This window comes from Saccharothrix sabaoui, from assembly GCF_051756985.1.
In the GTDB taxonomy this organism is placed as follows: Bacteria; Actinomycetota; Actinomycetes; order Mycobacteriales; family Pseudonocardiaceae; genus Actinosynnema.
Genome location: NZ_JBPKJK010000007.1, coordinates 1 through 57,671, shown reverse-complemented (window position 1 = coordinate 57,671; position 57,671 = coordinate 1). Strand labels below are relative to the sequence as shown.

The following is a 57,671-nucleotide window of genomic DNA, read 5'->3' as shown; positions in this document are numbered from 1 at the left end:
CGGCGGCCTACGTCGCCGACAACGACCACATCGACGGCGGTCCGGGTTCTGACGTCATCTCCGGCGGGTTCCTCGACGTGACGATCACCGCCGTCTCCGGCGGGATCGTCGGCCTCAACGACACCCTCATCGGCGGTGACGACCCCGACACCATCTACGGCTACGGCAGGACCATCACCGTGGGGACGGGCACCGGTCTTGCCGGAGCGGTGCTGATCGGCAACCTCAACGACACCATCTCCGGCGGCCGGGGCGGCGACACCATCTACGGCGACGCACAGACCGCGACGCTCGGCGTCAGCGCACCGGTGACCGCCGAGACCTCCAACGACACCATCACCGGCGGGGAGGGCGACGACACCATCTACGGCGACTACGAGACCCTGAACTCCCTCTCGGGCGCGAAGGCGATCACCAGCGGCCACCGCGACACCATCGACGCCGGACCGGGCGACGACGTCACCTACGGCGACGCCAAGAACGGCAATGCCAACTTCATCAGCCTGGTCATCGGCAACATCGACAACCTCGATGGCGGGATCGGCACCGACACCGCCGACGCCGGTCCGAGCCTCGACACCTGCGGCAACATCGAGAACAAGATCAACTGTGAGCTGTGACCACGACGAACACCGCGACGGTGGGCACTTGCTCACCGCCGCGGTGAACGCCGGATGAAGATCGAGATCGGCTCGAGGGGCGCGAGCAACCGGTTGCGGTAGCCCTCGCGGGCAAGGCCGCGTGCAATCCACGCCGGTTCGGGATGTCCGGCAGGCCGGATAGGTCCGCTTGGGCCTGAGTCCCACCCTCGTCCGCGTCCCCGGCACCGGGGAACTCTCACTCGCCCGCCGGGCACCCGAACCGCCCGGCCCGACCACTCCGCCACCGGCCGCGTGGAACGGCCCGGGCCTGTCGACCGAGGACGGCGGGACCATCCGCCGTGCGGTGGAGCGCACCGGAACCACCCACTGGCAGGCGAACCACGCCGGCGCGGTTCACCTGCACCAGCCAGGAGTTCGGCGTCTCCTCAGTGTTTCTGGAGACCAGGCCGTGGTCCTGGGCGCGTACTTCGGCGGGATGGTCTTCGCCGAGATCGCGCCAGGGTCCAAGTGCTACCGCGCCGAGATCAGCACAGCAGCATCCCGCGCGGCGACGAACGCCCTGCCCGCCTTGGGCTACGCGACGGCCCGGGGGAGCCGACCAGCCTGCCGCGCCCGCGGGCCACATCGACGCATCGGCCTGGACCGGCGGTAGATGTTCGGTGATCAAAGATCGGTCGGGCACGACTGACAGGTGAGCCGGACGTGACCGCAGAAATCGGTCGCCTCACCCACGAAAACCATTGCTCGCACCGGCAGTGTCGTAACGCGATTTCTCGTGCCCCACCGCTGGCGGCTTGGCCGTAGCACCCGCTGCGACGACGATTTTTGTTACGTTCCACGACAGGACTACCCTTTCCGCCTGTCGGGTCGATCGGCGATCCGCCGCTCGGTGGGGGTCGATGGCCGGGTAAACCAGCAGGAGATCGGCCGTGGTCGGCGCGGCGCGCGGACTGCCTGGTTGCCCTTCTGCAAGCACGGCGGTGTATGCCACTCCGGTTCGTTCGCTTTCATCGTGCCTGCGGGGATCACCGGGGTCACTGTGTCGGTGACCGCGGCCGGTGGTGGTGGTAGTAGCACGACGGGGGGCATCCTGCCCGGTACCGGCGGTGGTGGTGCGAGTGGTGGTGCCACGGTGAGCTGCACGTTGACCGTCAACCCCGGCACGGTGCTGACCATCGCCGTAGGAGGTGGGTAAGCGACGGGTCAGGCCGCCGCCAACGGTGCCGCCGGAGGCAGCTCCACTGTCTCGTTCGGTGGCACGGCCAAAGCCGTCGCCAACGGTGGCGGTGGTGGTGGACGCGGACTCAGGCCCTCGGGTGGTGGTTCTGGGGGCCTGAGTGGCGGCGCGGTGAGCTGCCAGGGCACCTCACCGTCCCTGCTCTCCGGTGCCGCTGGCGGCAAGGGCGGCGACGGAGGGTTCGCCAGCAACGCCGGAGGACCCGGTGGCGTGGTCGGCGGGCCTGTGCCGGCCGCGTGCCCCACTGGCGCCGGCCGGGGCGGTGACGGCGCCAACGGCGGATCTTTCCAGGGGTTCCCGGCTACAACGGCTGCGTCTTCCTGACCTACTGACCCCATTCCCGTTCCCACATGTGGCACAGGATTGCCGTGGTGCGTCCGACAGTCGTTGTCGGGCGCACCACGGCAGTGCTCACGCGTTGCGAACCCCGGTTCACCAGGGCGAACCGTCTCCTGTTCGGTAGTCGGTGCTGCCCGATGCTGTGAAGATCCGTGGCGGCGGCCACCGTTGTGCCGGTGGTCTGTGGGTCATGACGGCTGTGGTCATCGCGGCACCGAAGCGGCGGGTCGGGTCGCCCGGACCGACGCGCGGTCACTCCCGACCGGTCGTGAGCACCGTGAGCCGTGCTTCACTGCCCCACCGCACGCTCGTCCGCTGGCTTCGTGGAGGGGGTGCGGGTTTCGAGAGCGGGAGTTGCGTGGGCAGGGGGCGACAAGTGTCCGGGCCGGATGGGCTTGCGGAACGACAGTTGCGCTGCCTTGTGGCTTGATCAGGGGAAGTAGATCGTATATCCGGCGGGAAGCGTGAGGGTCTCGCCGCGGTGGAGGAACCGCTGGGTGAAGTGCTCGGACGTGCACTTGGTGGCGTCGAAGATGTAGCCGACGGTGTCGGTCCTGTTGTGGAAGGTGGCGTTGCCCTTCGTGGAGTCGCTGGCGATGCAGGCGCGGGCGGGTGGGTTGGCGTGCGTGGTGGTCCGGCCGTTCTGCGTGACGTACAGCGTGCCGCTGGCCGCACTGGCCGGTGCGACCGGTCCTGCGGTGAACAGGCCCGCGATGATCAGGGTGCCGACCGAGGTGCCGATCCCGCGCATGTCTCCTCCTTGTGGTCATGGTTGTCGGTGACCTCTGTCGGGACCGTAGTGGCTCCATCGCCGACTCGTCGCGGATTGTCCCCCATACGAATGGCGTACACGAGTGCATTCTGCTGGACCAATGCCCGTACCAAGAGTAGTCGGAACACTCTCTAAAGAGTTGCAGGTGATACCCGACCGTGTCGTGGGAGGTGCTCGATAATGGGTACTGCTTCGTCGGAAAGGTCGCGGGCGACCCATACCTCGCTAACTCGCGGTCAGTGTGTCTCCGGCGGGTGACCACGTCCGAGGGAGTGTGATGGCCAGGCATGGACCGAGTGCTGTGAGATTCCGCTGATCGTTCCCGTCGGCTCGCCGTCGATGATGTCCGGTCCTTCTCCGAAGGCCGTGGATTTAATCCCGCGGCTCGACGTTCTCGTGTCCTTTCTCGATGCCCGCATTGCCGAATCGCCTCGACATGGCCGCACACGGCAATGCGGCCTTCCGCATCATTTCCCTTACCCGACCGTCCAACCGTGGCCGGTCAACCACCCCTTCCCCCCGAAAGGCCGTCATGAGCGAGACGACACGTCGTGACCTCCTCCGATTCACCGCAGCGGCCGCCGTGGTGGGTGTCGCCGGGGCCGCCTCGGGCGGCTTGGCGCCGTCCGAGGCACTCGCGGACCCGAACCTGCCGGCCTCCGAGGGGCAGGAGCGGGCCTTCCTCGCGCAGAGCCCGGACGCCATCCGGGGTCTGAAGTGGCGCGGGGCGATGCTCGCCCCGGCACCGAACGTGAAGCTGACGGCCAGGTTCGACACCCGCGGCCTGCCCTACGCCACGGCGGCGTTCTCACTGGCCAACAACAACCTCGACACGGTGGCGCTGCGGGTGGCGAACATGGCCGACCTGCCCGACGGCACCACCAAGCGGCAGCGTGACGACGAGGTCATCAAGCTGCTGCGTGAGCTGCACCGCCAGGGGGTCGGGGCCTACTTGTTCAAGCGCCAGTGGTTCCAGCGCAGCGGCGTCATCATCAGCTACCAGCGGCCCTTCACCGAGGCCGGCGCGGACGAGTTCATCGACGACATGAGCAGGTTGATCACCCGCGCCCGGGAGGAGGGCATCGCCGGCGCGCTGCGCGGCGTGGCCGTGATCGAGACCAACCTGAACAACTGCGCGGAGCTGCGGGAACGCACCCTGTACGTCGCCCGGGGCATCAACGACCGCACCGCCAACTGGCTGAGGTCCCGCACGCTGCTGATCCCCGGCGCGGGCATGGGGCCGTACTTCAAGGGCATCCACAACGGCGGCGAGGCGTGGTTGAGCCAGGTCAGGGCCCAGACGGGCCACTTCGCCCTGATCTACAAGCACATGCCCAGCCAGGCGAACGGCGTGTGCCGGCTGGAAAGCCTCAACGACCAATGGGACGACGCCGTCGGCAAGACCGCCGCGAAGACCCCCGAGCAGCAGATCCAGTTCCTGCGCGCCACCATGGGCATTTCCGACCTGGAGTGGTACTTCCGCATCCACCGGGCCGAGTACCCCAACCACACCCACGTGGTGTTCTGGGGCGACGACGGCGACGGCGTGGCCGGACTGTCCGCCCGCGGCGACCAACCGTGGAACTACAACACCATGCGCGCCCTGCACCGGCTGCTGGTCAAGGCCAACCGCTGGCACGGCCACTTCTTCAACTTCCCCTTCACCCGCGAGGGCGCCACCGAGCACGACATCTGGCGGTACCTCATCACCGTCGCCGGCGACGGCAGCAACACCCGCCGCAAGAACTGGGCGTGGAACCGGTCTGGCACCCACCGGATCTGGGACGAGTGGCACATGTGGTCGCAGGAGAACGCGGCGTACTGAACACCTGCCCACCTGCACCTTCCTCCGACGCCACAGCCCGATCAGGGCCACCGTGGCCGTCCAGCCCGATCGCGGCCATCACCCAACGACCAAGCCCTGCATGAAGGAGACAAGCTGACATGAGACCGACGAAGGCACTGCTCGCGGGTTTGGTGGTGGTGGGCGTGGTGGCCTCCGGTGCGGTGTCACCGGCCGCCGCGACGCCGGACGCACCCACCTCCGGCACCGGTGAGGTCGCGGTGGACGACCGGGCCGCGGACGTGTACTGGAGAGGCACCTGGGCGGCTGCTCAGCAGCCGGTCAACCCCTTCGTCCCCGGTTGGTCGCAACGCGGCTTCACCAACCAGTCACTGCGGCAGGTCATCCGCATCAGCGTCGGCGGCACCCACGTGCGCATCCGCCTGTCCAATCTCTACGGCGACACCCCGCTGCCGGTCACCGGTGCCACCATCGCCCGCACCGAAGCCGGCGCCGCGCTGCAACGCGGGTCGCAACGCCACCTCACCTTCGGCGGCCGCCAGTGGGCCCAGATCCCCGTCGGGACGGAACTGGACAGCGACCCGCTGCTGATGCTCACCACGCCGCTGGAACAGCTGACCGTGACGCTGTACTTCGCCCGCCACACCGGCCGCGCGACCTACCACAGCCGAGCGACCGCGACCAGCTACCTGGCCAACGGCGACCACCGCGTCGACCCCGCCGCCACCGCGTTCACCGGCAGATCGGGCTCCTGGTACTTCCTCACCCGCGTGGACGTCCGAGGCGACCAGGCAAGCCCACCCGACGGCATCGTCGCCTTGGGCGACTCCATCACCGACGGCTACGGCTCCACCCCCGACGCGAACAACCGCTACCCCGACGAACTCGCCGAACGCCTGGTGCGCAACAACACCCCACGCCCGGTCCTCAACGCCGGCATCAGCGCCAACCGCGTGCTCAGCGACTCAGCCTGCGGCGGCGAACCCGCCATCACCCGCTTTCGGCGCAACGTCGCCACCCAACCCGGCGTGCGCACGGTCATCGTGCTCGAAGGCATCAACGACATCCGCACCCAGGGCGGCACCACCGGCTGCGCCCAGGGCGCACCGGTCATTACCACGCAACAACTCATCGACGGCCACACGTACTTGATCAGATGGGCACGCGACCGCGGATTCACCGCGATCGGCGCGACCCTCCCACCGTGCGGCTGCGGAGGCGGTGAAGAAACCATGCGCACCCAACTCAACCGCTGGATGCGCACCACCGCAGGCACCGCGAACGGTTACGACGCCGTGGCCGACCTCGACACGGCACTCGCCGACCCCACCAGCCCTCGCACACTGCGCCCCGCCTACGACAGCGGCGACGGCCTACACCCCAACAACGCCGGCTACCGCCGCATCGCCGACACCATCCCCCTCACCAGACTGTGATCACCACGCCGCCGCACCGTCGACCGGATCGGGAATCCTCATCGAGATCTTCGGCGCGACTTCCCACACCCGCCGGTCGAGCAGGTGCTGGCCGAGTGGGTACAGCCGATCTGCGGGTAGTCGCAGACACGGGCTCGAGTTGAATTCTGCCCATCCGTTTCGTGCCGAGGGTGGGAGAGCCAAGCCGCGGAACGGCGGCACCGAACCCGCCGTTCCGCGGCGGCCGACACCTACCACGATAGCCGTCACTTTGGACCAAGGCGGACGCCCAAGCTGCTCTGACAAGTGATATGGCGTGTACTACTCCATCCGGGCATGTCTCGAACATGTTTCGTCATCGCAGGGACGGTGCTCCGTCACCTTGGCGCCCAGACCCGTTCTGATACTAAGGACCGCGCCGTGACGGTGTCCGCCCTGCCGCGCCTCACTCCACTCGCCGAGTGGATCGCCGCGACCATCCCGCCCGGTATCCCGGCGATGGATGCCGAGCCGGTCGGAAGTCTGCGGTTCCTGTTCTACGGTCGCGCTTCCACGCGTGAGCACCAAGATCCGCGTACCTCGCGGGCGTGGCAGCTGGATGTCTCGCGCAGGATCACCAGTGGGCACGGCCCGATCGTGGGGGAGTACTTGGAGATCGGGTGTTCCCGTCAGGTTCTCTGGCATCTGCGGCCTCGTGCTGCGGCGATGCTGCGCCACATCGCGGCCAACGCGGATCGGATCGACGCGGTGGTGGTCGGCGAGTACGAGCGTGGGTTCCTCGACGGTGCCCAGGTGCGGGACCTGCGATCAGTGCTGGAGCGGTTCGGGGTGCAGCTGTGGCTGCCGGAAGCCGAAGGGATGCCGCGTTGACCGCGGCCCGGCGGACTTTGCGCCTGGACCAGTTGCGGCTGACCTTGCAGGTCTGATGCACATCAGGATTGCTCCAGCAGCCTGAGCCCTGGAAACGCGACTCCGTCTAACGCAGGGAGGATCATCGGGCATGGCCGACGCCCTCGCGACCGCCGGACGTGGCGAGCGGGTCACCGTCACACCGGACAGCCCACTCGGCGAGCACGTCCGCGCACGGCTCACCGGGGCGAGGCGCCTACGGCCGACTTCGTCGTCGGCAAGCCGCACAGCCGGGTCCTGATCTCCTGGCCACGGCCCGCGCACGCCGCCGGCCAGGACGTCCTTCACCACCCCAACCACCAGTGGAGCAGAATCCTGACCGATCGTTCAGAGGCAACCAGCTGCGGGTCGTCGAAGTGCTGCTCGCGCCTGACGCCCGTCCTGGGCGTCAGCAGCGAGCCCTGCGGTCACCGGAGTATGGGGATTGCCGGGCACCCGGCCGCCGGACCGACGCCTCAGTCGCACCCGAAATCGGCTAACCGGGAACGTTCCGCCCGCTCGACGGGGTAGCGTGAACCGTGCCCGACGACCTGGACTATTCCCCGCTCGCCGCCCCCGTCGCCCCGGCCACGGCATTGGCGCACGCGAAAGCGAACGGCGACCACCCGGGCCGTGACATGGCGTGCTGCGCACTCGTGTTCGCCGTGATCGTTGCCGCCGTCTTCGGTTTCCTGAGCATTCCGCTCAACATGTACCTCACCGGCGTCCATCCGGACGGCGGCATGGGTGTCCGGCTCCTCGGGCTGCTGCCGCTGATGATCGGTCTCGGGCTGATCGTCCTGGTCGTCGTCCGGGTCCGCAAAGGTAACGGGCGGGAGCGGATCGACCACTACCGCATCATGCAGTTCGCCGCCCGCAACGGCATGGGCTACCGGATGAAGGTCAATAACCCGGAGCAACCCGCCGGGGTCTTCGACGTCGGCAACAACCGCTGCGCCGTCGACGTCGTCACCATCGAAGGGCCACGTCCGATGGAAATCGGCCAGCACCGCTACGTGGCCGGCTACCGCGGCGCGGAAACGTACCACTTGGGCTATGCGACCACTCCTCTCGACGCCCACCTTCCCCACCTGCTGCTGATCCCGCGGGCGAAAGGCACGGGCGTTCCGCACGTGTCCGGCGGAGCTTCCCTCGGGAACCCCGACCTGCGCGGCCCCGGCACCGAAGCTTTCAAAGTCTTCGGGCCGTTCGGCAGGGCCGGGGAGATTCAGGCCCTGCTGGACCGCACCCTCTTCTCCTCCGACCTCCTGGCCCGGTACGCCGAACGCCCGGTCCACATCGAAATCGTCCAGAACCGCCTGTACTTCTTCTCCCCCAAGCCGCTGTCCACCACCGACCCGGAAATCTGGCGCTGGCTCCTCGCCCTGCTCGCCGACACCGCAGAGCGCCTGGAATCCTGAACGCTGTCCGGGAGCGGGCCCGCGTCGGAACTCGTCAAGGTGATTGAGACCAGTGGGTGTCACAACCTGTCTCACTTGAATTGACAACTACCGCTACGGCCACCGTCACCCTTGCCCACCAGTTGCACTACGCGTCGACCGACCGGTGCACGCGTACCGCTTGCTGCGGCTGGCCACCACGATCCGGGAGGAACTGGCAGTGCCGGTGCCCGCGCAGGAGCGGGCTTGGCTCCAGCAGGCCCAGGAGACGCTGACCGGCGGCTCTCGTCGGCCGAGCGAGCGGTACGCCGTCAGCCAGCAGACGGGCCTCTCCGTGGCGGACGTGCTCGCCGAGCCCACCGGTTCGGACGGACTGGATCGTTCCTTCCAGCGATGAACTGTTGGTAGGTATGCACTTCTGCCTCATCACGTGGAATACGCACGTGGGTGCCGGTCCTACGCGGAGTAGGTCCACGACAGTCGTCTCGTCACCTGGAAAGCCCATTACCGACCACGTCCGCTGTGCTTGAATGCTCGCAAGGCCGCCTTGGGGGATCATGAGGCCTTGTTGTTCGTAGGGGTGGAACGCAGATTGCTCACGTCGGCAGCGTTCTTCTAGGACCGCCGGTGGGTGGAGCGTGCCTGCGCACGGCGCGGGGGGAAACGCGTGAACAAGGGGAAAGCACGTCTGTTCTGGTCTGCCGCTTCGCTGCTCGCACTGGTGGCGGCAGGATTGTCACCGATGCCGGCACCGGCCGCGAGAGCCGCGGAGACCGTCCCCAGGGTGGCCGCGCCACCGTCACCGAGGTGCACCCAGGTGGCCGTGGCGGCGGAGGCGACCGAATCGTCCGCGCAGGCTCCTGAGAGCAGGCCGATCCAGGCTGATCAGGCGCCCGTCGCCTACGCGGCACCGGACACGCCGCGGCGGATGATCCCGGGCGACGAGCACCCCGTGCGGGTGACCGTCCGCAACACCACGCAGTCACCGCTGGTGGCGGGCAGGCACGTGCTGTCCTACCACTGGACCCTGCCCAACGGCGGCGACGCCACGGCGGGGAACCGGCTGGACACGGCGTTGCCGGCGGACCTGGCGCCGGGCGCGGAGGTCACCCTCGACGCACGCGTGAAGGCCCCGGCGCTGGCCGATATCGGCAACGACCGCGAGCAGTTCACGCTGCGGTGGGACGTCTACGACACCAGCACCCGCAGGTGGCTGTCCGAGACGGCGGGCGTACCCGCGCTCGACCTGGACGTGCGCGTGGAGGAGCCCACTTCCGACCAGCTCGGGCTGGAGCACTTCTACTCCTACGCCAGCCTGCCCACCGGCGCGGGCGGAGACCTGTCGGTCAACCAGTTCTCCGGCAACGCCGTGTGGAACTACGACGTGCTGACCAACCCCAGCCGCGGCCTGGCGAGCTTCAGCCGGCTGTCCTACAACTCCTCGGACACCTCGAACTCCTACGCCGGCCCCGGGTGGTCGGTCACGGCGTCGACGCTGAACCGGCTCGGCACACCGCTGGAGTTCGACGGCCTCCTGCCGGGGCTGCTCGGTTGGCCGACCACGGTGAGCCTGGTCGACGGCGACGGCACCGGGCACCTGTTCGAGCTGAACAAGCACGACAGCGCCGACAGCCGGAACTGGACCTACGACGCGCCGGCCGGCGTGCACCTGTACCTGCGGTACCTCCCGGGCGGTGATGACGAGCGGCGCTGGGTGTTCACCACGCCGGAGCGCACGGAGTTCTTCTTCGACGCGCAGGGCTACCACACGGCGACGGTGGACAAGAGCGGCAACACCATGTCGTTCACCTACGAGCGGGCGCTGCTGGGCAACCGCAACACCGGTGTGCTCAAGCACGTCACCGACGCCACCGGCCGCCGCACGCTGACCCTGGACTACTACCAGCGCGGCGACGCGTTCTCGTACATCCTCGGCGGCAGGAAGCTGACCGGAACGAACCTGGACAACCTGTTCATCATCAACAAGCTCAAGTCCGTCACCGACGTGTCCGGTCGGGTGGTGGCGTTGACCTACACCGACAAGGGGCACCTGGGTGAGGTCGTGGACGGGCTGGGCAACCCGGACGCCAAGCCCTTCACGTTCTTCTACGACGAGGCCAACGCCAAGCTGCTGTCGGTGGTGGACCCGAACGGCGGCACCACCAGGGTGGACTACTTCACCGGCGCCGGTGAAGCACTGCGCAAGTGGAACGTCCGAACCGTCACCGACCGGGGCCAGGCCGCGACCGGCTTCGACTACGTCGACCCGGACGGCGACGGGGGGTCGAAGGTCGACTCCACGGTGGTCGACGGCAACGGCCACACCACCCGCACCCTGCTCGACGGCTACGGGCGGGCCGAGCGGAATACCAACGCCAAGGACGAGACCACCCAGCTGCACTGGGACGCCGACAACAACGTCATCCGGCTGGTCGAGCACAACGGCGCCTCGCAGACCTGGACCTACGACCAGAAGACCGGCTTCCCGCTGGAGATCCGCGACGCGGAGGCCAACCGGACGAACGGTCCGGCCACCCGCCTGGGCTACCGCACCGAACTCGGCGGGCACGTCGCCGACCTGACCGAGAAGGTCACCCCCGAAGGTCGCAAGTGGACGTTCGCGTACGACGACAAGGGCAACCTGATCGCCGTCACCGACCCGAAGGGCAACGCCACCCCGGCCCCGGACGACTACACGTCGCGCTACTCCTACGACGGCTTCGGGCACCTGATCGAGCAGACCGACGCCAACGGCAACACCACCAAGTACGGCGACTACGACGCCAACGGCTACCCGCGGCTGATCACCGACCCGCTCAACTGCACCACGGCCTTCCGCTACGACGACGTCGGCAACGTCACCTCCATCACCGACGCGCGCGGCAAGACGGGCACCTACACATACGACATCTTCAAGCGCCCGCTGGACACACGCGAGCCGAAGGACCAAGCGGCCGGCGCCTACATCGTCACGCCGGGCCCGCGGTACGACCGCAACGACAACGTGGTGACCAGCACCGCCGCGAACGGCGCCGTCACCCGCGCCGCCTACGACGCGATGGACCGGCAGGTCGGCGTCTACGCGCCCAAGGACGACCCCGGTGGTCCGGAGAAGCTGACCACGTTCGCCTACGACGCGGTCGGCAACCTGCTCAAGCAGACCGAACCCAAGGGGACGCTGACCCCGCAGGACCCGGACGACTTCACCTACACGTTCACCTACGACCAGCTCGACCGGATCACCCGGGCCACCGACGTCAACGGCAACGTGATCAGCGCGGAGTACGACGACGTCGGCAACCTCGTCAAAGAGGTCGACGCGCGCAAGAACAAGACACCGGACCCGAACGACTTCACCACCCGGTACGTCTTCGACGCCAACCACCAGGTGCTGGAGACCGTCGACGCGGACGGCCACTCGGCGAAGACGCGTTACGACCGCGACGGCAACGTCGTCGCCAGCACCGACGAGCAGGGCAACGAGACGCTCATCGAGCTGGACGAGCGCGGCATGCAGCGGGAGGTCCGCTCGCCGCACAGCTCCGACGGCGGCACGATCCGGTACTTCACCACCCGGTACGAGTACGACCAGGTCGGCAACCTGACCCGCACGATCAACCCGCGCGGGGTGGACACCCCCGACAAGGCCGACGACTTCGTCACCGAGACCGTTTACGACGAGCTCAACCGGGTGCGCGAGGAGATCCTGCCCTACGACCCGGACGACCCGGAGCACAAGACGCCGGTCGGCACGATCAAAACCTACAACGAGGTCGGCGACCTGGTGGAGGTCAGTGCCCCGCCGTCGCACGGCGAGTCGGTCCGCAACACCACCAGGCAGACGTACTACGACAACGGGTGGCTGCGCACGTCCACCGACCCGTGGGACATCAGGACCGCCTACGACTACACCGCCACCGGGCAGCAGTCCAACCGCACGGTGACCAGCGCGGGCGGCGGGGCGCAGCGGGTGGAGACGTGGGAGTACTTCCCCGACGGGAAGCTGAAGAAGCGCTCCGACGAAGGCGTCCCGGTGGGGCGCAACGTGGTCGTCGTCGACAACTCCGACGCGGCGCGGACCCAGGCGAGGGGCAACTGGCGGACCGAGGAGTCCGGCAGGGGGTTCCAGGGTGCCGCGTACCGCGCCACCGACGCCGACGACGCCACGTTCGCCTGGAAGGCCGCCGTTCCGGCCGACGGCACGTACGACGTGCTGGTGCGCCACCCCGGCGGGACGGCCACGGACGCCGCGTACACCGTCGAGCACAACGGCGGCACGAGCACCGCACGGGTCGACCAGACGCAGCGGGCCGGTGAGTGGACCAGCATCGGCAAGTACGCCATGTCGGCGGGGCAGTCCCGCACCATCACGCTGTCCGGCGAGGCCGACGGCACCGTGGCCGCCGACGCCGTGCAGCTGGTGCGCGACAACAGTGCGGACGCCGACGACGAGAAGAAGGTCTTCGAGCACCGGTACGACCCGAACGACAACCTCGTGCAGATGACCGACTCCACGCCGAACACGCCGGTGGACGCCTACCGCGTCGCGTACAACGGGGTGGACCTGGCGGAGAAGGTCGAGGAGCTCAAGGCCGGCGCGGTCAAGCACACCACCGACTACCGCTACGACGAGAACGACAACCTGACGTTCGCCAAGTTCGACGGCAAGTCGGCGCTCTACGAGTACAACGCCCGCGACCTGGTCACGAAGGTCACCAACAAGAAGGACGACGGCGACCAGGGCAAGGTCAACTCCTTCACCTACACCGCCCGCGGGCACGTCGAGCGGCACGTCAAGAGCAACGGCAACACCGTCGACTACACCTACTACCTCGACGGGCTGCTGCGCCGGCAGCTGGAGAAGAAGAAGGACGGCGGGCAGGTCGTCGTCGAGCACAACCTGGAGTACGACTCCAACTCCAACAAGGTCCGCGACGACGGGCGGAAGCAGAACGCGGACAACCACGGCGCGACCATCAACGCCGACGCCACGTACACCTACGACCCACGCGACCGGGTGCGGAAGGTGACGAAGAAGGGCGGTGAGGGCGAACGCACCGAGGAGTACAAGCACGACGACAACGGCAACGTCTGGGACCAGCGGGTCGGCGGCGCGCACACCGCGTTCGACTACGACCGCAACCGGCTGCTGTCCACCACCACGGACGGGCAGCGGGCGGACTACGACTACGACGCGTTCGGCCGCCTGCACCAGGTGACGCAGTCCGGCAAACAGCTGGAGAAGTACACCTACGACGGGTTCGACCGCAGGGTCGAGCACGTCAAGGACCAGGGCGCCGGGCCGAAGACCACCAAGTACACCTACGACCCGCTGGACCGCCAGCAGACGAAGGTCGAGGGCGACAAGACCACGGCGTTCCACTACCTGGGTCTGGCCGACCAGGTCCTGACCGAGGACGAGAACGGCAAGCTCCGCAAGGCGTACCAGTACTCCAACGACGGCGAGCTGCTCGCCCAGGTCAAGTACTCCGACGACGGCAAGGAGGAGGACTCGGTCTACGGGTTCAACCCGCACTCCGACGTCGAGCAGGTCACCGACACCAACGGCGACACGAAGTCCACCTACGGCTACACCGCCTACGGCAAGGACGACGAGAGCGAGTTCTCCGGCGAGGACAAGCCCGACCAGGCGAACCCGGACAAGCCGGAGGAGAACTCCTACCGGTTCAACACCACCCGGCACGACAAGAGCACCGACACCTACGACATGGGGTTCCGGGACTACTCGCCCGGCCTGAACCGGTTCCTGACGCTCGACCTGTACAACGGGGCGCTCGCGGACCTCGGGATGACCACCGACCCGTGGACGAACAACCGGTACGCCTTCGGCGCCGGCAACCCGCTGTCCCAGGTGGAGATCGACGGCCACGGATGGCTCGACGACGCCGCGGACTGGGTCAAGGACAACGCCAAGGAGGTCGGGCACGCGGCACTCGATGTCGCCGGCGTGATCCCCGTGGTCGGCGAGGCCGCGGACCTGGCGAACTCCGCCTGGTACGCCGCCGAGGGCGACTACGCCAACGCGGCGCTGTCGGCCGCGGCCGCGGTGCCCTTCGCCGGGTGGGGCGCCACCGCGGTCAAGGCGGGCAAGTACGCCGTCAAGGGGGCCGAGGCGGCCCAGGGCGGAGCGAAGGCGGCCGCCGCCGGGCGGAGCACGGCGAAGACGGCCGGTCAGGCGGCTGATGCCGGGGCCAACGGCGCGAAGGCGGCGCCCGCGCCGAAACCGGCGCCGAAAGCCGGTGGCCCCAGCGGTGGCAAACCCTCCGGTGGCGGCGGCGGCAAAGCCGGCGGCACGGCGTCGACGGGCAAGAAGGCCTCCGGCGGTGGCTCGGGTGGCGGCAAGGCGGCCAACGGCGGCGGCACCAGCGCCACGAAGAGCGCCGACGGCGGCGGCGGGGCGTCGGCCGACCTCGCCAACTACCGCAAGGGCCAGGGGATGCCCCGCGCCGGATCTCCGGAGGACGCGCACACGGCTGCTCGGCTCGACGTCGGCGGTAGGTCGTTCTACGGGCACAACGCGCATGGCCGGAAAATCGACATCAAGGTCAATGCGCAGACCAAGACGCATGCCGAGGCCGATGTGTTCCAGCAGGCCAAGAATGCCGGGGTGTCTGCGGACAGGGCAACCTTGCACGTCGATCGGGACCTGTGCACGGCGTGTGGTGTCAAGGGCGGGGTCGGCTCTCTCATGCGGGGAGTCGGGATATCCCGGCTCACGGTAAACTCCCCTTCGGGTCGGTTTGAGATCACGGCGAACCGCCCATCGATTCCACGGCCAATGAACGGATAAGGGGAGCCGACGGTTGGGTAACGTCCGGATTCAACGCTGGCATGGTCAGTCGGCTGAGTCGGAACTGGTTGAGAACGCGGACACCGCCAAGTTGACGGCGGCGGTCGACGCGTTGGACAACAAGGTGACCACCGAGGTCTCAGTGGAACTGGACAACGGTTCCTATCTGCTGGTAGGTGGCGGTTCCGGCCGCTACCACGTCGCCTACGGAAATGTCGAGGACGAGTACTTCACGTTGTGGGACGAAGCGCGGGCCGGAGGCGAGGAAGAGCTGGTGACCGGCGGTCAACTAGGTGTTTTCGACTCGGCCACTGTGGTGGACAAGGCGCTCGCGTTGAAAGCTGCGGAGACCTTTTTGAACTCGGGCGTGCTCGACCGCGGGCTTACCTGGAAAGAGGATTGACGCAATTCTTCGGTGTACGGTGGTGCGCCTTACCGCCGCGTGATTCGCGATGCTTGCCGTAATAGGGACGAGATGGAGGGGGAACGGCATGGGGCGGGGTGCGTTGGTGGGGTTGGGGGTCGTTGTGCTGATGGCGGCGTCGGTGGTCGCGGCGCCGGTGGCATTGGCGGCGCCGGTGCTGCCGTTGTCGGGATTCGGCGACGTGATGGTGGACAGCGCCCACCAGAGGGTGTTCGTCTCCGGTGGCGCGTCGTCCAACGGCGTGGCGGTGGCGGACTTCTCCGGTCGGGTCCGCACGGTGATCGAGAACCAGCCGGGTGCGGACGGGCTGGAACTGAGCGCGGACGGCACCCGGCTGTTCGTGGCGCTGTCGGCGGGTGACGGCATCTCGGTGATCGACACGTCGACCCTGGCCGAGACCGCGCGGTACTCCACAGGGGCGGGGACGTGCCCGACGCACCTGGCCCGCACGGGTGGCGTGATGTGGTTCGGGTACGGCTGCGTGGACGGCAACTGGTCGGGCAAGATCGGCAGGCTGGACCCGGCGGCGGCCGAGCCGGTGCGGGGCGAGCAGCAAGGAGCCACCCGGTTCCAGCGGGCCCCGCTGCTGGCGTCTTCCGGTGCGGAAGCCGGGCCGCTGGTGGCCGGGCAGCTGTCGTTGAGCCAGTCGACGGTGCAGGTCTACACCCTCTCCGGCGGAACGCTGACGGCAGGCACGTCCGGTGACGTGGTCGGCGCCGGGCTCACGGACCTCGACGTGACCGGCGACGGGGCGACGCTGTTCAGCGCGACCGGGTCCCGTGACCGGGTTGAGGCGTTCGCGACGGCGGACTTGGCGCGCCGGGGTGCGTACGCGACCCGGCCCCGACCCGCCGCGGTGTCGTTGTCGCCGGACGGCGCGTACGTGGCCGCGGGAGCGCTGACCAGCGACGCCAACGACGTGCTGGTCTACCGCGTCGGCGGCGCGACGCCGATGAACACCGTCTCGCTGGACAGCGGTGAGACGGTGCAGCCGCGCGGCTTGGCGTGGTCGGCGGACCAGCGGACGCTGTTCGTGGTCACCCGGTACAACAACGACCCGCAGCCGCGCCTGGAGGTCGAGCGCTACCCGGTCGGGTGGTGAGCCGGCTACCCGACGAGGCGGCCGAACTCCACATCCGCGGTGGTGCGGGGTTCGGCCGCTCGGCGCGCGCGGCAGCGGAAGGCGGCCGCGGCCGAGGTCCGGACGGCCGACCCTTGCCACGTACGCTGCGGTGCGTGAACAGAACTGCTCCCGCCCTGCTCGTCGTCGCCGCGGTCCTGCTCGTCGGCGCGTGCGGTGGCGGAACTCCGACCGCCACGTCCTCCTCGTCGGCGACCACCACCACTGCGCCGTCGGTCGACGCCGCGGCCGAGGAGAAGGCGATCCGCAAGACCTTCGCGGACTATCGGGAGGCCGCCAAGGCGAAGGACGGCGTCGCCGCGGCCGCGCTGCTGTCGCAGGAGATGCTGGGCTACTACACCAAAGCCCGCGACCTCGCCCTCACCGGTTCGGAGCAGCAGGTGCGCGAGCACGGTGTGACCTCGTCGATGTTGGTCTACGTGCTGCGTGCCGAGTTCGGTGCCGACGAGCTGCGGGGGATGTCGGCCGAGCAATTGGTGTCCGCGGCGGTGGCGAAGGGCATGGTGAGTGAGAACAGCATGGCCAACGTCGACCTGGGCACGGTGGTCGTGGACGGCGACACGGCGCGGGCGGACATGACCTCGCGCGGCCAGTCCGCAGGTGTGGAGCTGCCGTTCCACAAGGAGTCCGGCTCCTGGCGGTTCGACGCCCGACCGCTGATGGCCGCCGGTGACGAGGCGCTCAAGACCGTCGCCGGGCAGCGCGGCGTGACCGTGGACCAGCTCGTCGACACGGCGCTCGGCACGCTCTACGGCGCGGAACAGGTGCCGGGCCTCAAGCAGCCGCTACAGGGCTGACCTGCCCAGCACGCCCGCAACCGCACGGGTGCCACGTCGCGGTCACCGTTGTCGTGGTCAGTCGCCGCCGACCATGTGGGCGCCCTTCGCGGACTCGTCGGTCGCCGTGAACAGGCCGCGCACGTGGGCGGACAGCTCGGCCCAGTCCAGTCGGTCGTCCGCGTCGATGTCCATCGCCCCGAACGCCGCCTCGGCCACCTCCGGGTCCGAGACCCGGACCCCGCGGTAGATCGCGATGAGATTCCCCCGGTAGCTCGACGGTGGCACCATTGGCGACCACCCGCACTGAGCAGGCTCGACTTGGGCGGCCTGCTGTGCCCGACCGGCTCGACGCAACGCTTCCACCAGGCGGGACATCGTCAGCGGCTCGGACGTGCGGCCCTGCAGTGAAAGCGACTCGTGCTCCAGCGACTCCCGGAGCACCGAGACGGCCTCGTCGTGCCTGTTCTCGAGGCTCAACGCATCGGCCAGGGACACCGCCTGATCGGCGAGGTCGCCGTGGGTGGTGTGGTCGGATGTGGCCCGCGCCTTTTCGACGAGGTCGAACAGGTCGCCGGAGTGCATCCGCCGTGCCGTGACGATCGGCTCGGCTCGACGTCGCCACGTCCGTGCCTCCTCGTCCGCTCCGCGGAATGCGCACAACGCCGCCATCAGTTCCATCGCGTCGGTGTCACCGGTATCGGCGACGGGGAGGGCGAACCGTGCCGCCAACCGGTAGAGCCCTCGGCTGAACGCTGTCACGGCCAGTCGCCCGCAGTCCTCGGCACCCGATGGCCGCCCGGCACCTGGTGGCCGCCCGGCCAGCGATCCGGTTTCGAGGTCTCGTGCAGCAGGTAGTCGTGCAGGACGCAACTGTCGGCAAGACCCACGCCCGGCGCCACCCTGACCGGTGTCACGGCCGCAATACCGTGCCGCGACCGCCGCGTCCTTCAATGCCGCGGTGAACCACCCTTCCTCGACCACTCGCTGCGACGGGTCGAGGTACTCCCGGTGGCGTACCGCTTGTCTGTAGGTTGACGTGCGGGGTCTATCTCGCGATCGGCTCTGGCGCACTTTCGGTGGTGACGGTGAGTGGCCGGTTGTTCGTAATCTTGTGTTTCCTTGCGGGGGCAGCATTTCCGGACTGTCGGTTTCGGTCGTCGGGCGGGTGGCGGAGGGTGGTGGTCGCGGTCCGCATCCGGGGTTGCGGCCGTGCCGTCCGGCGCCCAGGGCTGCGATGACGAAGGCGTCGACAGCCCGAAAGCACTTCCCCGCAAGGGGATCGATCTCCACCATAAGGTCACGGCCGCGACCGGCTACTCACCGTCACCACCGGAAGTGTGCCATAGCCGATCTTGGAACAGTCCCCGGGTCGGCAGCGACGCGAGCGCACTGGTCCTCGGCTTGGGGTGGTGGTGAAGCGTGCATGAGTCGATGGCCGGTGCAGTTTCAGGTGGTGGTTGGGGAGTTCGATTGGTCGGGTTCGCGAGCGGAGGTGAGTAGGTCGGCCAGGGTGGTCAGGGCATGCCGGGTGGCGGTGGTGAGGGAGTTCAGCAGGTGCTGCGGCGGCATGGCGCGCGCCCTCGTGCCCGATGCCTCGATGACGTGTGTGAGTGCCCGCTGGTCTGCTGCCAGGTGCGGCCACCCATCGATGTGCGTGAGGAGGCTGGCAGTGTGTGCGTCGCCCGTCTGCAGTGCGAGCTGGACGAGCGCTGTTGCGATCTCCTTGGCTGCGATGGGACGGGTTGCCTGGGTGAGTTCGGCGATGCAGTCGGTGAGCCGCACGAGGTAGGACAGGACCTCGGCGGTGATCTCGTGCTGCGGGTGGCGGTGCAGGTGGTAGGCGCCCAGGCCGGACAGGCCGCAGATCAGGTCGTATTCGGCCATCGGCGGCCGGTCCGCCCGGTCGAGCCGGCATGTGCCCGGTCCAGGCGTCGACGGGTCAACTCGACCGTGCCCGCGTCGAGTGTCCGCAGCGCCCGGTCGAGCTTTCCCGGTCGTTCGACGGCGGTGTGGACGACGAAGGCCAGTGCCGGAGTGCCGAAGAACAGCCCGGCGTTCGGGCCTGCGCTGAGCTCGTCGGCGACGGCAGCGGACAGCCAGGCGTGCGCGGTGTCCCAGCCGCCGTGGCCGGTGCGGGCGCGTTCGATGTGCAGAAGCGCGATCCCGGCCGCGCCGCCGGCCAACGACTGGGGGCCGCGCCTCCAGCCGGTGGGCAGCGACGACAGTGTGCTCAGGTCGGTCACTCGTTCGGCCAAGGCCGCCGTAGTGTCCAGTGCGGTGCTGTCCTGTGTGGTGCTCATCATGCTCCTCGGTTGATCCAGCTCAGCGCGGCGGCGCGGGCCAGGCGCAGACAAGCAAGCTCGGCGTCGCGGTCGACTCCGGCGACCCGGATGCAGTGCAGGCGCAGCAGATCCGGCAGTACGGCCTGTCGCGTCATCCCGATGGCCGCCTCGCGGATGGTCGTGTCATGGGAAGCGAGGATGTCGCGGTAGCTCGCGAGCGCGGTTCGGCGTTGTCGCCAGCGGGCGCTGATCAGGTCACCACAGGACAGCGTGCGCAGGGCCGCGAAGTCGGCTGCTGGGTCGCACAGTCGGATGGTCCGGGCCTGGAGGTCCCGTGCGAGCGCGGGGGTGGAAATCCGGTCGACGTGATCGATCAGCCAGTGCAGGCCTGCGTGCCGGCTGCCGGTGAAGCCGACGGTGAGGTCGACCAGGCTCGCCGCGGTGATCGAGTGCGGGTGTGGTGTACCGGCGGTCAGCTGTGCGACGGCAGCGGCGGAGTCGGCGGCGAACACCGCTTCGGCGGCCGCGAGGGTGGGGCCGTCGCCGAAGCGGCCGATCTCCGGGTGGTAGGTGTCCAGTTGCAGTCTGCCGAGCAGACCGAGGCGGTGCAGTTCGTCGGCCCACGATCCGACGCTTCGTGCGGTGTCGGCGAAGGCGTCGGGGCGGGGGAGGCGGATCCGCAGCCGTAGATGGGGTTGCGGATCCTGGTAGCGGATGAACCACCACGGCGGCTCGTCGTCGAAGTGGTGCCACAGGCGAGGAAGGTGGTCGGTGAGCAGTCCGGTGTGCCGATCCGGATGGACGTACAGCTTGGCGTAAAGCCAGCCGGACTCCGGATCGCCGGGAAGATGCCCCGGCTGCGTGCTGGTCGTCACGGTCGAGGCAGGGGGGCGCCGTGGCGGTGCGGGCTGCGGCGGTCGGCACGTCGCCAACGGCACGGCGATCTCATGGGCACGGCCGCCATGCCACCCGAACGCGTCAGACGGGGCCGCCTCACGCAGGGTGACGTGCCCCGTGCGGTCGAGATCCGCGCGCAGCAGGTGAAGATGCGCCGGATCATCGAGGTGCAGCAGCACCCGACGGTCATCCTCGCCCACGTACACCCGGTCCGGCACGTCGAACCGGTGACGCCAGTGCGCGACCGCGTCGGCCCACTGCGGCCAGGCGGTGCCCGAGGGCGAAAGCTGCGTGCTCGTCATCCTCCACCGCGCCGGGGACAGGATCGTCCGCCTGTACCGCACGCGGGGCAGGAACGGCAGGCGCTCGGCCGCACCCCAGGAGAACGGCACGCAGGCGGCGGAGGATGCGGCGCTGATCTCGCACAGGAACCGCAGCAGCGGATGGGCGGCGTGGACGAACTCCACCGCGCTGAAAACCGTCGGCTCCAGGACACGGCGTCGGGTCCGCGACATCAGGTACAGGCGGGTGGCGTCGGCGGTCACCACGAGGTCGTCCACTGCGATCCTCTCGCCGCCACCGTGGTGTTCCCCGAGCGTGATGATGTGGGGAAGCACGACAGGGTGCCGGGTGATGTTCTCGGCGCGCGGACGCAGCGGCGGGCAGGACACCTGCACCGGCAACGCTTCGTCGATGGCGGTGGGAAGCGCCGCCAAACCGGTGATCATGCGCGCGCGGTTGGCGGGGTCGAGCAGGTGCAGGAACCGGCCGATCGTGGTTCCTGCCGCGCGGGACACGCCCATGATCGCGAGGTCGAAGTCGCCGTGTGCGAGCGCATCCTGGTCCGCTGCGTGGATGCGGAAGCGGAGTTCGGTGTGCGGCTGGACATATTCGACCTCGGTCACCGCCAGGTCGGCCACGCCGGGGTCGTCAAGGACGACTTCCCGGCGATGCTCCAGCGCGGCGGTCTGTGCGAGGGCGAGCAGTGCCACGTCGCGGTCGGACAACGAAGGTGACGGGGGCGTCGGTAACCGCGAGTCGCGGTAACCGGAGGGGAAGCCGAGCCCGGTGTCGGCGTGCACCAGCTCGATCAGCGGAACGACCGCGCCCAGGCCGTAATGCTCGACGAACCGACCGTGGTAGTCCCGCCAGACCGGTGGCCCGGACGGGTACGGAGTCAACCGGGCCAGCACCGCCGCCGCCTTCTCGGCTTCACGAGCGACCTGGGCAGGCAGCGTGACGGCGTCGCCGAGACGAAGGTCGATCGCGATCGGCCGATTGGTGTCGCCGAGGCTCGTGATCCGGGTCGAGACCGCTGCACGGATCCGCCGCTGTGCCACCGTGTCGGCCCGCTCGTGCTCGGACAGGTCGGCGAGGATGTCGCGCAACAGGAGTACCTGGTGCGCGATCTCGGGCACGTCGTCGACGCCGGCTGAGCGCAGTTCCTCCAGCACGTGCCCCAGTGGGTTCGTCGCTGTCATGGGTGGATACAGGCTGGTGAGCAGGATGCCCTGCTCGACCAGGCTGGCGAGCATCGCCTCGATCCGCGGACGCGGCGTCGAGGGGTAGCCGGCCGCGAGCTTGTCGATCAGGTGGTTCATGCGGATGGGAGTCGCCGCTGCGGCGACCGCGGTCTGGACCGGTTCGGTGTGGCGGACGGAAATCTCGGAGGCGCCGCTGGACGAGGTCGGATGCCGACGGCAGCCGATCACGAGCCTGCCGTCGCGCACGAACAGCAGATTGTTCGCGGTCACGGGCAACAGCGGCCGCAGTCCGGGCATTGTCTCCAGGTGCCGGACGACCGTGGCGAGCCATTCGGCGTCGACCTGCGCGTGAGCGCGGTGCCCGCCGTCGCGACGCAGCTCCACCCGCGGGCCGAACCGTGCGGGAGCGACTCCGGCGAACAATCCGAACGGTGTCGCCCTGCTGGTGCCGCGCAGCCGGTACCGCACCAGGGTCAGCACCAGGCTGCGTAGTTCACGTGTCGGGACCGGACGACCGGCCAGAACCTGCTCAGCTCGGCGGGCCAGGATCGGGCTGGCCACCTCGACGGCCGCGGCCAGCGTGCCGGCACCCCAGACCAGCCTTATCCACTCGCGCCACCGCGCGAGGTGCTCCGGGGAGGAGCCGGTGAGGTCCGGACACGCCGGTAGATCCTCCGGGACGGATTCGACGGCCGACCGCAGAAGCGCGGCATCCAGTAACCGGTACAACGCGTCGTCCCTTCGCCTCGCGGGTGCCCGGCCCCGATGACGGGCGTTCCGTCACCGGGGCCCGGCAGGCCGTTACGGGCAGCTGACGCACGCGCTCTCGCACGTGGCACCGCAGTTGTCCCCGGTGAGCTGCACCAGCACATCGAGCGCCGGACCCGATTCCGCGAAGCGGACATCGAGGTCGAACAGGTCCGGCTCCGCTGGCGCCGGTGCAGCCACCCCGAGATCGGTCTGAACGGTCATGGACATCTCCTCCTTGTCATGGTGTTTCTTCCTCGGCGGCTCGTCAGGACCAAGTCACGACGACCCGCGTGTGTTTCTTGTCCAACACGAGCCCGCCCTGCGGAAGCTGTTCGTCCGGCGTCGCGGACGGATAGGCCCCGATCCGGGCGGACAGGCTCTGGCCGTCCCAGGACCGGATGCGCTGCAGCACCTGCTCCATCAGCCGTCCGGCGTCGGGGCCGTGCCCGTAGACCCCGAACTCGCGCGCCGACGGGTCGTCGGCGACGGGCCGCAGACCGAGGTAGGCCAGGCTCTCGCCCGTGGCGACGGCGGGCACACCGAGCGGCCAGGCGTGCGCCACGATGTCCTGCGACTGCGCTTGCCTGCTCGCCATGAGCAGGCCGAAGCCCGGCAGGCCCAGCGCCATCCACAGGTGCAGACCGTCGAACCGACCCTCGCCGCCCATCGTGACGTTCGACCACGCCTGCGCACGCGGCTTCGTGAGCACCTCGCCCAAGCGGTCGACATCCACACCAAGGGCGTTGTCCAGCCGCAGTACCACGTCGTCACCGTGCAGCGGGATGGTCAGCTCGCTATGGGCACCCAGCCCGCGCATCGGCACGAAGGCACACAGCTCGTAGTCCCGGCTGACCAGGTGGTCACCGACTCGTTGGAACACCACCGACCGCGTCAGGCTGCGCAACAGCAGCGGGACGCTGATCCTGCCGTCCTCCGCCAGCTGCTCCCACCATGCCCGCGGCAGGTCCCACGCGGCGACGGTGACGATGATTCGGTCGAACGGCGCATGCCGGGGCACCCCGTGTTCGGCGTCGGTCTCCACCACGTTCACCGCGTGGTATCCGGCCGCGGTCAGGCAGTCGCGCGCCCGGGTCACCACCTCGGGGTCGATGTCGACCGTGGTGACCTCGCCGGTCGGACCGACCAGCTCGGCGATCAGCGCCGCGTTGTAGCCGCCCGATCCGATCTCCAGCACCCGCATGCCCGGTCGGATGTCGGCCTGCTCCAGCATCATCGCCTGGATGTGCGGGGCCGACACCGTACTGACGGCTTCGCCCTGCTCGTTGCACCTGGTCAGCAGCGTGCCCTGGGCCGCATACGCCTTGTCCAGCGGCTCACCGGGACCGAACAGGTGCCGCGGCACCTTCGACAGCGCGGCGACCACGGCGTCGCTGCGCGCGGCACCCATCTCGCGCAACTGGTCGACCATCGCCTGACACAGCGCCTCAGGGCTGGACGCCGCAGCGTCCGCGCCGGCATCAATGTCACTTGCAGTGTTCACCGATCACCTTTCCCGAAATTCATCGCCGTCGGTGTGGGTCTCACGGCCGCTGGTCCTTCATCGCACGTCGCAGAACATCGCTTTCTAGCGCCGTTCCAGTCCTGCGGGACGCGTTAGGGCGGCACACAGCGGCAGCGACAGTTCACGTCGGTCGAGCCTGATAACGCCGTCAGGGGTGGGGGACTCACTTGAGGGCGTGGTTCAGGACACCGGCGGCTTGTTGGGTGGCGTTACGCAGCCGACCTTGGAGTTGTTCTGGGATCGTTCCTTGCTGTAGTCCGGCTGATGCGGCGAGATTTTTCAATGCCGTCACATGCCGTAATGGCGAGGATGGCCTGTTGGCGTGGTCGTCGAGCACTTCACGGGCGGCGTAGGCGCTGCCGGAGCGGTGGGCGTCGTCTGCGGCTTCGGCGCGCAGGAGGTCGGCCTCTCGCTGGTGGGTTGTCGCGGCGAGGTGTGCGGTTGCAAGGCCGAGCCGGATGCGGAACATCGTCATGACCGGGTCGACCGCTGCCGTGCGGGCGGCCTGGACGTTGGTGATCAGCGTGTTGATCGCGGTCGGTTCGGGGTGTCCTGTGGTGATGTCGGTGTATGCGCGAAGGCAGGAGGCGATGGCGTGGTGCCACGGATGGGTGGTCGTGGCGGTGTCGATGAGGCGGAGCGCGTCGTCGCGGTGTCGTGCGCGGGCGAGGGCGATGATGCGGGTCTGGCGTGCTTCGTGCAGCAGTTCCGGCGTGTCGTCGTAGCCGGAAGCGTGGTCGGCTGCCTTGTCCCAGTCGCCTGTGGCGACGAGCGCGCGGGTTCCGTCTTCGCGCAGTGTCCGACGTAGCCATGCCTCGACGGGGGCGCGGTCGCCGCCGGGGGCGATGAACGTGTCGAACGGGATCGCCCGACCGGCGATGTCGGCGGTGCCGCCGGAGCGGACGGCGTGGTCGACCTGGACGAGGGTGTCGTAGCAGTGTTGGGGGTTGCCGGTGCGCTGGGCCAGTCGTGCGAGGTTGACCAGCGGTTGCAGGCCGGCGATGGCGGGGCGGCCGGACAGCGGCCAGGACTGGTGGAAGACGTCGAACTGTGCGAGGCAGAGTTGTTCGGCCAGGTCGGGCATGGCGCAGTCGGCGGCGATGAGGGCGGCGAGGTTCCAGGCCGCGGATGCGTCGTTGATGCGCTGGTCAGGGTCGTCGTAGCGGGCGCTGTTGGCCGCGTGTTCCTCGACGAGCCCGACGCGTGCGGGCAGGTCGCCGCAGAACTGGCGGCCTTGCTGGATCAGCGGGAAGCGGATGACGGCCTGATCCAGGCTGGGCGCGGATACCGGACCCGAGGAGGCGGGGGTCGGGCTCAGGGTGCGTGGCGCGGCGGGTTGGCCGGTGGGGCCGAGGATGGCGTGACGGGCCGAGTGGGCGAGGATCGCCTGGGTACGGGCGGTGAGTCCGAGGCGGTTCCAGTGGAAGATCACGTGGTAGCTGAGGACGTCGCGGAGTCCGCGCGTGAGGTGTCCGGTGCGGTTGGCCTCGGCCAGGGCGCGGCCGGTGTCGCGGAACGCCGTCGCCCAGCCGGATTGCGCCGCCAGCGGTCCGTCTGCGGTGAACAGCGGTCCGTCGGGTCCGGTGTCGGCGAGGGCGAGGGTTCTCAGATTTTCCGCCATCGCGACGATCCTGTCGCTGTCGATGTCGGAGGGCAGGGGGCGTTCGGCACTGACGCGGTCCCAGACGTCGCCGCGTTCGTACCATTCCAGTGCGGCGCCGTTGCGCATCAGCGTCCCGCACAGCAGGATCGACAGTTCCCTGCGTCCCAGTCCGGTTCCACCGGCCGCGGCGAGTTCCAGGACACCGCGGCTGTCCACGGTGAACAGGCGGTGCCCGGCGTCGAGGGCGCCGGCGCCGCCGAAGGCGGCGGTCTCGGCTTCGTAGAGGCCGGGCCACCAGGCGTCGATGTGGCCTGTTGCGGCGAGTTCGTCGAGCGTGGTGGCGAGTTCGGTGATCGCGTCGTGCCCGTGGCCGGGGCGCAGTCGTAGCCGCCAGCAGGGGTGTTTGCGCATGAACCACCACGCGGTGATCGCGCCGCTGTGTTCGGCGCGGGTCAGTACCGGCAGCAGGTGGGTTGCCGTGCTGTGTTCGGCGCGGGTCCAGTCCTGGAAGCGGAGGTAGACCTGCTGCCAGGAGCCGGTCCGGTTGGCGGAGAGCGCGTCGCGACCGGCCTGGCGGTAGATCGCCGCGGCGGCGGCGAGTTCATCGGGGGCCAGGCCGGACGTCCCGGCGGTGGTGTCGAGGTCGTCTCCGGCCAGGACGCGCCAGATGGCGGCTTCGGCCGGGGAGGATGCCGGGGTCAGTCGATCAGCAGGCATGCGTCCCATCCGCAGCTCGGGGCGGTGTCGGTGGCGGCGGTGTGCAGCGCCAGGGCTATGCCGGCGGTGCCGTTGAGCAGGCCGGGGCCGTGCTGGTGCGGTCGTGCGGCTGCGGCGAGCAACGCGTCGGCCAGGCGTGGCAGCTGTTCGTGCAGGGCGGGGGTAGTGGCGTCGGCGGCGGCGCGCCAGAAGGTTTGGAAGGTGCCAGCCAGGCCGTGGCAGAGCCCGGCGTCGGTGAGCCGCGCGAGTTGGGTGTCGTCGCCGAGGCACGCCAGCAACGCGCGCTCGTAGTGGTCCTGGAGAACGTGGTCGCCCAAGGCGATGGCGGCCAGTTGCCCGGCGCGGGCGATGCCGGGGGTGCCGTAGCACCAACTGGGTCGACCTGGCCCTGTCTGTCGGGTGCGCCCGGTGCGCAGTTCGATGATGTCGAGGTGTTCGGGCCACCAGGGTCCGGCATCGCCGTCGCGCCGCCAGTGCTCCAGCCACTGACAGATGTCGATGATCGCCTGGTGGTGCCCCTCGACGGTGATGCCACGACGGGCGGCGTGGGCGAGCAGCGCCAATGGGCCGGTGATGCCGTGTGCGGCGCCGAAGTTGGCGTGGCCGCGGTGTCCCGGCGGGGTTTCGCGGTGCGGGTCGTGGCCTACCCACCAGCCGGGGAGGACCTCGTTGTCGACGGTCAGCGGCCGAGTGAGCGCGACCAGGTAGTGCAGGATCCGTTCCAGGGCGCTGCCGCCGGGATCGCGTCGCAGCAGCAGCGCGCCGAGTCCGGACAGGCCGGAGAAGACGTCGTACTCGCCGAAGGCGGCCGGTCGTGCGGTGTCGGTGCGGGCCAGGGCGTTGTGGGCGCGGCGGTGGGCGAGTCGTGTGACCGGGGCGTCGAGGTCGGCCAGGCCGGTGCGGTAGCGGTCGCTGCTGCCGGCGGCGGCGTCCAGGACGAAGAGCAGGGCCGGTGCGCCGAGGAACAGGGCGGCGGAGTCGTGGTCGCTCAGGGGCGTGGTGGCGGCGGCGCGGATGTGGGCGTGCGCGGTCTGCCAGGTGTCCAGTCCCGACCTGGCGCGTTCGATGTGGGCAAGGGCGATGCCGGCGCTGCCGGTGGCGAGGTCCTGCGCGGCCCAGTCGTCTGCCGGTGTTCTCGGCGGTGGGGTGTGCAGGAGCCGGGCGTGGTGTTCGGCGGCGTGGGCCAGGCTCGCGGTGGTCGTCATTTCGTCGCTCCGCTGTGGGCTTGCCGGTGCAGGGCGAGAGCTCGGGCCAGGCGGCCGGTGACGGCTTCGGAGGCGGGGTGGGCGCCGACGGCACGCAGGTGGTGCAGGTGCAGCAGCGGCTCCAGCACGCTGATCGGGTCTCGTTGCTGTGACAGTGCCGCGGCATAGTCGGCCATCGCCTGTGCCCGCAGGCTCCAGGCGTGGATCACCGCCTGACCGGCCGGGGTGTCGGCCAGCGGGCCGAGGCGGTCGGCCAGGGCGATGGTCTGCTCGCGCAGTTCGGGGTCCAGATGACCGCCGGTGCGGCCGATCTCGCGCAGCAGCCAGGCCCGCCCGCCGGCGGGGTCCCCGGCCAGGGCGGTGGTGAGGTCGAGGAAGCTGGCTGCGGTGATGGCCTGGGGGCGCAATCCGGCGGCCCGGGTTGCGCGGATCTGGGCGAGGGCGGCGGCCGAGTCGGCGGCGAACCCGACCAGCGCGGCGTCCAGGGCGGCGCCGTGGCCGTAGCGCCCGGTCGGTGGCTGCCAGTCGGCGATCGTGAGGCCGGAGGCCAGGTGGTCGTGGTGCAGGTGCCGGGCCCAGGCCGCGGTGTTCTCGGCGGCGTCGGCGAACAGCCGTGGGGCGGGGATGTGCAGGAAGATCGCGAGGTGTTGGTCGGCGCGGTGGTCGCTGAGGTCGCGGTGGCGGTGGAACCACCAGGCCGGTGGGTTCGGTCCGAAGGAGTTCAGCAGGGTGGGCAGGTGGTCGGTGATGATCTCGTCGAAGCGTTCGGGGTGGGCGTGCAGGCGCAGCGCGAGGATGGGCGATGCCGCCGGGAGATGGAGGTCGGCGGTAGCGACGACGGGTGGCGGTGTCGTGATGCGCGTCGCCGTCGGGTCCGGGGCCTGGGTGCGGGACAGGATCAGCAGCACCTCGTGCGCGCGGCCGATCCAGGCCAGCTCGCCCGGTGCGGCGCACTCGCGCAGCTCCAGGCGGCCGCCGCGGTCCAGTCGTGTGCGCAGCAGCATCCGGTGTGCACGGTGGCGCAGGTCGATCGGCTGAACGCGGTCGTGGTCGACCAGGGCGACGTGGTCGGGGACCCGCCAGCGCGCCCGCCAACCCGACAGCTCGGCCTCCCACAGGCGCTCGCTGGCGCTGCGGGCGGGCAGTTGGTCGGCTCTGAGCTGCCAGCGGGCCGGGGACAGGATGGTGCGGCGGTAGCGCACGCGCGGCAGGTAGGGCAGCGCGCCGGCCGCGCCGAAGGAGAAGGCACCGTAGGTCGGGAAGCACGCGGTGGCGACCTCGGACAGGAACCGGGCCAGCGGCGCGGTGTGGTGGGCGGTCTCCAGCGCGCTGGCGACGTAGGGGATGACCCGCTTGCCGGTGGAAAGCTGGATCAGGTGCAGATCCGCGCCCTCGGCGGTCACCGCGAGATCGGCCGGCTCGATCACGCCCGGACCGGGTGCGCGGTGCTCGGCGATCGGGATCACCGTCGGGGCGAGCCTGCTCGTGCGGGCGACGTTCTCGCTGCGCCGCCAGCGCGGAGCGAACGACAGTTGCGCTGTGACGGTGTCCGGTCCGGGTTCCTGGAAGGTTCGGCGGATCTCGGCGAGGTCGGCCTCGGGAAGGAGGTGGGCACTCCTGCCGACCATGCTGCCGGCCGGCCGGGGGGTGCCGGTCAGTTCCAGCACGAACCTCCCGGCTGACACATCCTGCGGACAGTCGGCGCGGATGGTGAAGGCGACTTCCGTGCGCACAGGTAACCGCTCCGGGGCAAGGGGCGCGCTGGCCAGGTGGTCGACGAGGTCGTCGGTGAGGACGATCTCGTCGCCGGTCATGGTCGCCTGCTGGACCAGGGCCAGCAGCTTGTCGTCGCGCTCGGACATCTGCCGCGGTCCGCGCTCGCGGCCGGAGCCGAGGTAGCCGGCCGGCAGCCCCAGCCCGCTGTCGGCGACCAGGTCCAGGACCGGGACCAGCGCGCCGGTGCCGTACCGGGCGCGGAACGCGGTCTGGTACTCCCGCCACGGTGGCAACCCGCCCAGGTGGGGCGAGAGTCGGTACAGCACGGCCACCGCGTCCCGGGCCTCGCGCGCCACCGCCTCGGGCAGCACCGCTTCGCAGTCGGCGATCGTGTCGACCAACAGCGGCGTGCGCTGCGCCGGGGCGATCGCCGCCATCCGGTCGGCCACCCCCGGCGGCACGGCGGCGAACACGCCGTCGGCCAGGGTGTCGCGGATCCCGTACAGCTCGGCGACCAGTCCCGCGACCTCCGGTATGTCCTCGGCGGCGGCGGTTCGCAGCACGGCGCACACCGCGCCCAGTGCGTCGGGTTCGGTTATCGGGATGTGCAGCGCGGTGATCAGGAACTGCTGGTCGACCAGGCCGTGCAGGACGGTGTCGATCTGTTCGGAGCTGGCCGCCGGGGACCGGTCCGCGAGCTTCCGGCGCAGGTCGCCGAACGGGATCGGCGCGGTGGCAGCCTCCAGCGCCGCGACTGCGGGCCGCGTGGCGCGCACCGAGACCTCAATGAGCGCTTCGGCGCCCGGGGCGTCCTCGGGCGGCAGGCCGGGCGCGACCAGTCGCCCTCCCCGCACGCAGAGCGCGTTGTTCGCCACTACCGGCAGCCGCTCCAGCAGCTCCCGGCAGCGGTGCAGCCTCGCCGTCACCTCGGCCAGCCAGCCGCCGTCCGCCCGGACCGACAGGCGGTGCACGCCTCCGGCCCGAACCGTGGTTCGGCCGCCGATCCTCACCGGTCCGATGCCGGCCAGCGACCCCAGTGGCGTGGGGCGTCGCTGCCAGCGCAGCAGGTAGGCCGCCAGCGCGGTGGCGGCGCGGCAGACCGAGGAGGCATCGCGGGAGGGGGCGGTGACGAGGGCATCGATCCGGTGGCACAGTGCCGGACTGACCGCGCCGAGCGCGACACGGACGTCCTCGCGTTTCCACATCCGTGCCGTCCACGTCGCAGCCGATGTCGCGTCGGAGAGGTCAAGGTCATGTGGCAGGTCCAGGCCACCAGGGGCGGTACTGACCCGCAGCAGCCCCACGCCACCCCACTGCCACCCTGCCGCCAACCCCACATCCGCCCCCTCGATCCGATGCCGATCGCACTGCCTCCCGGCCGCCGAGGGACACCTCGACGGCCGGGAGGAGCGCTGATCAGAACTGGTTGTTGCCCTGCGAAGTGCACGCACTCGCGCCATTGGCGCAGGTGCTACCGCACCCGTCGTCGGTGGGACAGTTGTTGCCGTGCGGCACCGCCTGGTACGTGAGCACCGGGCGGATGTCCAACTCGAACTCGTCCTCGGCGGGCACCTCCAGCAGCGCTGTCGCACTGCCGGGGGGCTCGATCGCTACTACGGTCACGGTTCTCCTCTACTGGTGGTTGGGGTGGTGTAGGACGTCGCGGCCGACGGTGTTCGCGGGCCGTGGCCAGGTGATCAGGACCCGGCTGTGGCGCTTGCCGACGGCGAAGTCCGCCGCCGGGAGCCGCTCCTCGGGGGTGGCCGTCGGGTAGACGAGGTACTGCGGTCCCGGGCCGCCGCGGTGGTCGCGGTCCCAGATCCGCAGCTGTTCGGCGACGAGTTCGGCCAGGGCTGCGGGGTCCGGGCCGTAGGCGTGGACCTCCAGCGTGAGGTCCTGCCCGCCGAGCTTGCGAGAGGCCACGTACGCCAGGTTGGCGCTGTCGACGGCCGCCATCCCGGTGTAGATGCCGCCCAACGGTCGGGACGACGCCTCGTTCGCCGTGTGATCGACCATGATGCGGCAGAACCCGGGGACCGTGGTGGCCAGCCACATCTGCATGGTCGCCCACGGCTCCCCGAGACGAAGCCCGGCGCCGCTGTCCACCACCAGCGGCTCGTACTCCAGCACGCCGTCCAGCCGTGACGGGTCGGCCGGGGCCTGCTCGTCGAAGACCAGCCTGACCGCGCCCTCGCGCAGCACCAGTTCGGCGCTGTCGTGGGCGCCGACACCCTGCATGGGCACGAACCCGAACAGTCGGGCCGACTCGCTGACCAGCCGATCGCCCTCGCGCACCAGGGCCACGGTGCGCATCAGCCCCATGACCTTGAGCGGAACCACGAGCAGGCCGCCCTCGACGAGTTGGTCGATCCAGGCCGGCGGCACGTCCCACGACCCGACGGTGACCAGGATCCGGTCGTAAGGCGCGTGCTCCGGCACGCCGTACTCGGCGTCGGCCAACACCACATTGACGTGCGGGTATCCGGCCTGAGTCAGGAACCGCGAGGTCCGCTCGATCACGAACTCGTCGATGTCGACGGTCGTCACCCGGCCACTCGGCCCGACCATCTCGGACAGGTAGGCGGCGTTCATCCCGCCGGAGCCGATCTCCAGCACGTTCATCCCCGGCTCGATCCGGGCCTGCTCCAGCATGTGTGCCTGCGCATCCGGCGCGGACAGCGAACTCAACGGCCGCCCGTGCTCGTCCCTCTTGGTCACCAGCCCGTTCCACGGCTCGTAGACCGCGTCGAGAGCGGCCTCCGGAGCGAAGGTCTCGCGGGGAACCGCTCGCATCACCGCCTGGACGCGCGCGGAGACGATCGTGCCCGCCTCCAGAAGCGCATCGACGGTCTGGTTGCGCAGTGTGGTGGCTTGTTCATCCGGCGTCGTTCCAGTCACGGGATGTCCTTCACTGTCGAATTTCATAGTGGTGTGGCTGCTGATCCGATCGGCGGTTGTTTGCGTTTCGTATCGCGCGACTGCTGTCCGGGACGGCATACGGCGAGTGGCGCATGCCGCCGATCCGATGATTGCGGTGCGCGAAGATTCCGTACTCGTACAAACGGAACGTGAAACTTACTCCTCTGTGGTGCCGGTGGCCGGATCTCGTCAAACCGTATCGCCGTGATCACTGAACGCGATCATCCGGTGGTGTTGCCGGTGCTGTCTTACCGGGGTTTTCGCCGCTGACACTTGCGTCTTTCGCAACCGGCGTGCGCTGTGGTCCGGGAGGTGGGGGAACGCCGCGGAACGTTCCCCCACCTCTGGCAGCCCGCCGACGGTGCGCCCGTGGCCTGGTCGGCGGAGGTGGCGTGTCACGCCGCGCTGGTCGGGGGCGCGGCGGGTTCGACGGCGATCAGGTGCCGGTGGGCGGTGGCCCGGATCCGGCAGCTCGGGGTGCGACCACGTCGCCACCGGGGACGGCAGGGACAGCGGCCCTTCGAGTCGGGCCGGTGCTGCTCGATCAGGTCACGCACGGTGGCCGTCAGCTTCGGCAGTTCACCGGCCAGGATTGCTGTCCGGGTGGCGTCGTCACCGAGGACGAGCATGTGTTCGAGGTAGTCCAGATGACCGGTGAGGTCGCCGTGCGATTCGGCGGTCAGGGCTTCATCCATCAGTGGCTCCCGGCATGTGCTGGGTCGGCTGGTCGGAGGTGGTCGGGGTAGCCGGCCAGAGGACGGGGTGCAGTTCCAGCGGCACGAGGTAGCCGACGGGAATGCCCAGGACCGCGAGGTCGCGGGCCGCGGTGTCGAACGGATCGCAAGGCCACGGCAGGGTGCGGCACACCGCGCAGCGCGCGTGCTCCTCGGGCGGCGGCAGGTGGGTGGTGACGGCCTCGACGGCATCGCCCGCCCGGCCCAGCGGGCTGTCCACGGCCACGGGCAGCGCCACGATCGCGCGCCACTGCTGGGCCACGACGGCTACAGGTCCGCGATGACAGGCGTTGTGGTGGGCAGTCGCCGCCGTCCGCTGCGCAGGTCGACCAGCAGGTCGTCGTAGGCGTTGGACAGGGCTGCGACCTCGTCCATCGCGGTCCGTGTGGGGTGCCCGACCGGTACGCGGCGCGACGCGGGCACGCCTGCGTGCAGCTGCTGCCAGCGCGCCCAGGTCAGGGCCATGCGGTCCACGAGCCGGCCCAGGGTCTCGGTGTGCAGCAGGGCCGCCGTGGACGGTTCGGGCACCGCCTCGGCGGCCCAGTGGTCGATCTGCTCGATCAGGGGCGCGCGGGCGTGCGCGCAGTCGATCAGGACCCGAGCGGAGGCCGCGAGCACGGCGTCGCCCGCCTGGGTCTCGTGGGCCGTCCGGAGTGCTTCGGCCCGTTCCTGGTGGCGGCGGGCCAGCACCGTGACCACCACCAGCACGGGGTGGTCGTCGGTCGGGTGTCCGGCGCCGAAGGCCCGCAGGATGTCGTGCCCGGTGGGCAGCAGCAGCGCGTCGTTCGGGTGCAGTGTCGCGGTGACCACGGCGTCCACCTCCGGGTGCAGCGTCAGGGCAGGTCAAGCGGTGTTGCTCGACGGTGCCGCACTTCTTCGGGTCGAGGGAAGACGCGGAGGTGTCGTGCATCGCTGATCGTCCGGTGATCAGCGGGGCTGATCAGCTTGGCTGATCACGGCGGTACATCGGCCGAGGGGGCCGCTACGGTGACGGTGAACGAGCCGCGGGAGGGTCCATGAACGTCGGCAGCGGCGAGGACCGGCCGATCAACTCGGTCGTGTGGCATGACCACGACATGCGCGCAGCGCTGGCCCGGCGGGACATCGGCCGGGTCTACCGGCTCTTACGGCGGTTCGGGGTGTCCCAGCGACAGATCGCAGCCGGCACGGGGCAGGGGCAGTCGGAGATCTCGGCGATCGTCAACGGGCGTCAGGTCCAGGCATACGACGTGCTGGAACGCATCGCCGACGGCTTGGGCATCCCTCGGGGTTATATGGGTTTGGCGTACACCGGCGAGGCGGTCCAGGACATGGCGGTCTCATCCGGTCTCCACCGCACGAAGGACGACTTCATGCTCGAACGTCGCGGCTTCCTCGGTCTGATCAGCAAGATCGTCATGGGGGCGGCGCTCACGCAACCCGAGTTGGACCTGCTCACCGTGGGCACGACCGCCACACCGGTACCCGAGCGCCTGAGCGCGACCGACGTCGACCAGGTGCGCGCCCTGACCGCGGCACTGCGTTCCTACGACGCCGCGCACGGCGGCGGCTCCTGCCGCGACGCCATCCTCGCCCACACCCACTGGGCGCAGTCGTTGCTCAACGCCTCGGCCACCGACGAGGTCCGGACCAGCCTGCTGTCGGCAATCGCGGAGGCCAAGACGCTGGCCGGATGGACGGCGCACGACCTCGGCCTGCAAGGCGATGCCCGGCGCTGGCTCGGCCAGGCGGTCCGTGATACCCGGGACGCCGGCGACCCGGCCCACACCGCGATCGTGCTCTACCACCTGGGACGTGTTCCCCTGGACAACGACGATCCGGCCGAAGCACTCAAGCTGTTCCAACTCGGCCAGATCGCCGCACAGGACTCCCACTCCTCGGTCGCCGTCTCCCTGCTGCTCACCCACGAAGCGCTGGCCTACGCCCACCTCGGGGACACCCGGCAGGCCATGACCGCCCTGCGCCGCGCCGAGGACGAATACGCTCACGCCACCGACGACCAGCACCAGGAGTTCCTGCGGTTCTTCGACCACGCCGCCCTGCAGACCAGCGCCGCCCGCATCCACAGCCACCTCGGCCTCACCGACGCCGTGTACCGTGCCACCGCCATGCAACGTCTCCGGCGCGCACTCGACGATGCCCCTGCCGACCGGGTCCGTCAGCGCGCGTTCAACCTCGCCTGGCTGGCCACCTGCGCGCTGGCGGAGGGCGACCTGTCCGCCGGGGTCGAGCTCGGCGCCCAAGCCCTCGATGCCGTGCGCGCTGTGCAGTCGACCAGGCTGCTCGACCACCTCAAGCCGCTGGAGGAGGAAGCCGGACGGCATGGCGGCACCAGCGACGTGCGGCAACTTCACCACGAAGTCCGGCTGCTGCGCACGGCCGCCTGATCCTGCTTTCCGGTGAACCTCCGATGTCGGCGCGGGCGGTGATCGTGTGCCGCGTGGGCGCCGGGTCGGGGCGGTCACGGGCGACGGAGCGGACTGCGCATCGTCGTGGCGGTGACCGTGGGGCGGCACAGCCCATCGCCCCGGTGTTCGTCGAGGTCGTCGTGGACGCATCCGCCGGTGAGTTGCGTGGCGCAGGCTGAATGAGCCGACACACGTCGGCTGTACTCGGCTGGACGTGCCGGTGGTCGGCGATCGGCCGCTCCGGCTGTGGAGGTGGCACAGTGAGTCGCACTGCCCGGTTGAGCGTGGTCGAGCGCAAGGCGGACGAGGCGGTGGCGGCGGTGCGGCACGCCGAGCAGCTGTGGGCCGATGCCCACACCGGCCTGCTGGAGGCGCTGCGCGGTTCGGCACGCTACGACCTGGCCGACCAGTGGGCAGCCGTGGGCGTCGAGGACGGCTTCGATCCCGAGCACCCCTTCAAGGCCGTGTTCGGCGCGTTCGCGGCGTGGCGGGAGGCGCTGGAGGCGTTGCCGGCCAGGCTGCGCGAATCCGAGTCCACGGGCACCGCGCCACCGGCGGCCGTGCCGGCGCGTACGGCTCCGCGGCGACGGGACAACGCGCAGGCACCCGAACCGGTGCTCGGACGAGTGCCACAGTCCCGGTCCGAGGCGGTCGATCACGCCACCGCTCGCGACGGCTCCCGATACCCGCCGCAGGCGCAGTGGGCCGTGGACGATCTGCCTCGCCGGGTGCGGCGCGGCGCCGAGGGGGAGAGGACCGTGGGCCGGGTGCGTGTGGGCGAGGTCGACCACGGCACCATGACCTCCGGCCGGGACGGCACCTGGAGTCCGGCCGTCGAGGCGCGCATGGCCCGGCTCGGCGTCGTCACCATGCGGTTGGGCCAGCACGTCGAGATGAAGGCCGCCCACCTGCTGGTTGGACACCCCGGCCACCCACGCCGAACTCGTGATCAACCACCAGACGTGCGGCTCGCCGGGCTTCCAGCTGGGCACGGCCGCCTGCCACCAGGTGCTGCCCAGGTACCTTCCGAAGGGCAAGACGTTGACCAGTTCGGCCGGGCCGGGACGCCCCGTGCGGGTCGCCAGGCCGTCGCGACCCTTCCGCCGGTAGGCGCGCCACCAGGTGCCCACCGACCGTTCGGAGACCCCGAATACCTCCGCGGCCTGCCGATAGCCCTCGACCTTCCCGGCCTCCAACGCCGCCACCACCCACAACGCAGCACCTCACGCTCCGCGGGCGACAACCGGTGCGCACCCTCGACCTCGATCACGAGTGATCAACCTGCCGGAAGACGATCACTTTCGGCTCAATAACGGCATCGGGTCATCCAAGCAGGTCGTCACGCGCATGATGCGCCGACCTGGCCCGGCTACCCTTGGAGTGACCGAGGAGGTGCGCGTGGACATCAACGACAACCACATCGGCCGGCGGCTCCGCGAGGTTCGGTCATGGCGGCAGCTCAGCCTGACCGCCGTCGCCGGGCTCGCCGGGATCAGCGCCCCGTATCTGTCGAGGATCGAACGCGGCCTGCGGCCGGTAACGAAGCGGTCGACGCTCGAAGCGCTGGCCAGCGCGCTCCGGGTCGCCCCCGCCGAGCTGACCGGCGCACCGCACGCGCCGAGCGAACCCTTCGACGTCGAGGCGCAGGCGGGTCTGCTCAGCCTGGAGACCGCGCTGGAGCTGTTCGAACTTGGCGACGACCCGGGCGTGCCCGTGCGGGACTGGCCGCAGATCGCCGCCGACGTCGAGCACCTGACCGATCTGACGCACGTGCACTCCGACTACTCGGCGCAGGGGCGGCTCGCGCCGAAGCTGATCGCCGAGCTGCACGCCGTCTACGTGCGGCACCCGCAGCGGCGGGACGACGTGCTGCGGGCGTTGATCCGCTGCTACGACGCCGCCATGTGGACCACCAAGCGCCTGGGCGGCCGTGGCCTGCCGCTGCTCGCCGCCCGCCTGGCGGCGCGGTGCGCGGAGGAACTGGACGCCCCGGCCTGGCGCGGGTTCGCCGCCTGGCTGCGCGGCGACGCGGCCGGGCCGCTCTCCCGCTCCCAGCAGTACCGCCGGGCGGTCCGCACGGCGGACGAGCTGGTCCCCGATCTCGACGATCCCGACGTGCTCCAGTCCTACGGGGTGCTGCACCTGTCCGCCGCGTTGGCGTCGGCCGCGCAGTCGGACCGCGACACCGCCGCCGTGCACCTCGCCGAGGCACAGGACGCGGCCGACCGGCTCGACACGGAGGTGGGCTCGTTCGCCGGAATGTGGTTCGGCCGGGCCAACGTCGGGGTATGGCGGGTCACCCTCGCCACCGAGTTCGGGGATGGCCCGAAGGTCGCCGAGATCGCGAAGGACGTGCACCCGGAGGTGATCCCCTCGCCGGGGCGGCAGGCCGAGTTCTACGCCGACCTGGGCCGCTCGCTGATGACGGGGGCCGCCACGCGTGAGCGCGGTCTGGCGATGCTGTTGCACGCGGAGCGCCTGGCCCCACAGCGCGTCCGCAACGACGTGTTCGTCCGGGAGGTCGTCAGCGACCACCTCCGCCGCGCGCAGCGCGACTCCGGCGGCCGGGAGCTGCGCGGCCTGGCGTGGCGGATGGGCGTCGCTCCGACCGGGTGAATCCGCAGAGCCGTTATTAAGTCAAAAGTGTTCGGTTGCCTACATGTGCGTAGCGGACGTGCGGGGCCCGGAAGTAGCCGCGGACGATATGCGACTGTCGCTGGCGACGGCGCAGGAACCGACGAGTCTCGTGGGCGAGCCGGCCGGCGTTGTGGGCCCGGGAGGCGTTGGCATTGCGTTTCAGGTCGGCGTTGAGCAGCTCGTCCGGGTTGAGCTCGGGGCTGTAGCCGGGCATGTGGTGCAGCTCGATGCGGTCGGTGTTGGCCTCGAGCCAGGCGCGAACGGCCTTGCTGCGGTGCACGGGGTGCCGGTCGGCGACGACATGCACCTTCCTGCCCGCCTGACGGGCCACGCGGTCGAGGAATGCGGTGAACACGGTCGCGGTGAAGCGTTCGGTGAACACGGTGAACACGGTGAACACGGTGAACCACAGTGCGCCGCGTGAGGCGACCGCGGACATGACGTTGACCCGCAGCTGTTTGCCGGTCACCCGCACGATCGGCGTGCGTCCCTTCGGCGCCCAGGACCGGCCGGGCGGCGCGGCGTCCGAGCGTAGTCCGCACTGGTCGACCCACGCGATCGCCGCGCCCCCGGCCTTGGCGCGTGCCTCGATCGCCGGGTAGTCCTCATCGAGCCATGCGCGTACGGCGGCGGGCTGCTGCTCGTAGGCGCGGCGGGCCGGGTGCTGCGGGGTGAAGCCATGCCGGCGCAGCCACAACCCGACGCCCTGCTCGGTCATGTCCGCGCCGACGACCAGCCGGATCAGCTCGACCACCGCTTGGCGGGTCCACAACGGGCCGCCGATCAGCAACTCCTCCGGGCTGTAGTCGGCCATCGCCGCGAACAGCGCGCCCCGGTCCTCCGCACTGATCAGCTCGGCGGGACCGGGACGCCCCCGGCGGGTCGCCAGGCCGCCGCGACCGTCCTGCCGGTAGGCCTGCCACCAGGTGCCCACCGACCGCACCGAGACCCCGAACACCTCCGCCGCCTGCCGGTAGCCCTCCACCTGCCCGGACTCCAGCGCCGCTACCACCCGCAACCGCAACACCTCCTGCTCCGCAGGCGACAACCGGTGCGCACCCTCGACCTCGACCACCCGGCCAGCCTGCAGGCAACCGATTACTTTCGATTCAATAATTCGGCTCCTGTGACTGGTTGGGTTTTTCAATTGCGAACTAACGTGTTTGGGCGGAGCGCGCCGGGTGGCGGCTGTTTCGGAAATTGGCGGAAAGCCGGAAACGTGCGGAAAGGAGAACATGGTCGCGCCGGTTGTCTTCCGCGACACCATGTCGCGGGCCTGGTGGTCAGGGAGAAACTCGGATGCGTACCTCCTCCGCGCCCACTCGCTCGAACCGGGACCGGCGTCCCGTCGCCGTCCGGTCGCACGCCGCCCGCCGGCCGGGCTCCCGGCCACCCGCCTTTACCGTGCTGCGGCTGTTTCCGGCCGAACGTGAAGTGCTGTTCTCCCACGGCACGGTGGAGGGATAGTCGTGCGCAGGCCGCGGATCAAGTTCGCGCACCGGCCCGTCCGCTATAGCGACGGTCACATCCGGCTCGGCGGGATCGTACCCGGCATCCGGTTGGACCTCGCCGACGACGGCGGGTGGTTGTGGGTGCTGCTCGGACTGCTCGACGGACGGATCTTCGACGCGGTCGTCACCGCCATGCGTGACCGGTTCCCGGGCACGACCGAGGAGTTGGTGCGCGCGGCGGTGGCCGACCTTGAACTGGCCGGCCACCTGGAAGAAGCTGAAGCGCCGCCTGCCGGGGTCGACCGGGACAGGTACAGCCGAAGCGTCGAGCTGTACAAGTGGATGGACCTCACGCCCGGCCGTTCCGGCTGGGACGTCCAGGACGCGCTTGCCGGCTCCTCCGTCGTGATCGTCGGACTCGGTGGCGCGGGCTGCGTGGCGGCGATGAACCTCGTGCAGTCCGGTGTCGGCCGGGTGCACTGCGTCGACCGCGACGTGGTGGAGCGCTCCAACTTCAACCGGCAGCTGCTGTACCAGGAGGCCGATGAAGGGGCGTTCAAGGCCGAGGCGGCGGTGCGTCGGTTGCGCGCGCACAACTCGACCATCGACATCAGCGGCGAGGTGCTCGACGTGACCGGCCCGGACGTCCTGCGCGGACTCGCCGCGGGCTTCGACGTCCTGCTGCTGACCGCCGACAAGCCGCGCGACATCCGGTCGTGGGCCAACCGCGCGTGCCTGGAGACCGGCACGCCGTGGGTGTGCAGCGGCTACCACGGGCCGCTCGTCAGCATCGGCCTGTTCGTCCCGGGTACGGGGCCGTGCTTCGAGTGCGGGGCCGCGGAGGAACGCGCCCGCCTTGCCCGGCTGCCCGAGCGGACCGAGTGGCCTCCGGCCGCTGGTGTGGAGGCACCCCACGCGGCGAACGCCATCACGGTGGGGTACGCGGGCAACGCCGCCGCGCACGCGGTGATCAGCCTGATCACCGACGTCCCACCCCCGGTGGTCAACGTCCGGCGCGGGTTCAACGTCGTCACGTCGCGGATGGTGCCCGTCGCCGTGCTCGACGCGCCGAGTCCGCTGTGCCCCGCGTGCGGACCGGGTCAGTAGCGACCGGGTCGGGGGTACGACATCGCACGGACCCGTTCACGCAGGGGTTCGGCCCGGGGATCGCCGAGGCGGGTGAGGATTTCGGCCGCTTCCAGCAGGCAGCCCCGGGCGGCGTCGACCTCGCCTCGGTGCTCGTGGGAGAGCGCGACGGTGTGCAGGGCGTCGACGAGGTAGTTGTCCGTCGCGACGGCCTCCCGGTACACGTCGATGGCCCGTTCGCCGAACTCGACGGCCGCCTGGTGGTCGCCCGCGCACTGGTGGGCGACCGCCACGTCGTGCAACGCGTAGCCCACGCCCACGGGGTCGTCGCCCGACCGGCGCAGCACCAACTCGCGTTCGGCGTGCGCGACGGCGTCGGCGTGCTTGCCCAGCCCGGCGCTGATCCGGCTGAGATTGGACTCCACGACGGCCTCGACGTAGCCGCTGCCTCGAACCAGCGGCAACGCCCTCAGGTAGTGGTCGCGCGCCTCGACCAGCCTCCGCTGCAACGTCCGGCTGTGCCCCAGGCCGCACAGCGCCTTCCCGAGCTGCAGACGGTCGCCGCCGGCCACCGCGTACTCGACATTGGCAGCGAGGTCCGCGTCGGACTCCTCCCACCTGCCCAGCAGCTGGTAGGTGTCCGCGCGCCGGCGCAGGAACGCCATCTCGGCCTCGACGTCACCACGCGCACGGGCCGCGAGCAGGCCCGCCGACTCGACCTCCAGGCGCACCGGGCACAGCGCCACCGGCCGGAACACCAGGTACCTCATCGAGGCCGCCAAGGCGACGGCGATGTCGTGCAGGTCGTGGGCGAGGGCCTGCCGCAACGCCGGCAGCAGCGTGCGGTGCTCGGTGGTGAACCAGGCCCACGCCTGGGCACGGTCGGCCGGGATCGCGGCGGGCGGCCCGTCGAGATCGACGACCACGTGCGGGTGCGCGGGGAACACGAGCCGGTCGGCGGCGAGCGCGGTGCGCGCGTACCAGGCGAGCCCGTCGCGCCTGGCCTCGGCCAGCCGCTCCACCGGGTCGTCCGCCTCGGCACGTCGGCTCGCGTACAGGTGCAGGAGGTCGTGGACGTGGTAGCGGCGATGTGCGACCGGGGTGACAAGGTTGGCGTCGACGAGGGCTTCGACGCGCCGGGCCGCAGTCCGGGGATCGGTGCCGGACAGCGCGGCGGCCGCGTCCGGGCCGAACTCCGGTCCGGGGTGCAGGCCCAGCACGCGGAACAGGCGCGCGAGGTCGTCGGGCAGGCGGTGGTAGGACCAGTCGAACACCCGCGTCACCGCGCTGCGGTCGTCGTCGGTGTCGCTCAGCGCGTCCAACCGGTCGTGCTCGATTTCCGCGACGAGGTCGGCGATCCGGCTCAGGGGTCGGGCCGCCACCCGGCCCGCGGCGACCCGCAGGGCGAGCGGCAGCCGCGCGCACAGCTCGACCAGCCGCGCGACCGCCTGGGGCTCCCGGTCCACCCGATCGGCGCCGAGGACCCGGCGCAGCAGGGTCTCCGCCTCCGCGCGGGCGAACAGGCCCAGCGGCAACGACCGGGCGCCGTCGGTGACGGTCAGCCCGATCAGGGCGCGCCTACTGGTCACGAGTGTGACGCTGCCCGGCGTGCCGGGCAGCAGTGGCCGCACCTGCTCGGCGCTGCCCGCGTTGTCCAGCACGACCAGCACCCGCCTGGTCGCCAGCAACGACCGGTACACGGCCGACTGGTCGGCGAGGTCCACCGGGATGCGGGTCTCGGGCAGGCCCAACGCGTGCAGGATCGACACGAGCGCCGACGACGGGTCCACGGGCCGGTCCCGGTCGTGGCCGCGCAGGTTCACGAACAGGGTGCCGTCGGGGAAGCTGTCGCGCACCCGGTGCGCCCACCACACGGCAAGGGTCGTCTTACCGACGCCAGGGGGGCCCGCCATCACGCACACCGGGCTCGCAGCGGACGCGGTCAGCAGCGCATCCAGGGCTGCCGTCTCCGCGGCCCGACCGGTGAAGTCACCGGATGCGACGGGCAGCTGCCGCGGTACGGGCACGGTGTCGGGCACCGGCAGGACGACCTGCTCGATGACACCGGCCTGCACGACGGTGCCCGCCACCATCCCGCTGATCTTGTTGTGAACGTTGGATAATCGGATCACGAGATCGAGTCTCACCGTTTCCGGCGCGAGCATTACCGCCGAAGCGGTGACATTCGGCGAACCACTCCGATGCCGGTCAGGTGCGACGGAAGAAGTACAGCCCGGAGGCGCCGCACGCCACCACCTCGCGCCCGTCCGGCGACACCGCCACGCCCGCCAAAGCGCCGTCGACGGCCACCGACTGCGCATGGTGCGGCGCGGAGCGGTCCAACGCCAGCTCGTCGAGCACACCGGCCGTGGTCACGGTGAAGGCGCGGTCGGCCGTCGGGTCCACGGCCACGTCCCAGACCGGTGCGTCGTGCTGGGCGAGCAGGGTCGGGGCCGTTCCGACTTCCCAGCGTAGGACGCGGCCGTCATATCCGGCCGACAGCAGCGTCCCGGAACGTTCCCAGCGGGCGGCGCTGACCGTGCTGGTGTGCCCCTCCAGCTGCCGGGTCCGGCCCGTGCGCGGGTCGTGCACCAGCACGGTCGTGCCGGACGCGGTGATCGCGATCTGTCCGCTGCCCGGGTGGACGTCCACGCTGTTGGCCGGACCGTCCACTTCGATCCGGGCGACGGTCTGCCACGTCATGGCGTCGACCAGGACGACCTCGCCGTCGCCGCCCAGCACAACCAGGTTCCCGCTCGACCAGGCCAGGGCGCTGCCGCGCCGGAACTCGATCGGGTTCGCGACGTGGTGCAGTTCGTGGTCGGTGAACTCCCACAGCGCGAACCCGTCCTCGGCGAGCGTGGCCAGCGCGGTGCCGTCCGGGGCGAACACGACGGCCCGCACCTCGTGCTCGTGCACAGGGAAGGTCCACCGGTCGGGTGGGTCGGCGGCCGAGGCGAGGACCAGTTCGCCGTCCTGGGCAGCGGCTGCCACCAGCAGCCGGTTCGGATGCCAGCGCACGCAGTTGACCTGGGTGGTGTCCGGCAGGCCCGGCGGCCGGTCGAGGTCGAACAGTCGCACGTCCTTGGTGTGCGAGCCGACCGCGAGCGTCGGGCGGGCGGGGTGCCAGGCCAGTGCCGACACCCTGGTCCGCCGGAAGTCGATGCCCTGCTGCCGGTCCAGCGCGGTGACCCCGTCCGCGTTCCTCGGCAGGTCGGCTATTCCGGAGCCGGGCGGGCCCCACAGCAGCACCTCTCCCTGCTGCCCGCCGCAGGCGAGCATCGTGCCGTCGTGGTTCCAGGCCAGCGACGTGCCCCAGTGGCCGGGGATCTCCTCGGTCGTCGCCTCGCTCCCGTCGGCGGCGACCACGCAGACCCGCGTCCCGGACTCCGCCACGGCGAACCGACCGCCTTCCGGCGACCACGCCAGCAGCGACCCGGGGAGGTCCAGCGGGATGTGCCAACCGGAGGTCGTGCCGTCCAACAGGCCGTGGACACCGCTGCGAGTCACCACCGCCGGCCCGCGCGTCGGCCAGACGACGTCCCGGACCTGTTCCTGCAACGACAGCTTCCACAGACCTTGTGGCTGACCGGCATAGGGATCCCAGCTCAGCATGGACGCTGCGACCCCGACGGCGATCGCGGACGAGTCCGGTGCCCAGGCCAGCCCCGACAGGTCGGTGCCCGGCAGTCGGGTCGCGCGCACCTCGCCGAGGATCGGTTCGATCAGGACCAGGCTGTCGGAGTCGGTCAACGCGGCCAGGTGCCTGCGGTCCGGGCTCCAGACGAGCCGCACCACCCCGCTGCCCACATGGACGGTGCGCACCGGCGAACCGGCCGCCGTCCACAGCCGCACCGTGCCGTCGGAGGAACCGCTGGCGAGCTGTTCGCCGTCGGGCCGCCAGGCCAGGCAGGTCACGGCCTCGGTGTGCCCGACGGAGATCGACCGCAGCCGGGCATCCGGGCGGTCGGGCATCGGATGGATCGCCGCCAGGCCGCCGCTCAGCGCCTCCTCGACGTGCCGGAACCAGCCGAGCAGCTCCGCGTCCTCCAAGACCCGACTGTGCAGTGTGGCGGCGATGCTGCGCAGATCCGTCACCCTCGTCACCAAGTGTCCGGCGAACCGCAGCACCCGGCTCAACCGGGGCCGGCACGGGTCGTCGGCGAACGCGGCGGCGCACCGGTCCGCGTCGCCGTCGAGCTGGGCGGGGCCACCCTGGGCGATCCGGCGGACCACGAAGCGGAAGTCCCGCACCAGATCGGCCAGCTCGTCCTCCCGGCGGCTCTGGACGAGGTGGTGGGCGAGCTGGTCGAGGAACTGCTCGTCGGCCACCGGGATCCGGTGCCACTCGCCGTCCGGGCAGCGCGCCCGCAGCAGCGCGACCAGCTCGGCGTTGACCTGGCGGACCTGCTCGGACCTGCTGCGCAGCAGGTGCTCGTGCACGACGTCGTGCAGTCGGGCGCCCGCGGTGCCGACCGCCTCCAGCAGCGACCTGGCCGCCAGCTCCGTGCACGCCGCCGCGACCGCCAGCGCGTCGCACCGCCACAGCCGCTCCAGCAGGCCGAAGTCGATCGCGGTTCCGGGCGGGAACGCGGCCAGGGCGATGAAGCGGTCCAGCAGCGTCGAGTCCCCGTTCGTGACGAGCTCTTCCGCGCTGATCTCCAGCACCGCCGCAGCCGTCCGCTCGGAGTCCGGTGCGATGTCGTCGGTGGCGAACACGCCGGACTGGTCCAGCCGGGCGGTCAACGCGGCGACGACCTCCGCCACCGGCCGACCGGCCGGGCCCCGGGTCCGGCTGCGGAGCACACCGTTGAGCAGGCCCAGCACGACGGGCCACCGCGCGCTGCGCGCGTAGAGCGGGAACACGTCGTCTTCCGCCGCACCGGGTACTTCCCGCACCAGCAGCTCGACCGCCTCGGCCGGTTCCATCCGGTCGACATCGACCCCGACAGCCTCCGGCGGCAGCAGGTCGGTGCGTCTGCTGGTGACCAGCCGGACGCAGTGTGGGCCGCCGTGCAGGAAAGGAGCGAGGTCCTCGGGCGCCCAGACGTTGTCCAGCACGAGCAGCATGCGCCGGTCACCCAGTGCCCGCATGAACGCGGTGCTCGCGGCCTCCACCGAGCCGTAACGGACCGCGGGTGCGTCTGGGTCCAGGATCGAGACCCAGTCCGACAGCAGGGTCACCACTGATGGGCGCGGACCGAACTCGATGAACGCGATCCCGTCGGGGAACAGTCGCCCGGTCTCCGGTTGGCGGGCGACGTCCAGCGCGAGCGTCGTCTTGCCGTACCCGCCGGCGCCGGACAGGTCGGCCGCCGACGAGACGCCGACCGCGCCACCCGTGCCATCGGCCAGATCCGTGAGCGCGCGCAGCACCTCCGCACGTTTGCGCGGACGTGGCACGAAGTGCGGTGGCAGGGGCGGCAGGGCGAAAGCCGGCGGCGCGCTCTCGACGTCGGTGCGGGCCTCGACCAGCCCCAACCGGCTCTCCGCCTCGGTCAGCGCGTCGTTCGCCTCGTCGAACCTGGCACGCAACGCCACCAGCCGGTAGGCGCCGTCGGTGTACCGGTCGAGGGCTTGGAGGGTGACGACTCCTCTGGGTTCCCACTCCGCGTTGCGGCGAGCGGGCGCCAGCTTCGAGAGTTGAGCGGTGGAGACGCCGATCTCGGCGGCGATCTCCTTGAGGGTGCGGTCCTCTACGTCCAGGTGCGCTTTCGCCTTGACACTCGCGAGCTTGAGCTCGTTACGTGCCCGCTCGACACGCTTGTCGGCATCGTGTCGAGCCAGCCGTGCCCGTGCCAGCGTGTCTCCGCCGGTCACCGCTGATCCTGGAGCAGCACAGGCGGAGCCTACCGAGGCCCGCGCCCACCGCCGACGCGATGGTCGCATATCGACGAGCCAGGCTGACGGATCGCCCACAACGAGGAAGCGTGACCCCTCCAGTCGTGGAAGCCGGACTCCGACACTCCCGGCATGCGGCAGGCGAGCTTAATCGACGCCTTTCGGAGACTTTCCCGGCTCGCCGGGAAGTCATTTGCGGCGGGCGGGCCGGGAAGTCGTAGCACGCCCCTGTAGATGCAGCTCCCCGATCAGCGGCATGACAGGACGTTCGGCTGGTCTCGAACGGGCGGTCTCCCGTCGAAGCGGCGTACCACATCAGTTGCTCTTGTGGGCACAGGCGAAGTGATCTTGTATTTTGGTGTGCTGGAACCGGTAGCTCGTTCCTGCTACGCGCAGGATGCCCCGCTCGCGGGCATTCTCGAGTAATGCCTCCAAGTTGCGCGGCAGGCCGTGGCGATACATGCGGAGACTCCATATCACCCAGCGGCTCCAAGCCGTACCCGGAGCTCGGGAGAGGGGAACCGTAACCGCGATCAGGGCCACTGCCGCAGTCTGTGGAAGTATGTCCATCCGCTCCAGAAAGGTCGCGTAGACGGCTGCCCCGAGGATCGGAGCGGGTAAGTGGGCGAACAGCGTCCAACCGTCCCGGTGGATCGCCGACAGTAGGTGTGTCGCCTCACTTGCATCGACAGGTTCGGTAAGGCTGCCCCACGACAGGGTTCCCACCACAGCGCCGATGAGGGAGGTAGCCACGATCCCAATGAGGAAGGTCAGCACCTCGGTTGACGGTATGAATGTTGACCCGGTGTCCATGATTGTTAATACGATAGTGCCGACCGCGCCACCGGCAGCGGCCTTCAGCATTCGCTTGGGTCGAGTCCGGACTCGATACAGCATGACTGGTTGGTCCCGCCTTTGGGTGGCGAGTCGCACTATCAGAAAGCCGACCGCCAAGCCAATCCACCATGTGAGCGATGTCAGCATGCTCATCACACTGCCGCTCCACTCGAACCACCCAAATAGCGTGAACAGGCACACGAACGCCAAGTAGGAGGAAATCACCGAGCAGGTCAGAAAACCTCGATGGAACTTGGACCAAGTCGCCGGGGCAAGAGGAGCACAAAGATCCAACTGTCGAGTCCCGTCCCGGTCGAGGAAGCGTGCCAAATCTTTCAGCCAGGCGAAAGCTCCATCAGATGGGTGCACGCGATCGAACAAGTGGCGTTCCAGGTGGTTGACGTCGTCCAACGCCAGAAGTTCCCTCGGATCCGAGCTTCCAGGGGTATAGGCCATTCTGGCCATACCGCTCATCAGCGGTGTCGACAAGGTCTCACGCAGGGGGCCCGGCGTGCGCAATCGCGCCGTCACCGCCGCCCATCGGCCCTCGGCATCGGCCCGACCTGCGGTCAGGTGCGTGACGATCTCGGGGACCGGCAGCGGGTCCAAGCGCACCACCAGCGCTTTGGCCACGGTTAGGCCCGTGGTTCGAACCACGGCGTCGTACTCGTCGGTTCGACTGGTGAGCACGAACGGGCGATCCCACTCGTGCAGAAACTCGATCACTTGTATCATGAGGTGGTATGGCAACTCGTCGAGCCCGTCAAGCAACGGGACGACCGCGCGGTGCTCGACCAACCGGGCAGCGGCGGCACGCGCAGCTTCTACGGACACGGACGCGGGCCGAACAGCGGTTAGGCACACCTCGAGCCACTCGTTCAGGGGATGTTTCTCCGGGTCCCAGGCGATCATGTCGACAAGAAGAGGCACTTCGCCCTCGCGAACAATCTGCGGAGCGAGAAGAATCGCGGCCGAGGTTTTGCCGGCTCCGGCCGCGCCGGTGATCACAACCTGACGCGCGGGTAGCGCGGCTACGAGGTTTCCGAGCGTTGTCACGTCTCCTCGCACGTTCAAGGCGGTTCGTCGAACGCCCGACAGCCGCCCGAGCACGACGTCAGGGCTCGTGGCGAACGGCCCGCCAACAGACCGCCACGGCACTCGTAGCGGCTCCGGGAAGATCAGACCGCGGGTCGAAGCCTCGCGTTGGAGCCGCTCAAGTGCCCCCGTCAACAGATCAGCGGCCCAGGCCGCTCCCGTGGCTTCGTCGACCGTGCCTAATCGACCAGGCTGAAGCCAGGTCACCCACAACGCGGCGAGACCGACTATGCAGCTGACCACACTCGCGATCTTGTCCCCGGTCTCGAGTGCGCCGAATGCGACCACTGCGCCGAGTCCTGCGACCACTGTCGCCACGAAAAAGACAACCCATGGCCACCGACGCACTGAACCCATAACCGCCCCCGGTAGGAGTGAATCATCGCTCCCAGAAGACTAGGCAGTGTAGCAATCGTAATCACTGCTCGAGGCACGCACGGACTTACGACCTACTGCCTACCTTTGGCCCAACTGGAGTGGTGGGCCACCGCGATGTCGACATCCTTCTGATCTCACGGTCCACGCCACCAGCGGCATGAGCGGACGTCAAGTGGAAACGCAGTCGGGCACCGGACGGCGTGTCCCCCAGCAGCTCAGAGCTGCAGCGACTGGGTGCCAAGAACGACGGCGGGTGCCAGGCGGTCGGCGTCTTCGGTGCCGGTCTCGGCGGTGTACACGGTGATGCGCAGGTCATCCATCGCGACGAGCAGCGTGTCGCAGTCCAGGGTGATCGGGCCGACGCCGGGTGGTCGATGGTCCTGCGCCGGGACAGGTTGGCCGGGGACGGGGGTGCCTCGGCGTCCCGGAGCTCGGCGAAGCGAGGGCTGCCGGAGGTCAGATCGGCGATCAAGCGCCGCAGCCACGGTCGGCCGAGTAGCGCGAGGTCGTCAGGCGCAGCTCGGCCACGAGCCGGGCCTCGTGTTCGGCCTGCTTTCGCGGGGTGTGCACGACCTGTGAAGGCAGGCGGGTGAGGTTGCGCCAGACGGCGTTGCGTTCCAAGTCGCGCCACGTGGTCGTGTCGCCCATGAGCGCGTCGTAGGGCGCGTTGGCCAGCACGAGTGTCCAGCCGGCGTCGTAGACGACCACCGGAATGTGCGAGAGCCGGGTCGAGCAGCCGTTGCACGCTCGGCGGGTCTCGCAACGACACGACGTCCGAACCTGGCGCGGTGTACCAGGCCAGCCGGTGGAGCAGATTTTGTTCGGTGCCGGACAGGCGCAGTGCTCGGGCCGGCGACTCCACCACCTGTGGGGAAGCCCGTCCACTGAAGTCCCACGCCTAACCGAGTCACCCGTTCGTGCAGGTAGCTAGGCTGGACCATGGCGCGGACAGACCCAGTTGGACCACTCGGGGGCCTCAATGGCACGTCAACCGGACGCAATCGCAGAATATCGTCGTGAATTGGGAAAGCTTCTGGCCGCCTTCATCGACTCTTCAGGCGTCACAAGAAGCGACCTGGCCAGGGCGACCAACTATGACCGCACGTCGATTTCGCACATCTGCGCCGGGCGTCAGTCTCCCGAAAAAATATTTTGGGAAATGGCGGACGCGCACTTGAAGGCAGGAGGGCGACTTGTTGCGGCCCACGAAAAGGCGATGGACATCGAGCGTGCCACTAGGAGGAATGAGCTAGAGCGAGGGTTGGTCAAGCTGCGCGATCAGGAAAAGCCTGCCGTTGATCCGATCAGGATTGCACACGAGTGGCTTGTGGCGGACACTCCTGGAATCATCCGCCAGAACGCCGGTCAGCGGGTCGGGAAGACTCTGGTCGAAGAACTTGAACGGCGAGTAATTGAACTGCGTCATCTTGACGACGTGGTGTACGGAGATGACCTTTACCCGCTTGTGCGTAAAGAGTTGTCCAAAGTTGAGAAGATTGTCAGGTCGGCCAGCTACAGCGAACCCACTGGAAAGCGTCTACTTTCCATTATCGGAGAGACGGCTCAACTTGCGGGATGGGTGGCAAGTGATGCAGGACGCTACAGTGAAGCCCAACAGCTCTACTTGGATGGCGCTGGAGCTGCGCGCGAGGCTGGCGATCGAATACTGACTGCACAGCTTCTATCGTCGCTCAGTTATCAAATGGCCAGTGTGGGCAATGCCGAGGATGCCGCTCTATTGGCACGTACAGCGACAAAAGGCGCTGACGGCGCTTCACCCGTGGTTAAGACACTACTGCTCGAACGCGTCGCATGGGCAAGCGCCCGCACCCGGGACCGCTCCACCACTATGCGGGCGCTCGACGCGGTTGACGACACCTACGAAGAGCGGTCCGACGACACTGAAGAGCCGGAATGGGTTTACTGGCTCAATCGAGACGAAATCGACGTAATGGCCGGGAGGTGCCTTATCGAGCTTGGTCGACCATCGGAAGCGGAGCCGCTTCTGTCTAGAGCGATATCATCTTATGACAACAATCATGTTCGCGAAGTTGCACTATATCTTTCATGGCTGGCAGAAGCCTTCGCTAAGGCCGATGTTCTTGATGCCGCCGAAGAAACCCTCGACAGGGCTCGTGTAGCCGCCAGGGGGGTCAATTCAAAGCGTCTGGACATTCGAATAAGACAGGTTGAATCTCTAACTGCGAACAGGCGTTGACGAACGTCGGTCCACCGGTTGTCGAGTTCGCGGATGAGGTTGGCGCGCTGTTCGGCCGTGGGCAGGTCGTAGAAGTTCCGGTCGATCCACGTGCGCGCTTTCCGGTAGGTGCGCGGCGTGAGGCGGGCCCCGCAGCGGCCGAGTTCCCGCAGGCCTCGCGTCCGCAAGGCGGCGGCTGTTCATCCGCACCCGCCTGCGCCCATCGACCCGCATGCCGCGTGTCGACTAATGACGTCACTCGTAGTGAAGGGGCGTCCTGCGCCGCGCTGAAGGAGGCGGTGCAGGAGTGCCTGGCGGGCGACGAGAGGACCTCCGCGCCGCGATGGCCGTGAACCCAAGCCTGCCCGCAGCGGCCCGCGACCGACTCGCAGACCGCGCCGACACTACAGGGACACCCCTGGACTCTCGGTCGGCGAACATGCACTCATCGGCATGTGCGGATGGGTGAACGGTCTGTTTCCGCCCTCCGGACAGGGGTTCGTGTGCCGCCGGTCGGTGGCTGGCGCCTGGCTACCGCAGGTCGACCTCGACGTCGTGCTCGGCGAGCACGTCCCGGAGGTACCGCATGGTGACCGTCGGACGCAGTCGGCGCCGGTCGTAGCCGCCGGCGAGGTGCTCGTGGGCAACAGCGGAGTCGTGCCACACGAGTCGGAACGGTGTCTGCGTGCCGAACCTCCCGCGTAGACAATCCTCCAGGGCGTCGAGGTTGAAGCCGAAGTACCCGCCCGGTCCGTTGACCGCTTCTCCGGTCGCGTAGTAGAACCCCTCGATGTCGGTCACGAACCGGCCGTGGAGTTCGTAGGTGGCGCCGGGTGGTCGGTTCGGCGCGTCGGTTCTGTGGCCGAGTGCCACCGCGGACCACCGGTGCCGCAGCTCACGGCCGTAGCCGGCCCACAGGTCACGCCGGGACGGCCGTCCGGCGCGCCAATGCCCCAGGATGTCGGGGATTCCCGCCGGTAGCGGCTCTCCCCAGTCCTTAACGACGGTCAGGTCGAGCAGGCCGACCCCCAGTCGCGACGGCTCGGTCGCCTCGACCGTCGCGGACACCCCGGCACCGGTCACCAGGCCGGTTGAACCGTCGTCGGCGACGGCGTGGAGTCGGAATCGGAGTCGGCGGCGACGCGAGGCGGCTTTGGTGGACTGCCCGACCGCGTCGAGGGCGGTCGGCAACGGGGCTTCCGGCCGGCATCCGAGCAGTCGGACGCGTGGCACCGGCGGTTCGGCCTGCTCGCGGAATACGCCCGTGATGTCCCGACAGGTGCCGTATGCCGCCTCGTCGCGGTCCCGGAGGGCGAATTCGTCGACGTGGTCGGGACGCGGCACCTCGTCCGTGCGGTCGTGCACGCGGACGAACCCGTCGAGGTCCACGTCCACGGTCCCCGGGACCGTGGTACTCGGCCGTTGCGCGAGCACGGTCACGTCGCCCAGCTGTTCACCGCACCACGACGGCAATGGGGTGCCGCCAGGAAGAGATCACCCAGCAAAGCCCGTCCGGTGCCGTGCGCCTCGCCGGGCAACCGGTCGAGAAGATCGGCGAGCACACCGTCCGGGGTGCAGCCGACGAGCGTGAACCGCTCCCGTGATCTGGCCGGAAGGTCGACGAACACCCCTTCGACCCCGGCGCACAGCGCCAACGCGAGGTCATCGTCGCCGCCGACACCGCCGCACAGCAGCCAGCGCGGCTCGACCGGGTACCGCCAACTCCACCGCCGCCGCTCCGGCGCGAGGTGCGGCTCGGCGCTCGTCACCACACCGCGACCTTACCGACCGGAGCCGCCACAACAGGTCTGATCGCGAACAGTGAAACGCCGGGATCTACCTGCGCTCGCCGTTCTCGATCCGGCTCGTCGCGTGGAAGAGGGGCCGATCCAGCCCGCAACGGTCGCCTGACGGATGTGCTGCCCATGGTGGGATGCGTGCGGCAGGCGCGAATGACGGCAGTAATCTCGCGAATGACGGCAGTAATCTCATGGGCGGCCAGGGCGCGGTGCAGGCCGAGGTGATTTCAGAACTCGGCGGAGACCCCAGGCACGTAGAATCGCTGGTCGTGACGCGGTCTTCTTCGTGCAAGCGGGGATGGTCCCTGGGCGTTGACGTCCATCTCGCAGAGCAGCGTGTCTTCCCCACGGGAGCGGGGGTGGCCCCACCAGGCCGGGTACGTCGTGGCGTTCGAGCCCCTCCCCGTTCGAGCGGGGATGATCCAGCGCTTGTACCGCTCCGCGGAGTCGGTGCTGCGTCTTCCCGCGTGACCGGGGGTCCGGCTGGCTATCTCACTGCTCCGTCGGGGGCGATGTCTTCCCTGTACGAGCGGGGTGGTCCCAAGCGACAACTCCTGCCGTCGCCGTACCCACGTCGTCCTCGCGCGAGTAGGGGAGACCTCATTATGCGGTCGCGAAGACCTCGCCGGTCGCGTCTTCCGTAGAAGCCGGAGTGACCTGTCTTTCGAGGTGGTACTCGATTCAGATGACCTTGTCCACTACGCCGGCGGGTGTTGGGATGCGCAATGAGCATGAGCAGCGCTGACGGCCGGGATCGGGGCGCCGCGATCGTGAGCGGCGCCGCGCCCGCTCCGCACGGACGAGACCAGCCAGGCGGACGAGGGTGCGGTTGGACAGCGGGATCGCGGCAGAGCAGGACAGCGCAACGAGTTTCCCGTTGTGGGGCGTCGCCCACCGTGCTCCCGCTGCTCAGCCTGCGCCGTGACCTGCGACGTCGCGATGAAAACGGCTGTGAGGGGCATTTCAAACTGCAAATGTCGGCGGATTTCACTTGTCATCGACGAGGCTGCCCCGAGATCCGCAAAAGAGCGGAAACACTGTGCAGTGTCATCGCGCGGCCGCAAGTCGGTGCCCGCAGGACACACGTATGTGGCAAGATCGTGCGGTGCGTGGCGATGTTCCCTTAGCCGACGATGCCGACGTTCCCGCCGATACGACGCCCAACGGCCGCCCTTCGGTCGTGCAGTCGGTCTACGCCGACAGTTCGAGTATCGCGATAGCGGCTAGTCGTGACATCATCATTACGGACAGTCGTTTACGTCCTTCCGTAGCCTGGCCGGTGCGGTTGGGCGTACCGCCGCCGCCGGCGGATCACTATCAACACCGAGCGGTCGAGCAGCAGATCGCCAGGATCGTGACGCCCCGCTCCGACACCGCCGTGTTCGGAGTCGTCCTGTCGGGGCTCGGCGGAGTCGGTAAGTCGCAGTTGGCCGCATCCCAAGCGCGGGCCGTGTGGCGGGACAAGTCCGTCGACCTGGTGATGTGGATCAATGCGGCCACGAGGGCCGCGATCGTGGCGGCGTACGCGGACGCAGCGGCGCAGGTGCTCGGCAGCGATCCGGCTACCGGCACCGGCACGGCCGATGAGGCTGCGGAAAAGCTGCGCACGTGGCTGGGGTCCACCGACCGGCGTTGGCTGATCGTTTTCGACGACGTGCAGGAGACAGCCGACCTGAAGGGGCTATGGCCACCGAACAACCCCGCAGGTCGCACTGTGATCACTACACGGCGTCGTGACGCCCTGCTGGCACGTCAGGACCGGCCGGACGTCGCAGTCGATTCGTTCAGCGAAACCGAAGCCCTGCACTACCTGACCGGGAAGCTGCCTGGGCACGGGAGCACGCAGGACGGCCTCAACGGGCTGCACGCGCTCGCCGCGGACCTCGGATACCTGCCGTTGGCCCTGGCACAAGCAGCAGCGTTCATCACCGACAACCCCCTGCTCACCGTGTCGGCCTACCGGGAAAGGCTGGCCGACCGTCGCAGGACCTTGGGGCAGGTGGTTCCCCTGAGCGGAGAGTTGCCCGATGAGCACCACGCCACGGTGGCCGTGACGTGGTCGCTGTCCATCGAACGTGCCGACCGCCGCAGCCCTGAAGGCGTGGCCCGGCCGTTGCTCGCGCTGACCAGCCTGCTCGACCCCACGGGTGTCCCCACCACGTTCTTCACCAGCGAGCCCAGCCTGGGCCACATGGCCGGTGTCGCAGGTCGGGAGGTGAACTCCGACGCGGTGGTGGACACCCTGGGCAACCTGCACCGCCTCAGCCTGATCACCCTCGACACCTCCCAACCGGCACGGACGGTCCAGGTTCACGCTTTGGTGCAACGCGCCGTACGGGATGCGCTCACCTATGACGACCACGTGCGCGCGGCTCATACCGCCGCAGACGCACTCCTGTCGATCTGGCCGCCCACCGACGTCGACACAGAACTTGCGCACGCCCTTCGCTCGTGCACCACCGAACTGCACGCCACCAGCGCCCCGCAGTTGTGGCGGACGCGAGTGCATCGGCTGCTGTTCCGTGCCGGACGGTCGTTCGGCGAGGCCGGATTGGTCACTGCGGCCGTCGAGCACTTCCGCGACCTGCACGAACAGGCGCACCGCCATCTTGGCCCCGACCACACCGGCAGCCTGGCGACACGAAACCACCTCAGTCTGTGGTTAGCGGAAGCAGGCGATCACGTCGCCGCGATCACCGAGCACGAACGGTTACTGGAGTACTGCCTCAGGGTGTTGGGCCCCGACCACCCGAACACCCTCACCACTCGCAGCAACCTGATCCTGTGGCGAGCGGAGGGTGGCAACCCGGCAGAAGCGGTAGCGCACTTCGAAGTGCTGCTCGCCGACCGCATCCGCATCCTGGGACCGGATCACTCCGACACGCTCATCTGCCGCAACAACCTGGCCATCAAGCGTGCGGAGTCAGGCGACCACGCCGGCGCGGTGGCGGAGTTCGAACGGCTGCTCGCCGACCGTGTCCGCATTCTGGGACCGGATCACCCCGATACCAGGTTGACCCGGAACAACCTGGCCGCGTGCCGAGCCGACGCCGGGTACCGGGTCGATGCTGTTGACGTATTCGACCGGTTGCTCGGTGAGGTGACCGAGGCGGTGGGGCCACACCACTTGGACGCCTTGGCCGTGCGCAACAACTTGGCCCGCTGGCGCGCGGAGTCCGGTAACTACGCCGGCGCGATCACCGAGTTCGAGCACTTGCTCGCCGACCAGAAGCGGAGTCTGGGTGCCGATCACCCGAACACTCTGACGACGCGAGCGAACCTGGCCATATGCCGAGGGGAGTCAGGCGACCTGGTCGGCGCGATTGCGGAGTTCGAGCAGTTGCTCGCCGATCGCCGTCAAGTACTGGGGCCAGGTCATCTGGATACCTTGATGACCCGAAAGGTCCTGGCCGTCCTCCGCGCCAGGTCGGGTGACCACAAGGCGGCACTCGTCGAATTCGAACTCCTGCTCCCGAGCATCACCGAGACCCTGGGCCCCCGCCACGCCGAGACCCTGATGATCGGCAATGACATCGCCACCTGCCACGCACAAGCAGGTGACCATGCGACCGCGATCGCCAGGCTCGACCGCGTGCTCGCCGAGCACATCGAGGTGCTGGGACCGGCTCACCCCAACACCGCCGCCGTGAGGGAGAATCTCACCCACATTCAAGAACTGGCCCGCAGTGTCGAAAAGCGACGCTCATGATCACACTGCGCAGCGTCAGGCACCCACATGCCCGACAGGACGAGACTTGCGATCACTGCGCACATCACGCATCCAAGGCCGTGAGCTGCGCCGGATCGAGGTCTGCAAGGTCGGTGGTGGTGAAGTCGTACAGCCGCAACCACCGGTGGTCGTGCTGGTTGCACAGCACACGCAGCCCGGCCGTGTCGAACAGGTAGAGCCACCGGTGGTCGGGGTCGGGCTTCTCGCCCAGGCGGCCGGTGATCGGCTGCGAGACAGCCTCGGCGAGGCGGTATCCGATCCTGCGGTATGGCGTGATGTGCTTCGGCGTGAAGGGGGTGCTGGCCGGTGTCGAGTTCATAGCCGGCCGCCCACGGGTTGACCGACTCCCAGTCGTGGCTCAGCAGTGCCCGCACGAGGCGGTCGACGTCGCCTGCGTGGTGACGGTGCAGGGCCTTCATGACGGGCCACGATCAGGCACACCAACAGGTCGATCTTGTTCGGCGATCCCGGCCTTCCTCGGCCACCGACGTGCCGTAGCGGTCGAGCGCGCGGCGTGGGTTGAGAGCGTGGCGACGCAACCGCCGGTCACCGTCGTGGGTCAGCGTCCGGCCGCGAATGTCGACCAGCGCGCGACGGGTGGCCTGGGTGAACTCCTGCACGCGGGCGCGCATGTCGAACGCCACGGCGTGCCGGTTGCGGCCGGCGCTGGCCTCGACCAGCAGTTGCTCGCCGAACTCCTGCGCCCAGTCGTCCACGTAGCTCTCGAACTTCCGGACGTCGGCGAAGAACCCAACCACGTCGGAGGACGAC

The 57,671-nt window shown here is 69.5% G+C and carries 41 protein-coding genes and 1 pseudogene (1 of these 42 running past the window's edge); 16 read left to right on the top strand and 26 right to left on the bottom strand.

Annotation, left to right across the window (positions count from 1 at the left end):
• Window positions 1-620, top strand: the 3' portion of a protein-coding gene (locus tag ACR807_RS03895; protein WP_438919793.1) for a calcium-binding protein. The gene continues 406 nt to the left of window position 1, outside the view; 620 of the gene's 1,026 nt are visible here — the last part of the coding sequence; the start codon falls outside the window, past its left edge; its stop codon occupies window positions 618-620.
• 430 nt (window positions 621-1,050) lie between these two features.
• A complete protein-coding gene (locus ACR807_RS03890; protein ID WP_438919792.1) occupies window positions 1,051-1,254 on the top strand; it encodes a hypothetical protein in 204 nt (67 codons plus the stop codon).
• A gap of 1,354 nt (window positions 1,255-2,608) precedes the next feature.
• Here the strand turns inward: ACR807_RS03890 and ACR807_RS03885 are convergent.
• Window positions 2,609-2,929, bottom strand: a complete 321-nt coding sequence (locus ACR807_RS03885) for a hypothetical protein (protein WP_438919791.1) — start codon at window positions 2,927-2,929, stop codon at window positions 2,609-2,611.
• Window positions 2,930-3,482: 553 nt separating this feature from the next.
• Here ACR807_RS03885 and ACR807_RS03880 point away from each other — a divergent pair.
• The 9 genes from ACR807_RS03880 (at window position 3,483) to ACR807_RS03840 (ending at window position 17,630) form a co-directional block, all read left to right on the top strand.
• Window positions 3,483-4,775 carry a hypothetical protein gene (locus ACR807_RS03880; RefSeq protein WP_438919790.1) on the top strand — a complete coding sequence of 431 codons (1,293 nt, stop codon included), beginning with the start codon at window positions 3,483-3,485 and terminating at the stop codon, window positions 4,773-4,775.
• A gap of 119 nt (window positions 4,776-4,894) precedes the next feature.
• Window positions 4,895-6,190, top strand: coding sequence for an SGNH/GDSL hydrolase family protein (locus ACR807_RS03875; RefSeq protein ID WP_438919789.1), 1,296 nt, complete (start codon window positions 4,895-4,897; stop codon window positions 6,188-6,190).
• Between the two features lie 399 nt (window positions 6,191-6,589).
• Window positions 6,590-7,039, top strand: a complete 450-nt coding sequence (locus ACR807_RS03870; RefSeq protein WP_438919788.1) for a serine integrase family protein — start codon at window positions 6,590-6,592, stop codon at window positions 7,037-7,039.
• Between the two features lie 557 nt (window positions 7,040-7,596).
• On the top strand, window positions 7,597-8,478 hold the full coding sequence (locus ACR807_RS03865; RefSeq protein ID WP_438919787.1) for a hypothetical protein: 882 nt from the start codon (window positions 7,597-7,599) through the stop codon (window positions 8,476-8,478).
• A gap of 145 nt (window positions 8,479-8,623) precedes the next feature.
• Window positions 8,624-8,854 (top strand): hypothetical protein, encoded by a 231-nt coding sequence (locus tag ACR807_RS03860; RefSeq protein ID WP_438919786.1) that lies wholly within the window; start codon window positions 8,624-8,626, stop codon window positions 8,852-8,854.
• Window positions 8,855-9,274: 420 nt separating this feature from the next.
• Complete coding sequence (locus ACR807_RS03855; RefSeq protein ID WP_438919785.1) at window positions 9,275-15,268, top strand: golvesin C-terminal-like domain-containing protein; 5,994 nt, start codon at window positions 9,275-9,277, stop codon at window positions 15,266-15,268.
• Window positions 15,269-15,281: 13 nt separating this feature from the next.
• Window positions 15,282-15,671 carry a hypothetical protein gene (locus tag ACR807_RS03850; protein ID WP_438919784.1) on the top strand — a complete coding sequence of 130 codons (390 nt, stop codon included), beginning with the start codon at window positions 15,282-15,284 and terminating at the stop codon, window positions 15,669-15,671.
• A gap of 106 nt (window positions 15,672-15,777) precedes the next feature.
• Entirely contained in the window at window positions 15,778-16,794 is a 1,017-nt protein-coding gene (locus ACR807_RS03845) for a YncE family protein (protein WP_438919783.1), read from the top strand.
• Window positions 16,795-16,928: 134 nt separating this feature from the next.
• Window positions 16,929-17,630, top strand: coding sequence for a hypothetical protein (locus tag ACR807_RS03840; RefSeq protein WP_438919782.1), 702 nt, complete (start codon window positions 16,929-16,931; stop codon window positions 17,628-17,630).
• 57 nt (window positions 17,631-17,687) lie between these two features.
• On the opposite strand, the gene ACR807_RS03835 is transcribed toward ACR807_RS03840, so the two are convergent.
• The 14 genes from ACR807_RS03835 to ACR807_RS03770 form a co-directional block, all read right to left on the bottom strand.
• Window positions 17,688-18,341: a hypothetical protein gene (locus ACR807_RS03835; protein WP_438919781.1), complete on the bottom strand. Its 654-nt coding sequence runs from the start codon at window positions 18,339-18,341 to the stop codon at window positions 17,688-17,690.
• Window positions 18,342-19,058: 717 nt separating this feature from the next.
• Entirely contained in the window at window positions 19,059-19,496 is a 438-nt protein-coding gene (locus ACR807_RS03830) for a hypothetical protein (RefSeq protein WP_438919780.1), read from the bottom strand.
• The gene (locus ACR807_RS03825; protein WP_438919779.1) at window positions 19,478-19,912 is read right to left on the bottom strand and encodes a lanthionine synthetase LanC family protein; all 435 of its coding nucleotides are present in this window, start codon (window positions 19,910-19,912) and stop codon (window positions 19,478-19,480) included. Before ACR807_RS03825 ends, ACR807_RS03830 begins: the two co-directional genes overlap by 19 nt.
• Window positions 19,912-23,004: a lantibiotic dehydratase gene (locus ACR807_RS03820; RefSeq protein WP_438919778.1), complete on the bottom strand. Its 3,093-nt coding sequence runs from the start codon at window positions 23,002-23,004 to the stop codon at window positions 19,912-19,914. Before ACR807_RS03820 ends, ACR807_RS03825 begins: the two co-directional genes overlap by 1 nt.
• Window positions 23,005-23,076: 72 nt before the next feature.
• Window positions 23,077-23,247 (bottom strand): FxLD family lanthipeptide, encoded by a 171-nt coding sequence (locus ACR807_RS03815; RefSeq protein ID WP_438919777.1) that lies wholly within the window; start codon window positions 23,245-23,247, stop codon window positions 23,077-23,079.
• Between the two features lie 43 nt (window positions 23,248-23,290).
• Window positions 23,291-24,526: a methyltransferase, FxLD system gene (gene fxlM, locus ACR807_RS03810; RefSeq protein ID WP_438919776.1), complete on the bottom strand. Its 1,236-nt coding sequence runs from the start codon at window positions 24,524-24,526 to the stop codon at window positions 23,291-23,293.
• Between the two features lie 184 nt (window positions 24,527-24,710).
• Complete coding sequence (locus ACR807_RS03805) at window positions 24,711-26,867, bottom strand: thiopeptide-type bacteriocin biosynthesis protein (RefSeq protein WP_438919775.1); 2,157 nt, start codon at window positions 26,865-26,867, stop codon at window positions 24,711-24,713.
• Window positions 26,849-28,072, bottom strand: a complete 1,224-nt coding sequence (locus ACR807_RS03800; protein ID WP_438919774.1) for a lanthionine synthetase C family protein — start codon at window positions 28,070-28,072, stop codon at window positions 26,849-26,851. The genes ACR807_RS03805 and ACR807_RS03800 overlap by 19 nt, the downstream gene beginning before the upstream one ends.
• Window positions 28,069-30,993: a lantibiotic dehydratase gene (locus tag ACR807_RS03795; RefSeq protein WP_438919773.1), complete on the bottom strand. Its 2,925-nt coding sequence runs from the start codon at window positions 30,991-30,993 to the stop codon at window positions 28,069-28,071. The genes ACR807_RS03800 and ACR807_RS03795 overlap by 4 nt, the downstream gene beginning before the upstream one ends.
• Before the next feature lie 211 nt (window positions 30,994-31,204).
• Window positions 31,205-31,411, bottom strand: coding sequence for an FxLD family lanthipeptide (locus ACR807_RS03790; RefSeq protein ID WP_438919772.1), 207 nt, complete (start codon window positions 31,409-31,411; stop codon window positions 31,205-31,207).
• Between the two features lie 9 nt (window positions 31,412-31,420).
• Window positions 31,421-32,686 carry a methyltransferase, FxLD system gene (fxlM, locus tag ACR807_RS03785; RefSeq protein WP_438919771.1) on the bottom strand — a complete coding sequence of 422 codons (1,266 nt, stop codon included), beginning with the start codon at window positions 32,684-32,686 and terminating at the stop codon, window positions 31,421-31,423.
• A gap of 416 nt (window positions 32,687-33,102) precedes the next feature.
• Window positions 33,103-33,402: a hypothetical protein gene (locus ACR807_RS03780; RefSeq protein ID WP_438919770.1), complete on the bottom strand. Its 300-nt coding sequence runs from the start codon at window positions 33,400-33,402 to the stop codon at window positions 33,103-33,105.
• Complete coding sequence (locus ACR807_RS03775) at window positions 33,395-33,703, bottom strand: hypothetical protein (RefSeq protein ID WP_438919769.1); 309 nt, start codon at window positions 33,701-33,703, stop codon at window positions 33,395-33,397. Before ACR807_RS03775 ends, ACR807_RS03780 begins: the two co-directional genes overlap by 8 nt.
• A 5-nt stretch (window positions 33,704-33,708) precedes the next feature.
• Entirely contained in the window at window positions 33,709-34,251 is a 543-nt protein-coding gene (locus tag ACR807_RS03770) for a DUF4254 domain-containing protein (RefSeq protein WP_438919768.1), read from the bottom strand.
• A gap of 206 nt (window positions 34,252-34,457) precedes the next feature.
• Here ACR807_RS03770 and ACR807_RS03765 point away from each other — a divergent pair, with 206 nt between their 5' ends.
• A complete protein-coding gene (locus ACR807_RS03765; protein WP_438919767.1) occupies window positions 34,458-35,828 on the top strand; it encodes a helix-turn-helix domain-containing protein in 1,371 nt (456 codons plus the stop codon).
• 74 nt (window positions 35,829-35,902) lie between these two features.
• Here the strand turns inward: ACR807_RS03765 and ACR807_RS03760 are convergent, their stop codons facing one another.
• A complete protein-coding gene (locus ACR807_RS03760) occupies window positions 35,903-36,979 on the bottom strand; it encodes a hypothetical protein (RefSeq protein WP_438919832.1) in 1,077 nt (358 codons plus the stop codon).
• A gap of 268 nt (window positions 36,980-37,247) precedes the next feature.
• Between ACR807_RS03760 and ACR807_RS03755 the strand changes: the two genes are divergently transcribed.
• Window positions 37,248-38,465, top strand: coding sequence for a helix-turn-helix domain-containing protein (locus ACR807_RS03755; protein ID WP_438919766.1), 1,218 nt, complete (start codon window positions 37,248-37,250; stop codon window positions 38,463-38,465).
• A 16-nt stretch (window positions 38,466-38,481) separates the two neighbouring features.
• Here ACR807_RS03755 and ACR807_RS03750 read toward each other — a convergent pair whose 3' ends face one another.
• A complete protein-coding gene (locus ACR807_RS03750; RefSeq protein ID WP_438919765.1) occupies window positions 38,482-39,561 on the bottom strand; it encodes an IS630 family transposase in 1,080 nt (359 codons plus the stop codon).
• Between the two features lie 394 nt (window positions 39,562-39,955).
• Here ACR807_RS03750 and ACR807_RS03745 point away from each other — a divergent pair, with 394 nt between their 5' ends.
• Window positions 39,956-41,044, top strand: a complete 1,089-nt coding sequence (locus tag ACR807_RS03745) for a HesA/MoeB/ThiF family protein (protein ID WP_438919764.1) — start codon at window positions 39,956-39,958, stop codon at window positions 41,042-41,044.
• Here the strand turns inward: ACR807_RS03745 and ACR807_RS03740 are convergent.
• The 5 genes from ACR807_RS03740 to ACR807_RS03720 all read right to left on the bottom strand — a co-directional run bounded on the left by ACR807_RS03740 (window position 41,038) and on the right by ACR807_RS03720 (window position 49,882).
• The gene (locus ACR807_RS03740) at window positions 41,038-43,155 is read right to left on the bottom strand and encodes an ATP-binding protein (protein WP_438919763.1); all 2,118 of its coding nucleotides are present in this window, start codon (window positions 43,153-43,155) and stop codon (window positions 41,038-41,040) included. The genes ACR807_RS03745 and ACR807_RS03740 overlap by 7 nt on opposite strands.
• Window positions 43,156-43,231: 76 nt before the next feature.
• Window positions 43,232-46,843, bottom strand: coding sequence for a WD40 repeat domain-containing protein (locus tag ACR807_RS03735; protein WP_438919762.1), 3,612 nt, complete (start codon window positions 46,841-46,843; stop codon window positions 43,232-43,234).
• 336 nt (window positions 46,844-47,179) lie between these two features.
• Window positions 47,180-49,114: an NACHT domain-containing protein gene (locus tag ACR807_RS03730; RefSeq protein ID WP_438919761.1), complete on the bottom strand. Its 1,935-nt coding sequence runs from the start codon at window positions 49,112-49,114 to the stop codon at window positions 47,180-47,182.
• A gap of 275 nt (window positions 49,115-49,389) precedes the next feature.
• Window positions 49,390-49,659, bottom strand: a complete 270-nt coding sequence (locus tag ACR807_RS03725) for an MmyB family transcriptional regulator (protein WP_438919760.1) — start codon at window positions 49,657-49,659, stop codon at window positions 49,390-49,392.
• Window positions 49,643-49,882, bottom strand: coding sequence for an MmyB family transcriptional regulator (locus ACR807_RS03720; RefSeq protein ID WP_438919759.1), 240 nt, complete (start codon window positions 49,880-49,882; stop codon window positions 49,643-49,645). Before ACR807_RS03720 ends, ACR807_RS03725 begins: the two co-directional genes overlap by 17 nt.
• Window positions 49,883-50,195: 313 nt before the next feature.
• Here ACR807_RS03720 and ACR807_RS03715 point away from each other — a divergent pair, with 313 nt between their 5' ends.
• Window positions 50,196-51,392: an NsdA family TPR-like regulatory protein gene (locus tag ACR807_RS03715; RefSeq protein ID WP_438919758.1), complete on the top strand. Its 1,197-nt coding sequence runs from the start codon at window positions 50,196-50,198 to the stop codon at window positions 51,390-51,392.
• A gap of 510 nt (window positions 51,393-51,902) precedes the next feature.
• Here ACR807_RS03715 and ACR807_RS03710 read toward each other — a convergent pair.
• Both ACR807_RS03710 and ACR807_RS03705 read right to left on the bottom strand, forming a co-directional pair.
• Window positions 51,903-52,811, bottom strand: a complete 909-nt coding sequence (locus ACR807_RS03710) for a barstar family protein (RefSeq protein WP_438919757.1) — start codon at window positions 52,809-52,811, stop codon at window positions 51,903-51,905.
• On the bottom strand, window positions 52,808-53,140 hold the full coding sequence (locus tag ACR807_RS03705) for a hypothetical protein (RefSeq protein ID WP_438919756.1): 333 nt from the start codon (window positions 53,138-53,140) through the stop codon (window positions 52,808-52,810). Before ACR807_RS03705 ends, ACR807_RS03710 begins: the two co-directional genes overlap by 4 nt.
• Window positions 53,141-54,275: 1,135 nt before the next feature.
• Between ACR807_RS03705 and ACR807_RS03700 the strand changes: the two genes are divergently transcribed.
• Window positions 54,276-56,879, top strand: a complete 2,604-nt coding sequence (locus ACR807_RS03700; RefSeq protein ID WP_438919755.1) for a tetratricopeptide repeat protein — start codon at window positions 54,276-54,278, stop codon at window positions 56,877-56,879.
• Between the two features lie 64 nt (window positions 56,880-56,943).
• Here the strand turns inward: ACR807_RS03700 and ACR807_RS03695 are convergent, their stop codons facing one another.
• Both ACR807_RS03695 and ACR807_RS03690 read right to left on the bottom strand, forming a co-directional pair.
• Window positions 56,944-57,219 carry a hypothetical protein gene (locus ACR807_RS03695; protein WP_438919754.1) on the bottom strand — a complete coding sequence of 92 codons (276 nt, stop codon included), beginning with the start codon at window positions 57,217-57,219 and terminating at the stop codon, window positions 56,944-56,946.
• A 112-nt stretch (window positions 57,220-57,331) separates the two neighbouring features.
• Window positions 57,332-57,671, bottom strand: a pseudogene (locus tag ACR807_RS03690) (hypothetical protein); the annotation flags it as partial.

Bases quoted from the DNA above. Each gene is read 5' to 3' on its own strand.
- ACR807_RS03885 (WP_438919791.1), bottom strand. From the start codon at position 2,929: ATGCGCGGGATCGGCACCTCGGTCGGCACCCTGATCATCGCGGGCCTG.
- ACR807_RS03880 (WP_438919790.1), top strand. From the start codon at position 3,483: ATGAGCGAGACGACACGTCGTGACCTCCTCCGATTCACCGCAGCGGCC.
- ACR807_RS03875 (WP_438919789.1), top strand. From the start codon at position 4,895: ATGAGACCGACGAAGGCACTGCTCGCGGGTTTGGTGGTGGTGGGCGTG.
- ACR807_RS03830 (WP_438919780.1), bottom strand. From the start codon at position 19,496: ATGGCCGAATACGACCTGATCTGCGGCCTGTCCGGCCTGGGCGCCTAC.
- ACR807_RS03825 (WP_438919779.1), bottom strand. From the start codon at position 19,912: ATGAGCACCACACAGGACAGCACCGCACTGGACACTACGGCGGCCTTG.
- ACR807_RS03815 (WP_438919777.1), bottom strand. From the start codon at position 23,247: ATGACCGTTCAGACCGATCTCGGGGTGGCTGCACCGGCGCCAGCGGAG.
- ACR807_RS03805 (WP_438919775.1), bottom strand. From the start codon at position 26,867: ATGCCTGCTGATCGACTGACCCCGGCATCCTCCCCGGCCGAAGCCGCC.
- ACR807_RS03800 (WP_438919774.1), bottom strand. From the start codon at position 28,072: ATGACGACCACCGCGAGCCTGGCCCACGCCGCCGAACACCACGCCCGG.
- ACR807_RS03795 (WP_438919773.1), bottom strand. From the start codon at position 30,993: ATGTGGAAACGCGAGGACGTCCGTGTCGCGCTCGGCGCGGTCAGTCCG.
- ACR807_RS03780 (WP_438919770.1), bottom strand. From the start codon at position 33,402: ATGGATGAAGCCCTGACCGCCGAATCGCACGGCGACCTCACCGGTCAT.
- ACR807_RS03765 (WP_438919767.1), top strand. From the start codon at position 34,458: ATGAACGTCGGCAGCGGCGAGGACCGGCCGATCAACTCGGTCGTGTGG.
- ACR807_RS03695 (WP_438919754.1), bottom strand. From the start codon at position 57,219: ATGAACTCGACACCGGCCAGCACCCCCTTCACGCCGAAGCACATCACG.